Annotated in this window: 29 protein-coding genes and 1 pseudogene; 19 read left to right on the top strand and 11 right to left on the bottom strand. The window is 44.2% G+C overall.

Going from position 1 to position 40,800, the window contains the following annotated elements:
- Positions 1 to 670: 670 nt before the first annotated feature.
- On the bottom strand, positions 671 to 3,559 hold the full coding sequence (locus tag V7L01_RS30695) for an NHLP bacteriocin export ABC transporter permease/ATPase subunit (RefSeq protein ID WP_335041655.1): 2,889 nt from the start codon (positions 3,557 to 3,559) through the stop codon (positions 671 to 673).
- A gap of 331 nt (positions 3,560 to 3,890) precedes the next feature.
- Between V7L01_RS30695 and V7L01_RS30690 the strand changes: the two genes are divergently transcribed.
- A complete protein-coding gene (locus V7L01_RS30690; protein WP_335041653.1) occupies positions 3,891 to 4,085 on the top strand; it encodes a hypothetical protein in 195 nt (64 codons plus the stop codon).
- Positions 4,086 to 4,400: 315 nt separating this feature from the next.
- On the opposite strand, the gene V7L01_RS30685 is transcribed toward V7L01_RS30690, so the two are convergent.
- The 3 genes from V7L01_RS30685 to aroA all read right to left on the bottom strand — a co-directional run bounded on the left by V7L01_RS30685 (position 4,401) and on the right by aroA (position 9,847).
- A complete protein-coding gene (locus tag V7L01_RS30685) occupies positions 4,401 to 6,632 on the bottom strand; it encodes an NHLP family bacteriocin export ABC transporter peptidase/permease/ATPase subunit (RefSeq protein ID WP_335041651.1) in 2,232 nt (743 codons plus the stop codon).
- Between the two features lie 229 nt (positions 6,633 to 6,861).
- The gene (locus tag V7L01_RS30680) at positions 6,862 to 8,301 is read right to left on the bottom strand and encodes an NHLP bacteriocin system secretion protein (protein WP_335041649.1); all 1,440 of its coding nucleotides are present in this window, start codon (positions 8,299 to 8,301) and stop codon (positions 6,862 to 6,864) included.
- 265 nt (positions 8,302 to 8,566) lie between these two features.
- Positions 8,567 to 9,847 (bottom strand): 3-phosphoshikimate 1-carboxyvinyltransferase, encoded by a 1,281-nt coding sequence (aroA, locus tag V7L01_RS30675; protein ID WP_335041647.1) that lies wholly within the window; start codon positions 9,845 to 9,847, stop codon positions 8,567 to 8,569.
- Positions 9,848 to 10,354: 507 nt separating this feature from the next.
- Between aroA and V7L01_RS30670 the strand changes: the two genes are divergently transcribed.
- From V7L01_RS30670 to V7L01_RS30645, 6 genes and pseudogenes are all read left to right on the top strand, one after another.
- Positions 10,355 to 11,071 carry a DUF928 domain-containing protein gene (locus V7L01_RS30670; RefSeq protein ID WP_335041645.1) on the top strand — a complete coding sequence of 239 codons (717 nt, stop codon included), beginning with the start codon at positions 10,355 to 10,357 and terminating at the stop codon, positions 11,069 to 11,071.
- Positions 11,068 to 12,021 (top strand): annotated as a pseudogene (locus V7L01_RS30665) (adenylate/guanylate cyclase domain-containing protein); the annotation flags it as partial. The gene V7L01_RS30670 and the pseudogene V7L01_RS30665, both read left to right, overlap by 4 nt.
- 286 nt (positions 12,022 to 12,307) lie before the next feature.
- Positions 12,308 to 12,613, top strand: a complete 306-nt coding sequence (locus tag V7L01_RS30660) for a hypothetical protein (RefSeq protein WP_094330946.1) — start codon at positions 12,308 to 12,310, stop codon at positions 12,611 to 12,613.
- 671 nt (positions 12,614 to 13,284) lie between these two features.
- Entirely contained in the window at positions 13,285 to 13,869 is a 585-nt protein-coding gene (locus tag V7L01_RS30655; protein WP_335041642.1) for a tetratricopeptide repeat protein, read from the top strand.
- Between the two features lie 128 nt (positions 13,870 to 13,997).
- A complete protein-coding gene (locus V7L01_RS30650; RefSeq protein WP_335041640.1) occupies positions 13,998 to 16,391 on the top strand; it encodes an EAL domain-containing protein in 2,394 nt (797 codons plus the stop codon).
- A gap of 279 nt (positions 16,392 to 16,670) precedes the next feature.
- Positions 16,671 to 18,902 carry an FdhF/YdeP family oxidoreductase gene (locus V7L01_RS30645; RefSeq protein WP_335041638.1) on the top strand — a complete coding sequence of 744 codons (2,232 nt, stop codon included), beginning with the start codon at positions 16,671 to 16,673 and terminating at the stop codon, positions 18,900 to 18,902.
- 243 nt (positions 18,903 to 19,145) lie between these two features.
- On the opposite strand, the gene V7L01_RS30640 is transcribed toward V7L01_RS30645, so the two are convergent.
- Positions 19,146 to 19,595, bottom strand: a complete 450-nt coding sequence (locus tag V7L01_RS30640) for an orange carotenoid protein N-terminal domain-containing protein (protein WP_335041635.1) — start codon at positions 19,593 to 19,595, stop codon at positions 19,146 to 19,148.
- A 302-nt stretch (positions 19,596 to 19,897) separates the two neighbouring features.
- Here V7L01_RS30640 and V7L01_RS30635 point away from each other — a divergent pair, with 302 nt between their 5' ends.
- Positions 19,898 to 20,608, top strand: coding sequence for a Uma2 family endonuclease (locus tag V7L01_RS30635; protein WP_335041632.1), 711 nt, complete (start codon positions 19,898 to 19,900; stop codon positions 20,606 to 20,608).
- Between the two features lie 36 nt (positions 20,609 to 20,644).
- Here V7L01_RS30635 and V7L01_RS30630 read toward each other — a convergent pair whose 3' ends face one another.
- Positions 20,645 to 21,826 (bottom strand): serine hydrolase domain-containing protein, encoded by a 1,182-nt coding sequence (locus V7L01_RS30630; protein WP_335041630.1) that lies wholly within the window; start codon positions 21,824 to 21,826, stop codon positions 20,645 to 20,647.
- Positions 21,827 to 21,969: 143 nt separating this feature from the next.
- Between V7L01_RS30630 and fdhD the strand changes: the two genes are divergently transcribed.
- The 5 genes from fdhD (at position 21,970) to V7L01_RS30605 (ending at position 28,507) form a co-directional block, all read left to right on the top strand.
- The gene (fdhD, locus tag V7L01_RS30625; RefSeq protein WP_335041627.1) at positions 21,970 to 22,812 is read left to right on the top strand and encodes a formate dehydrogenase accessory sulfurtransferase FdhD; all 843 of its coding nucleotides are present in this window, start codon (positions 21,970 to 21,972) and stop codon (positions 22,810 to 22,812) included.
- Between the two features lie 217 nt (positions 22,813 to 23,029).
- Positions 23,030 to 26,482 (top strand): two-partner secretion domain-containing protein, encoded by a 3,453-nt coding sequence (locus V7L01_RS30620; protein WP_335041624.1) that lies wholly within the window; start codon positions 23,030 to 23,032, stop codon positions 26,480 to 26,482.
- 119 nt (positions 26,483 to 26,601) lie between these two features.
- The gene (locus V7L01_RS30615) at positions 26,602 to 27,225 is read left to right on the top strand and encodes a TenA family protein (RefSeq protein WP_335041622.1); all 624 of its coding nucleotides are present in this window, start codon (positions 26,602 to 26,604) and stop codon (positions 27,223 to 27,225) included.
- A 194-nt stretch (positions 27,226 to 27,419) separates the two neighbouring features.
- A complete protein-coding gene (locus V7L01_RS30610) occupies positions 27,420 to 27,908 on the top strand; it encodes a hypothetical protein (RefSeq protein WP_335041619.1) in 489 nt (162 codons plus the stop codon).
- Positions 27,909 to 27,997: 89 nt separating this feature from the next.
- On the top strand, positions 27,998 to 28,507 hold the full coding sequence (locus V7L01_RS30605; RefSeq protein WP_335041616.1) for a HEAT repeat domain-containing protein: 510 nt from the start codon (positions 27,998 to 28,000) through the stop codon (positions 28,505 to 28,507).
- A gap of 120 nt (positions 28,508 to 28,627) precedes the next feature.
- On the opposite strand, the gene V7L01_RS30600 is transcribed toward V7L01_RS30605, so the two are convergent.
- From V7L01_RS30600 to V7L01_RS30585, 4 genes are all read right to left on the bottom strand, one after another.
- A complete protein-coding gene (locus V7L01_RS30600; RefSeq protein ID WP_335041613.1) occupies positions 28,628 to 29,254 on the bottom strand; it encodes a CDP-alcohol phosphatidyltransferase family protein in 627 nt (208 codons plus the stop codon).
- A gap of 36 nt (positions 29,255 to 29,290) precedes the next feature.
- A complete protein-coding gene (locus V7L01_RS30595) occupies positions 29,291 to 30,157 on the bottom strand; it encodes an MBL fold metallo-hydrolase (protein ID WP_335041657.1) in 867 nt (288 codons plus the stop codon).
- Positions 30,158 to 30,411: 254 nt separating this feature from the next.
- Positions 30,412 to 31,221 (bottom strand): SDR family NAD(P)-dependent oxidoreductase, encoded by an 810-nt coding sequence (locus V7L01_RS30590; RefSeq protein WP_335041611.1) that lies wholly within the window; start codon positions 31,219 to 31,221, stop codon positions 30,412 to 30,414.
- A gap of 230 nt (positions 31,222 to 31,451) precedes the next feature.
- The gene (locus tag V7L01_RS30585; RefSeq protein ID WP_335041609.1) at positions 31,452 to 33,107 is read right to left on the bottom strand and encodes a B12-binding domain-containing radical SAM protein; all 1,656 of its coding nucleotides are present in this window, start codon (positions 33,105 to 33,107) and stop codon (positions 31,452 to 31,454) included.
- 325 nt (positions 33,108 to 33,432) lie between these two features.
- Here V7L01_RS30585 and V7L01_RS30580 point away from each other — a divergent pair, with 325 nt between their 5' ends.
- From V7L01_RS30580 to V7L01_RS30555, 6 genes are all read left to right on the top strand, one after another.
- Positions 33,433 to 35,052 (top strand): cyclic peptide export ABC transporter, encoded by a 1,620-nt coding sequence (locus V7L01_RS30580; RefSeq protein WP_335041607.1) that lies wholly within the window; start codon positions 33,433 to 33,435, stop codon positions 35,050 to 35,052.
- A 1,203-nt stretch (positions 35,053 to 36,255) separates the two neighbouring features.
- The gene (locus V7L01_RS30575) at positions 36,256 to 36,888 is read left to right on the top strand and encodes an MOSC domain-containing protein (RefSeq protein ID WP_335041604.1); all 633 of its coding nucleotides are present in this window, start codon (positions 36,256 to 36,258) and stop codon (positions 36,886 to 36,888) included.
- A 63-nt stretch (positions 36,889 to 36,951) separates the two neighbouring features.
- A complete protein-coding gene (locus V7L01_RS30570; RefSeq protein ID WP_335041601.1) occupies positions 36,952 to 37,443 on the top strand; it encodes a cupin domain-containing protein in 492 nt (163 codons plus the stop codon).
- Positions 37,440 to 37,796, top strand: a complete 357-nt coding sequence (locus tag V7L01_RS30565) for a hypothetical protein (protein WP_335041598.1) — start codon at positions 37,440 to 37,442, stop codon at positions 37,794 to 37,796. Before V7L01_RS30570 ends, V7L01_RS30565 begins: the two co-directional genes overlap by 4 nt.
- A 62-nt stretch (positions 37,797 to 37,858) precedes the next feature.
- Entirely contained in the window at positions 37,859 to 38,608 is a 750-nt protein-coding gene (locus V7L01_RS30560; protein WP_335041595.1) for a glucose 1-dehydrogenase, read from the top strand.
- Positions 38,609 to 38,770: 162 nt separating this feature from the next.
- The gene (locus tag V7L01_RS30555; protein ID WP_335041593.1) at positions 38,771 to 39,250 is read left to right on the top strand and encodes a nuclear transport factor 2 family protein; all 480 of its coding nucleotides are present in this window, start codon (positions 38,771 to 38,773) and stop codon (positions 39,248 to 39,250) included.
- Between the two features lie 237 nt (positions 39,251 to 39,487).
- On the opposite strand, the gene gntT is transcribed toward V7L01_RS30555, so the two are convergent.
- On the bottom strand, positions 39,488 to 40,800 hold a 1,313-nt coding region (gene gntT / locus V7L01_RS30550), incomplete at its 5' end, for a guanitoxin biosynthesis MATE family efflux transporter GntT (RefSeq protein WP_335041591.1).

Raw genomic sequence — 40,800 nt, 5'->3', positions numbered from 1 at the left:
AATAACAAATGAGTACTCCGAAATAACAAATGAGTACTCCGAAATAACAAATGAGTACTCCGAAATAACAAATGAGTACTCCGAAATAACAAATGCGTAGGCATACTTGTGTGTACACCTTAGACAAGCAGGGGGGTAAGAATAATAGAGTCCAAATAAATTGGATAATTTATTTTTTGGAGTTCTTTAAAGCCTGACTTTTCACGATATCTGGAAAACCTCTCTCCTAAAAGGCTACCGTGTACACACAAGTCGAATTACCCCCCTCAATCCCCCCTTGGAAAGGGGGGAAGCCGAAAATCTAGTTCCCTCCCCTTTACAAGGGGAGGGTTAGGGAGGGGTAAAACTTACGCTTAAACCCAGATGATTAAACTGTTTCAGACTTATGTGTACACCGTAGCCTAAAAGGAGAGAGACTTTGAATTTTCCCCCTTCCCGCATTGGGAAAGGGGTTATACCATTTCACGAAATACCTGATACAAATAGATTGATCTCTAATTCTTTCCCCCTGCCCCCTGCTCCCTGCACCCCTGCTGCTTCTTCTTCTCTTTGCGTCCTTCTCTACGAGACGCTGCGCGTTGGCGGAAGCCTCTCGCAGAGAAGGCGGTTCGTTAAAAAATTGACTTTGACAAACGGTTTTAGCCTTTAGCCTTAACTGAACCGTGTTGCCTTAAAGCTCCCCTTCTAACTGCTGGGCTACCAGTTTAGCAAATAACCCTGCTTGAGCAATCAATTCCGAAAAATTACCTACCTGCACGACATGACCACCGTCGATAACATAGATGCGATCGGCATTACGAATGGTGCTGAGGCGATGGGCAATCACCACTCTGGTAGCATTTAACTTAGCTAAACTTTCAGTCACAATTGCCTGGGTGCGGTTATCTAGGGCACTGGTAGCCTCATCCATCAAGATAATTTTGGGCTTGGAAACAAGCGATCGCGCAATCAATAATCTTTGCCGTTGTCCACCTGAAAGATTACTACCACCCTCGGCGACGATCGTATGCATCCCCATTGGCATTTGCTTGATATCATCAGCAAAGCCTGCCATTTGTGCGGCTGACCAAGCTTCTTCTAGCGAAACCAAAGCCCCGGCGGTGATATTATCAAAAATTGATGCTGTACCGATTTTCCCATTTTGCAGTACCACTCCTAACTGTCTTCGCACAGCTTGGAGTTCCATCTCTGCTAAGTCTTTGCCATCATAATAGATGCTCCCTGTCAATGGAGTTTCAAATCCCAATAACAACCGCAATATCGTTGATTTTCCACTTCCAGAAGACCCAACGATCGCGACAAATTCCCCTGGTTCGGCATGGAGGCTGACATCATTGAGGATTAAGCTGCCATTCTCAGAGTAGCGAAAACTGACACGATTTAGGGCAATGCGACCGCTTAATTGACCGGGGTTAACTTTGGTTGAGTCATATTCAGGCTGCGATCGCCAAATCGGTTTTGCTCGTTCCCATATTGGTACAATACCCCAAATCTCCGATAGAGTATTGCTTAGGTCAATTACTCCTTTGATAAAAATCGCCAAAGCATAGTTAAAAGCAACAAATGTACCCAGTGTTAGACGTGTCTGCATGAACAGCATGGCAAACCCAAACAGCAGTATAGAACTCACCAAAGGGAGTGCTTCGTTAAATATAGAAATACCATCTTTAATCTCTTGCCAACTCGCCTTCAGTCGGATCTGCTGGCTGTATTTTTTCGCCCAAGCTGCAAATGCGCGTTCTTCTGCCATTGTCACTCGCAGCTTGGCAACACCGTTGATTAGTTGGACGGTGAGTCCCTGAATTGTGCCATTGAGTTCTTGCTCTTTTTTCGATTTCTTCACCAAGAGGAAACTCGCAATAGTCGTAACCACAGCGGCAAATATTGCTAAACCCACGCCCACAAGCGCTAGTTGCCAACTGTAAATAAACATCAGCACCAAGTTGAATAAGGCAAAAATTCCACTCAACAAAGTCCGTTGGGTAGCACCACTGAGTTTTTGATGAATTTCCCTCACCGCCATAACGCGGTTGACTAAATCTCCAGAAGTATACTGACGAAAAAAGCTAGGACTTAATCTGAGTAACCTATCCCAAATGGCTGGCTGCAATATGCTATCAGTGGCGCTTTCGACTCGTAGAGTAATAATGCTTTGGGCAATTTGAAAAGCTAACTGCCCAAAGGCGACTGCAAACATGACCAATCCGATCTGCCACAGCAAAGCGCGATCGCTATCGGGAATGGCATGATTGATTAAAATTGCTGTTGCTTGTGGTGCAACCATTCCCAATATTGTGCCCAGTAACCCTACCACTAAAATACTGGCGATGTCTTTTTCATAACCCTTGACCCCAAACCGCAGTAGGTCGATAGCGTTGAGCGCAATTTGAGGTAACGGTCGATACAGAACGTAGGCTAATGGTGACAGTGTTTTTGCTATTGATTCATTTACAGGTGTCCGAGTCCGCGCTACGGGGTCAAAGATCGTATAATCCCGATTATCTGTAGGTAACAACGCCACTGGGCGTTCCAACTGGGTATAAGCTAACATCGCCCCTTGGTCTTGATGCCACCAGCCATCTGCTAAAGTGATACGCCGAATCCGAATTTGTGATGCTTGTGCGATCGCCCCTACAGGGTCTTTAATAGAATTCAAATCCTCTGCTGGTGGACGAATCTCTATTCCCAGCGATCGCCCAACTGCACCAAATGCTACCAATAAGGGCGGCGCTTCCTGAGAAAAAACCGCCTCCTGCTGTGGCTGCAATACTGTTGCTAAATCAGAAAGTGCCCCCTCTATTACTTGCTGATTAAATTGTTCGCGTTCCTGAAATCGCCGAAATTCTGCTTCTGTTTCTTTATTTGCCAACAAACTAAAGTAGTGAAAGAAATAAGTATGCAAACTGGCTAAACCTAACAGGAGTTCCTCGGAATTTTCTAAATCTGCCGTTGGTAACATCTGCCCGATAACCGCATCTTCTGCCTCCAGCCACATATCACTCGTGAGTGGAAATGCTGGTGAGGCAGAATTCAACCTTAATTCCTCAACTCCCATCCAGTGAGTATTACCTTGCTGCAACTTCACCCATAGAAGTGTTGGTTGGCTCCACTGTAGCGTTTCACCAGGGGATAATGAAAAATCCCGCCCTAATGTCTGCACAAGGTTTAATGGCGTTGTCAAAACTGTTTGCTGGGCACTAAGAGATTGTCCTAAATGATTTACCCAACCTTCTAAAAATTCTATGGCTTGAGAGTCAGCCGCCGCGATTTCCCTAACCAAATCAACCATTGACATCTGACATAATTGGGTGGGTTCAATTGCGATCGCTACAAAACTCCATTGGCTTTGTGCTATTACTTCCGGTAAAAATGCTGCACTAAACAATGCTTCACCAGTGTTGACATGAAACAGATAGCGGCGATGCTTTTTTGGTAAACTGTTTTCAATAGTCGCAAACACTGCCAATGTTCCAGACTGCACTATCCAGAATGTTTCTGGGTTATTCAACAGTAATGGTTCGTTTGCCTGAGAGAAGTATGGTTTGGAAAGAGGATTCACTTAAGGTAAATCGATGTGAGTTCGACGATTGGAAAAAGATATAAGAAAAACTATTGTATCCCGGCTGAATGTAACACAGATTTTTTGTGATGATATAGCAGTCCTAAATTATTTGTAAAAATAAATTAACCGCAGAGGCGCAGAGAACGCAGAGCAAGAAAAATCTGATAATCAATCGTCTTGGATGGAAAAATTGAGTAATTTAACGTGCGCCTCCGTTGGAGACTCACGTAAATTTAGAATTGCTGAAGAAGATTTGCCTTTCATGTCGCTTGAATAAGGAAAATGATAGAGTTAAAGGCGATCGCATAGCGAAAAATGTAAATAAGATATGGCTGACCAAAAAGATAAAGCTCAAGAAAAAAACCGCCTTGAACAGCTTCAAGAAGAACAAGGCAACACTGATCCTAAGCATTCAGGCGGTGCTGGCGCTTCTGGTGGCAACTCGGGTGCAGGTAAATCTGGCACATCAAAAATTTCTGCCACTGGTACACCTGATGATATCGAAAAAATCGATCCAGAGTAAAGCTGATTTTGACGCTGAGTCAAGGTTTAACTGCCTCGGCAATCATTAGCAACTCAACAATGGTGGATTGAATACCTGATTATTCAGTTCACCATAGCGATCGCAACGCTAAACTTTTAACTTTACCCAATCTCATCCTGACTCGAATGGCACGCTTGAAAAGCTCTAAGCTATGCAGATCGGGTTCAGTTAAAGACTTATAATTAAGACTGATATCAAGTTCGGATAATTACTTATTATTCAAAACTCTCCACGTAAGAGCGTCCCCGCATCAGGCTCAATCATCTCATTATTCAGCAACGCCACTCTATATTATTACGCCTCTGCCGCGTGAAGTAAGCGAACATAAGTTCCGCCTTGCTGCCATAATTCTTCATGAGTGCCACGCTGCACGATTTTACCTTGCTCTAGCACAATAATTTCATCACAATCGCGGATTGTGCTGAGGCGGTGGGCTACAACAATACAGGAACAACCACGCTGTTGCAAGTTACGGTTAATAATCAACTCCGTTTCTGCATCTAGGGCGCTGGTTGCTTCATCCAGTACTAAGACTGTGGGATTTCTCACCAAAGCGCGGGCAATTTCTAAACGCTGGCGTTGTCCACCACTAATATTCATACCGCCTTCAATTAACTCAAAGTCATATTTCCCAGGCATAGATGCGATCGCATCATGAATCGCTGCATCTTGGCAAGCCTGCACCAAATCAGCTTCTGGTACAGTTGAATCCCAAAGAGTGATGTTTTCTCGCACAGTCCCGGCAAATAAAAAGATATCCTGTTCAACCATTGCCAACCAGTTAGCCAGAACAGAACGCTTAATTTGCGATCGCTCTACACCATCAAAGCAGATTTCGCCTTCCCACGGTTGATAAAGCCCGCAAATTAATTTAGCAACTGTGGATTTACCAGAACCACTCCCCCCCACAAGCGCTATCCTTTGCCCTGGCTTGACAGTCAAACTCAAATTCTCAATCAAGGGAGGTTCTACACGACTGTACCCAAATGTAATATTCCGTAATTCAACGTGACCCTGTAATTGCCACATTGGGCATTGGGTATGGGAAAGACTTGTAATAACTTCCCCTCTGCTCCTCTGCTCCTCTGCTCCCTTGCCTCCCTCCACTTCCAAATCAACGGGGTTTTGCAATACATCATCAAGGCGATTTAAATCAGCTTCTAAATCTTGAAGTGTACTGCCGAAGTTAACGAGGCTATTAACCGGCTCTAAAAAGCTCAGTGTTAAACTTTGGTAGGCAACCAGCATTCCAATACTGAGATTGCCCTTCATTACCTGTAAACCACCAACTAGCAGAATAGAAGCTGTGGTTAGGGCTGTCAAAATTGTCGGTAATGTGGTGAGAATTTGAGTTTGTAAGCCTAATTGTTGTTGGGCGTTCAAGGCTTTAGCGTAATAACCCGCAAACCGAGCAAATAAATCTGACTCCAGCCCCGAAGCTTTGATGGTTTCTATGGTTTGGATGCCGCTAATCGTTACTCCACCCACCTTGCCATATTCCTGAGCTAGGCGCATATTTGCATCTACACGAGTTTGCGATAAAAATAAGAGGGCGAGAATGTTGATTAAAGCAAAACCGACTGCGATCGCACTCAGCAATTGGTCATACTGAATCATAATCAACAGGTAAAATATCATCATCACCGCGTCAATTACTGTAGTTGCCAAAGACCCTGAAAGTACTTCTGCCACCCGATCATTCAGTTGCACCCGGCTACTGATTTCCCCAGCAAAGCGTTGATCGTAAAACCCAATGGGCAATCGCAGAATATGCCAGAGGAACTGTCCTGATGTGCTGACTGATAACTTAACCATCAATCGCCGCAGGTAGGTAAGCCGCAGTCTGGCAAGGAATGCCCGTAATAAAGTAGTTAACAGCATTCCTAACAACAAAGGTCGTAACCAATCTTGCCGATCTTGGATTAAAATCTCATCGATAAAAACCTGAGAAAAGGCTGGTACAGCTAACCGAGGCAGTGTTAGCAATAACCCAGCTAGCAAGCAAAATAAAATAGTAACTCGTGAGTTTTGTAAGCGGCTAGTTAAGGCTGAGACAATGTGATTTTTTTTGCCTCCCTTTTGAAAGTCCGCTCCTGGTTCCATTGTCAGCACAACACCCGTGTATGCGCGATCGAACTCTTCCCAACTTACTGTTCTGCGACCATTGGCAGGATCGTTGAGGTAGACGCGTTTTTTGCTATATCCTTCTACTACGAGAAAATGGTTAAAATTCCAAAAGGCAATGTAGGGAAGGCGGGTAGCTGTCACCTTTTCCAGAGACAGTTTTAAACCTTTAGCATTGAGTCCATAGTTTTTGGCAGCTTTGAGGATATTAAAAGCTTTACTCCCATCCCGCGAGACACCGCATTCTTCACGCAGTTTAGCCAGTGGCACAATCCGACCGTAATAGCTCAGAATTATTCCCAAAGCAGCCGCGCCACATTCGACCGCTTCCATTTGCAAAAGTGTAGAAGTGCGGACACGATTTGGTTTAAATTTTGGAATTGGGGATTGGGCATGGGGCATTGGTATTAGAAGTTGAAAGTTGAGCTTCTGAGGATGAACGTTGAGCTTTTGAGGGTGAACCTTCAAGTTTTAACCCCAATACCCAAATTAACGCGATGTGCAACTTATTCTTAGAACCCCGCTTCCATTCCTCTCCCCCACAGGGAGAGAGGCTTTGATTCTTGCTCCCCAACGCTAGTAGGGAAGGGGTTGGGAGTTAGGTCTGAGAGAAAGTTGCACACGGCGTAAATTAATAAATTCCTGTCCAAGAGCGCAGCATAGGAATAATATAAGAAATCGGTGCTTTTTCTCCAACTTTCACTTGAACAGAGGTAGTTGTCCCAGAAGATATTTTTAAGGCTGGGCCATCAGAGGATGACCATTTGTAGCCACTGACTGATGTAGGGTTTTCTTGGAGTTGGACAAAAGCTTGCACCTTGCCTTCACCTTTACCTGCAAGACTAGCGGCAATTTCTTTGTTACCAACGATCGCTGTAATATCTTGTGTAGTGACAGGAAATGAAGAAATATCTGCAACGGTTCCGACAATGCCACCTTCGCGCTCGCGTTTAGCAAAGCTGGGAGTCACTTGTACAGCCATCCCAGGCTTGATTTGCTTACCATCTTTATTAGCAAAGTAAACAAGACTCATAAGTTTTGAATTTGGCTGTTCAGCTTCAATTGAACCCAAGCGACTACCCGGATTCATCATTTGTCCAGGAACAGCACTCAGTTCGAGAATGTGACCATTATATTTGCTAATAATTCTACTTTCTTGAGATAGTTGGAGTTCTAATTGGGCAATTCGCCGCTTTACTTCCCGAATTTGATTTGTTTTGTCAATTGATTGCTTTAAATCTTGTTCGCGTAATTTAGTATTTTGAGTATTAATATCTTTAATTTTGGTTTTAATTTCGTCAATTCTATTAAGATTTTCCAGATATTCTCGTTGCGTAGTGGTTTCTTGGATTTCGAGATCCTTGAGTTGCACGTCAATATCTGATAGTTCGCTTTGAGTATTAAAATATTCTTGTTCGGCTTGCACCAGCATATCTTGGCTGATGACATGCTGCTCAAAAAGGTGACGACGGTTATCAACCCGTCCTTTGAGAGTTTTGAGTAAGTAATTAATTTGTTGTTTGCGGGAATTAATGCTTTGACGTTTTTGTGCGATCGCTCTCAATGTTTGATCGCGTAGTTTCGGCGCACTTTGCTCTCGGCGCAGATTACTTTCCAAATCGAGTTTTTGCTGCCCAAGCGTCATGATTTGTTGGTCAATCAGCAGCTTTTGTAACCTGTCAGTTTCTTGATTCTGGGTTTGCAGTTGTTGCAACTTTATCTGCTCTTGCTGCAACTGCTGCTTTAACGCTGATTGGTCGATAATACCTAGAACATCACCTTGTTTAATAATATCCCCTGGCTTGACCTTGAGAGTTAGTAATGGGCCAGAACTAGGTGCTTGAAATTCCACAACATGATGCGGTTTAATCAAGATACCTTGGCCTGTGACTGTGAGCGGAATTCTACCAAACACACTCCAAACCCCAGCCACAGCAACCACAAAACTCATCGCAGATAAAGTCAACCAAGCTTGAGGCTTGACCACATTTATTGCTCGATCGAGTTGTTCTGGCGAAGATAAGCGCTCTAGGGCTTCTTGGCGGAAGATGTGGCTGTGTTTTAGTTGCATAGTTCTCCTTGTTGCTGAAAGCACCTAGAGCTTCAAGACTTATAGACTTTTAAGATTAAAGTGCGATCGGGGAGAACTAGGGGAGAAATAAGGAAAGCGATCGCTTTTACTGCCTCACTTAGGGAGTATCCTTCTTCCTTTGCGACGGACACTTTCCTCAAGTCGGGAAACCCGCCCACGGAAGTGTCCTACTCTTTGCGTCCTTTGCGTGCTTTGCGGTTCGTTCTCTTATCCCTGAAATTTAATGAGACAGCCCACTACTCTCTTATTGCTCTAACATTTGGAAGAATCGGGTAAAGTAATCTGGAAAGGTTTTCGCTGTACAGCCAGGATCTTTAATTACAATCCCTGGAACCTTCAAGCCAGTGACAGCAAAAGCCATCGCCATTCGATGATCGTGATAGGTTTCAATGGCAGCTGGGGTAATGGGGCCAGGCTCAATTTTCAGTCTATCTGGAAATTCTTCAACCTGGACTCCTAGCCGACGCAACTCTGTTACCACAGCTTTAATCCGATCGGTTTCCTTATATCGAATATGTTCCACGTTCCGAATGGTAATCGGTGAACTGGCAAAGGGCGCGATCGCTCCTAATGTTTGCACCAAATCCGATATATCATTCATATCAATGTCGATGCCTTGCAATTGCTTCGGCCCCGTCACTTCCGTGTAATCATCCGAAGCCTTAATTTCGCAACCCATCTGTTCTAAAACATCTAGCCACAGAATATCACCCTGACAGGATTGTTTGGTCAAATGTTTGACGCGTACCCGTCCACCTGTGACGGCGGCGGCGGCAAAAAAGTAAGAGGCATTTGACGCATCAGGTTCTACTGTGTAATGTCGAGCTTGGTAACGTTGACCCGCTTTAATCTGAAATTGATTATCGCCGATTTGAATCACCTCAACGCCAAAATCTGCCATCAGACGACAGGTCATTTTGATGTAAGACAGAGAAACCAGTGTACCCTCAACCTCAAAAATCGTATCCTGTTGAGCATAAGGCGCAATCATCAGCAATGCCGAAAGTTGCTGACTTGTTTGGTTGGCTTTCAAGCGAAAATTTCCGCCAGCGAATTGCCGACTATAAAGGGTGTAGGGCATAAACCCGGAGTTTCCCTCAAAGCTAACGGTTGCTCCACCCGTTTCCAGCACCGCCAGCATGTCACCCATCGGTCGTTCTCGCATCCGAGGAACGCCATCTAGGCGATATTCACCATTACCCAGTGCCACCAGCGCCGAGATAAACCGTGCTGTAGTACCTGATAAACCCACAAATAAATCTGCCTGTTTAGCTGGAATGTCACCTCCTCTTCCCGCTAGTTGGATCTGTGCTAGATCGGGATTCAGTGTAATGGGAATGCCTAATTGCTCTAAACATTTAGCAAAATACTCGCTATCTTCACTAAATAAGGCATTTTCTAAAATGGAGTCACCTTGCGCTAAAGCTGCGACAAGCAACGCCCGATTAGTAAGACTTTTAGAGCCGGGAATTTCTACCGTGGCATCCACTGGCCGATTTAGAGCAGGAATTTCAATGGTATCCACGTTAAACCTCTACGTAGGCGGTTAGCTACAACTTTATATATTGCCATATTGTGGCCAAAAAAGGGGCAGGGGAGCAGGGGAGCAGGGGAGCAGGGGAGCAGGGGAGCAGGGGAGGCAAGGGGAGCAGGGGAGCAGGGGAGCAGGGGAAGAAGACCCATGCGCCAATCTGACTCTTCAAAGCTCACGAAAACCTAAGCCTTTTCTCAACGGTCTAAGGGGGAAAATTCAAAGTCTCTCTCCTTTCAGGAGAGAGACTTTCGGCGTTGCATATTTGCGGGATGATTTTGCTAGTTTTGTGGGATGGGCATCTTGCCCGTCCCTTGTATTTCAGGGCGCTCGTGTCGCCCACCCTACAAGAATCATCCCTTGATTCAGCAACGCCAGATTTTCCAGATACCGTGAAAAGTTAAATGACCAATGGCTCGTAGTTGAGTGGAAAATCTGACTCTGCTTTTGGGAATACTTGATTTATTCACCTGACTAATCTAGAATCCAGGCATTATCAATATGAAATGGATCGTACCATCTCTATATGTAGCCTTTTCTTTACCTTTGTATTTACTTTCTGCTTTAACAGCACAGGTACAGGCTCAGTCATACCATCGCAACAAAACTTGGCAGATTAGTCAGGCATTTAAGCCACCACAGCGGGGGAAACCTCCTGCAAGTGCTGGTGGTTCTACTCGTGGTAGCTCTTGCCTAACAGGGAAAAAACTAATAATTCCCCTAATCCCTCCAGATAAGTTAGGGCTGACATTTGCTCAACATCCAACATTTTTCTGGTATGCACCTCCATCTCAAGTCAAAACAGCCAAGTTTCTGCTTTTAGCTGAAGACCAGAACGTATTTTATGAAACATCTTTTACACTTCCAAATAAACCAGGAATTTTTAGCTTCAAACTTCCTGACAGTGCCCCTGGACTTACTATAGGTAAAACTTATCATTGGTATCTAACAATTGTTTGTGATGCTGAAGACTCCAGCGAAAATCCCACTGTAGATGGTTGGGTGGAACGCACTCAACCAGGATCGCGCTTGTCTGAGGCGTTAACCAAGGCAAATTTATATAAGTTGCCCACCATCTATGCAGAAGCTGGGATTTGGCATGAAGCACTGACTAGTTTGGTGCAGCTACGCCGGACTCAGCCGAATAATTTCAAAGCGAGGCTGGATTGGAGACAATTTTTCAAGTCAGTAGGTTTGAGTGCGATCGCTTCAGTTTAAAGCTGGGAGGAGAACGCCGAAAAGTTACGGTTCTTGTGTCTGATTTAAGAGGATTCTCAGCTTTTTCGGAACAATTGCCACCTGAAGAAGTAGTAAAGATTTTGAATCTTTATTTGGGAACAATGACAGAGGTAATCAATCAATATAAAGGCACAATTAATGAGTTTATGGGTGATGGGATTTTTGTGATATTTGGTGCGCCAATTAGTCGCAAAGATGATTCTCAACGAGCGAGCGCTTGTGCTATTGCCATGCAATTAGCAATGCAGCAAGTGAACAAACAAAATCAGCAAATGAATTTCCCAATCCTTGAAATGGGAATTGGTATTAATACAGGCGAGGTTGTGGCGGGAAATGTTGGTTCTCAAAAACGCGCTCAATATACAGTTATTGGCAGTCATCTTAATTTGGCTGCCCGAATTGAGTCTTATACCGTAGGAGGACAAATTTTAATTTCTGAAAATACTTGTAAGGATGCCAATATTGACCTCCAAATTGCTGGACAACTACAAATAGAACCGAAGGGAATAAAACACCCTGTGACAATTTGTGAAATTCGTGGCATTGGCGGTAAATATAATTTATTCTTGCCTAAATATGATGAAGAAATGATCGTTCTCACTCAAAAAGTGCCTGTAGAATACTCCATTTTGCAGGGGAAACATACAGTAGGAACAGTATTTATGGGGGAATTGATTAGCCTCTCAGAAAAAGGAGCGCAGCTGCAATCGCCACATTCTTTAGAACTCTTGAGTAATCTCAAACTCAAGTTATTGATTGAAGCAGCAATGGCTACAGAAGAAGATATCTATGCCAAGGCGATCGAACAGTCTAATGTTGACGAGCATCTTTTTCTGCTTCGGTTTACAGCTGTTCCCCCAAAAGCGATGTCTGGCGACAAGCCGCTAGGCGTCTACGCAATTCTCAATGCACTGCGTCAGCTAGGGTGAGATTAAGGCATCAATCTTGAAATGGTAACAAATGGAGGTGTATGTAAATAGGGTAAACCGAAAAAGTAGATAGTTTAGCTTTTTCTAAAACAGTAACAATTGTTGCTGATACAACCAGGCGATCGCGGTAAGATTTTGGACTTAAGCCCGATCCAACTCCAATAACTCATAATTTTCAACGAATAATTAATAATTCGTAATTTCTGCTATGAAGCAACTCACTTGAGTTCTGGAGTTAAAAATATGATTTCTTCTAAAACTGAGATTCAATTACATCCAAGAACAAATGACAAACGGAAACAAATTTCAAAGGTTAGTAGAACTTGCAAATGATTATGGAATTATTTGCGAACCAACACCAGAAGAATGTTTGATTGCAACCTTGCCTGGAGACGATGATTTCTTATTAGCTTTTACTTGGTCTGGTACTGTTGAGGGAGAGCCACCAGAGCATGAGTTAATCGCAATTAGTGTACAAGATATAGTCAAAGAAGTTACCGTTGCAGCTTGGCAAATTCCTTTTTATTTATTCGGAAACGTTTTAAGGCAAGCTCAGATGCTTGTCGCTGCTCATAAAGATTTTGTTAGCTAGTAGACAAGCCTTAGCTAAAAGGATGTTTGAGAAGTATCAAATATTTCTTGATTCCCCCTAACCCCCCTTAAAAAAGGTGGGAATAAGAGTCTTAAAGTCCCCCTTTTTAAGGGGAGCCAGTGCGGTCTTCTCCCAAGGGGAGACGCCAAGGGCGATAGCGCAGCGTTAGCGAGCCTGCGAGCGTCTGGGGGTTTCCCCCATGAGCAACTGGCGTGGATTTAGGGGGATCTCCAAGGGTTAGATGTATACAAAAAAACTTTTCAGACATCCTCTAAAAACTACTATCCCTGTCCACTGTGGCAGGGATTTTTATTTAGACTTTGAAAAGTATACAGGATTTTATTGGCTCAGTTTTTTGCTATCCGGCAAAAACAAGCTTGTCTTATCTAGGTTTTCTCTATGTAAATACTCGTAAACAAACTTAAGGTATTATAAAATTTGTAAATATTTGTAACTAACTCAAACTTTATATCCTTATATTATACATCTCAATCCTTGATTAAGACTTCAGAGCAAGCAGATACCTGTATAGTATGTCAATTGAGTGCTGATTGCAGCACTTTGGGATAAGCAAGATTTATCAACACTGCAAACCCTTTCAGAGAACAACATCTCTCTCTTGCCACCAGCCTGAAAAAGCTAGCAGTCTACTTACTATTATCAAGGAAGCTATGACTATGACCAAGCCTAACCGAGGAGTGCTTTTTCTGCAAGCTTTAGGACAGAGAAAACGGCTTCTGGAAGTAAAACATCCTTTTCTCACGACCAGCTTAAAGGAGCTAGCAAGACTCTACTATTATCAAGGACGCCATGACCAAGCCGAAGAATTGTTAGTGGAAGCTTTAGAACAGAAAAAACCGCTGTTGAGAAAAAAACATCCTTTTGTCGCCACCAGCCTGAAAAAGCTAGCAGTCTACTATTCTCAAGGACGCTATGACCAGGAGGAAGAGTTGTTAGTGGAAGCTTTAGGAGAGAAAAAACGGCTGCTGGGAGAAGAACATCTTTCTATCGTCGCTAGCCTGAACAACCTAGCAGTCTACTATTCTCAAGGATACGACCAGGAGGAAGAGTTGTTAGTGGAAGCTTTAGGAGAGAAAAAACGGCTGCTGGGAGAAGAACATCCTTCTATGGTCGCCAGCCTGAACAACCTAGCGTCACTTTATGATTTTCAAAGACGCTACGACGAAGCCGAGGGGCTATATCTGCAAGCTTTAGCAGTGTTTAAACACCTGCTGGAGACTTATCCAGAATGTTAATTTAGTCTGAAGTTCCCGAAATGGAAAGATAGAGAAAACTTCAATCCATGCAGGGGACTGGTCAAGCGGTATAGTCAGGTTCAGCCCCAATACTTCTCGGTTAAGCATTTTTAATTTGGAATCGGGTTTTGGGAAAAGGTTACTGGGTTTGGGGTAAAGGTTTTTTCTTGCCTTTTTCCCCTTCACCTTTTCCCCTTAACCGAGCAGTTTTGGGTTCAGCCTTCTCTCTTCATACTTTTATTTTGGCAAAGGTATTGGCTTATAAATATTGGCTAAGTAGTTGGCTCAAATCCATCACGGCTTTAAGAACACTGTACACAGATATTGCGTTGAGAGAGTTGATACTAAAGGCACTTACTCTCCCCAGTTCTGGACAACTGGCGGCAGCCAAGCAAGAACTGGAGCGGGAAATCAGCGATGTCTATGACGAGCAACTCTTGGAGACGCCACGCGATCGCTTACTCAAGCAGGCAGAAATTGCGATCCAACAAAGCGAGATTCGCTACCGTGCGATTGTAGAAGATCAGACTGAAATGATTGCCCGATATTTACCAGACGGCAGACTCACGTTTTTCAACAAAGCTTTTGCGCTTTATTTTGGGCGATCGCCAGATGAACTGCTCGGCAGCCACGATCAACCGATTATCTTGGAGGCAGATCGGGAGCGAGTTGCTGAATTTGTAGCTTTAATTAGTGCTGATAATCCCGTTGTGATTATTGAAAAGCGCGTGGTTGTGGCAGGTGAGGTGCGTTGGACTAAGTGGCATAACCGAATGATATTTGACGAGCAAGGATGCTTTCTGGAATTTCAATCGGTGGGATACGATATCACAGAATTCAAGCAAATTGAAGAAACACTTTTTCAAGAAAAAGAATTAGCCGAGGTGACGTTGCAATCGATCGGAGATGCAGTTCTTACCACAGATGCGTTTGGCAGGATTAAATACCTCAATCCGATTGCAAAATTTCTGCTTGGATGTAGTCAAATATCCGCAGAAGGGTTGCTGTTAGAAGAAGTCTTTGGAATTGTGCATGAAGCGACACGGGAGACAGTTCAGAACCCAATTCAGCAAGCGTTAAAGGAAAATCAAACTGTGAGTTTAGCAAACCATACCGTCTTAATTAATCGGAATAATCAAGAAATTGCGATTCAAGATTCAGCCGCGCCCATTCGCAATCGTGAGGGACAAGTGATTGGCGCGGTTATGGTGTTTCGTGACGTGACTCAGAACCGCTTGCTTGCGCGTCAGCTATCCTGGCAGGCAAGTCATGATGCCTTAACCGGATTGGTGAATCGCCACGAGTTTGAGCAGCAGATTGAACAAGCATTGCATCTTGCCAAATTAGACTACCAGATTCATGCGTTGTGCTATTTGGATCTCGATCACTTCAAAATTGTAAATGATACCTGTGGTCATCTGGCTGGAGACGAATTACTGCGTCAAATTACTATCCTATTGCAGGAAAAGATTCGGAAAACTGACACCCTGGCACGGTTAGGGGGCGATGAATTTGGCGTATTGCTCAGTCAGTGTCTGCCGGCGCAAGCTTTACGAGTTGCCAATGAGCTGCTTGAATGTGTTCAAGAGTTCCGGTTTGTTTGGCAAGAGCAGGCATTCTCAATTGGAGTAAGTATCGGCTTGGTGGGTATTGACGCGAATAGCCAGAGCCTTGCAGAGATTATCAGAACGGCTGATGCAGCTTGCTATACCGCGAAGAACTGGGGGCGCAATCGCGTGTACTTTGCTCAGACTGACGACCGGGAGCGACTGCAACAGCGCGGGGAGATGCAGTGGGCCAGCCGCATTTCTCATGCTTTGGAAAGCGATTGGTTTTGTCTCTATGTTCAACCCATTGCCTCTATCACTCCGGTGGCTCAAAACGGCGACTATTATGAAGTGCTACTGCGGCTCCAGGATGAGCAGGGAAATTTAGTGCTGCCGATGGCGTTTATTCCAGCAGCAGAACGCTACGACTTGATGCACCTGATCGATCGATGGGTAATTCGGACTCTATTCAGTAATTGGATAAGGTTTGTTGGCGATAAACAAAGCGTCTATGCAATTAACCTCTCTGGCTCTAGCATCAACGACGATCAGTTTATTAACTTTCTGTATGAGCAGTTTACCCTACACTCCATCTCACCCCAGTCCATTTGCTTTGAAATTACCGAGACTGTGGCGATCGCCAACTTGAGCAAAGCCAGAAAGTTCATTCAGTCACTTCAACAGATAGGCTGTCGCTTTGCGTTAGACGATTTTGGCGTGGGGATGTCGTCGTTTGCTTATCTCAAGTCTCTGCCTGTAAATTACCTCAAAATTGACGGGAGCTTTATTCGTAACATTATCGAGAATCCTGTAGATGATGCGATCGTGACAGCAATCACATACATTAGCAATGTGATGGGTATTAAGACCATTGCTGAGTTTGTAGAGAATGACGCAATTTTAGAGCGAATTACGGCACTAGGAATTGATTACGCACAGGGATATGGCATTGCAATGCCTCGCCCATTGGGATAAATCAGGATGTTGGGTTACGCAAAGCCCATTGGTGTCAACTTAAGCCTTGGCGAATGGAATTCGCAGCTACACAGGCAAAGTCCGCCTGCGCGGACTAAGATCAAATCAAAGTTTTGAAACCCACGGAGGTGGGTTTTGTTTGTGTAGACGCGGTTTCTAACCGCCCATTTCGCGTTAAGTTGACTTTTCATTTCTTCTATCTGGATTTTTAACCGCCTGCTACTCAATTGCTACTCAAAACGGTAGCCTAATAGAATCCAGCAACTCACACATTGCATCATGTTACCTAAACCCAAAAAGCACTGGACACCTTCAAATTGGGCAAGTTGGAAACCTTTTGGCATTGGCGAACAGTATCCCAACAATTTTTGGGAGGTATTTCGGGCAATCTGGCTATCTCGTGACAAACTACCTTATGCGTGGAATATTCTTGATAAAGGTGTCTGCGATGGTTGCGCTCTCGGAACAACCGGGATGAAAGATTGGACTTTAGATGGCATCCATCTCTGCAATGTCCGGTTGCGGTTGTTGCGGATGAATACTATGCCAGCTTTTGACCCTGTGCTATTGACGGATGTTTCGCAGTTACAAAAGCAAAAAAGTGCCCAATTACGCGACTTGGGACGACTTCCTTACCCGATGATTCGTCAACGTGGGGAAAAAGGCTTTCGTCGTGTGAGTTGGGATGAAGCTTTAGGCGTAATTAGCGATCGCATCCGCTCCACTACACCAGACCGTCTCAGTTTTTATGTTACCAGTCGCGGTACTGTCAACGAAACTTATTATGCTACCCAAAAAGCTGTGCGGGCAATGGGAAGCAATAATATTGATAACGCTGCCCGTATTTGCCATTCTCCCAGTACGGCGGGATTAAAAGCTGCTTTGGGTGCTGGGGCTACCACTTGTTCTTATAAAGACTGGATTGGTACTGATTTATTAGTCTTCATTGGCTCTAATGTTGCTAACAATCAGCCTGTTACCGTCAAATATCTCCATTACGCTAAAAAAGCTGGCACAAAAATTGTAGTTATTAATACTTACCGCGAACCAGGAATGGAGCGCTACTGGGTTCCCTCAATTGTGGAAAGCGCCGTTTTCGGTACAAAGTTTGCCGAAGACTTCTTCTTAATCAACATGGGCGGGGATATAGCATTTTTAAATGGCACTATTAAACATATAATTGCTAACAACTGGGTAGACCAGTCATTTATAGATTTATACACAGATGGCTTTGCTGAACTCAAAGCATCGTTAGAAAATCAATCTTGGGAAGAATTAGAGCGGCTTTCTGGAACATCCCGCGAGTCAATGCACGCTTTTGCCAAAATGGTCAAAGAAGCTAATAAAGCCGTATTTGTTTGGAGTATGGGCATTACTCAGCATGAATGCGGTGAAGATAACGTGCGAAGTATCATTAATCTAGCTCTTACCAAAGGTTTTGTCGGTCGGGAAGGCTGCGGTTTAATGCCAATTCGCGGCCACTCTGGAGTGCAGGGTGGTGCAGAGATGGGATGTTACGCCACAGTTTTTCCTGGTGGTAAACCTATCACCCCAGAAAATGCTGCCCAATTGAGTCAGCATTGGGGCTTTGATGTGCCAGCAAGTAAAGGTTTAATTGCTCCAGAAATGATTAATGCCGCACATCAGGGGGAAATAGAAGTGTTGGTTTCTGTGGGTGGAAATTTTTTAGAAGTGCTACCAGAACCAGATTATGTGGAAGCGGCACTGAAGAAAATACCGTTGCGGGTACATATAGATATTGTTCTCTCCAGCCAAATGTTGGTAGAACCTGCTGATACTGTGGTGCTGTTACCTGCGACGACTCGCTACGAAATACCAGGAGGAGTTACAGAAACGAACACCGAACGCCGGGTAATTTTCAATCCAGAAATTCCGGGGCCGCGCATTGGAGAAGCGCGTCCAGAGTGGGAAGTGTTTTTAGAATTGGCAAGGCGGGTAAAACCAGATTTGGCTGATAAGCTGGCTTTTGCTGACACAGCTGCTATCCGCCAAGAAATTGCTCAAGTCGTCCCCCAATATGCAGGTATTCAACACTTACAGCAAGCTGGCGATCAGTTTCAATATGGTGGTTCACATTTGTGCTTTGGTTGGAACTTCCCCACAGCAGATGGTAAAGCACATTTTGGCGTATTATTGCCACGCCAAAGAGAATTACCAGAGGGTTATTTTTTATTAGCAACCCGCCGAGGCAAACAATTTAATAGTATGGTGCAGGAACGCAAGGATGCAATTACTGGGGCGGTGCGAGAGGCGGTGCTAATGAATGCTGCTGATGCAACAAAGTTGGGTTTAAAAGATCGCGATCGCGTCATTCTTAAGAATGATTTAGGCGAGTTGTTGTGTCAAGTCTATATTGCGCCAATTCAGTCAGGAAACTTGCAAGTACATTGGCCAGAAGGGAATGTGCTACTAGATAAAAGTAAGCGATCGCTCGAAGGTGTCCCTGATTATAATGCGATCGTGCGGTTGGAAAAAGAATGCGACAAATAAGACCACTTGTAGAGACGCGATTCATCGCGTCTTTACCCAACGATGTGTTGCAATCATTAATTGAATTCGTATAATCAAGCGGACTTGATATAACTTGCATCAAGACTACCGCAAAGACGAGCATCTCTGCGGTAGTTCTAAGTTAACAACTATTCAAGTAGAATAAAAAAGCCTAGTCTAGCTTAATTTGCTACTTTCAGTTATCTCCAATTCTAGAAAGCTATTGAAAGTTCTTGGACTTACCTAACCGAACGTTTCCACGACACTCAGCATGAAATTAATCCGTTGCTCAAAGTCTAGATTTTTGACCAATGCGACAAATTCATCAGTTTCACCAGGAAGTTGATAGTCCGAGGGCACTTGAATGATGGTTCCATCCTCCATTCCTTGTGCCAGCAGAAACCAAACGTCTAATTTGGCATTAGGACTTAAACTATTATAGGTTTGGCTGATATCGTTAGCTGCACCATTAACAATGTCGCGTTGTGCTTGTAGTTGCTCTTCTTTAGACAAGTCCAGGAATTTGTCAAACACTGCTCTGGCAGGAGTTTCAACGCTTAGAGGAGGTGCTGGTTGTAGCTGCTCTTTAAGATCGATATAACCGAACCAGAGTAGGGCTAGCTGAGTATCTACATCAAAGCGTTGAAAAGTTTCTAAAGCTGGTCTTGTTGCTTCATCAATTGTATAAGTCATAAAAAAGTCCAACTAAGTTAAAGGTATTCTGCTTTCAGTACTTCACATAACTTAACGAACAAATACAGATAGATAACCCTACTTAGGGTAGGTATAGGACTTATTACATAAGACAGATAGAGATAACTGAAATTGCTAGTTACAAAAATGCCTGCTTCGATGTATATGAAAGCTAAGTAACGACTGTGACTCTAAGCGATCGCTGGAAGGGGTTTCTGATTATAATGCGATCGCACCTCTGGAAAAACAAACCTAGATTACGGTAAGTTTAAATCACCCATCTCACCCCAAAACTTGCAGCCATGTCCGCCGCCAAAGATTTTGAATTCCCAAATGATGTAATATTTCCTCTAGGGGATTTATATAGTGACGAACCACCTTTGGAAAGCGAATTACATCTACGCCAAATAATTCTGCTGTTGCAATCTTTGGAATTGTGGTGGCGAAACCGCAATGACTTTTACGCTGCGGGTAATCTAACAATTTACTATAGCCAACGGCAGAAGAGATCGGAAGAATTTCGGGGGCCAGATTTTTTTGTAGTGCTGGGATGTGAACGCAAAGTCCGTAAAAGTTGGGTTGTTTGGGAAGAAGACGGGAAATATCCCAACATAATTGTAGAGCTTCTCTCGAATTCTACAGCCTCAACTGACAAGGGTTTGAAAAAACAAATTTTTCAAGATATCTTTCGCACACCAGAATATTTTTGGTTCGATCCCAATAATTTAGAATTTGCTGGCTTTATCTTGATTGGCGGTACTTATGAACCGATAGAACCTAATCCTCAAGGATGGCTGTGGAGTCAGCAGTTAAATTTGTACTTGGGTGTTTATGAAGATAAATTGCGCTATTTCACTGCGGAAGGAAATCTAATCCCCACACCTGAAGAAGTCGCTGAACAAGAACGAGAACGCGCTGAACAAGAACGACAACGTGCTGAACAAGAAAAGCAACGCGCTGAACGCCTAGCAGCCAAATTGCGAGAACTGAACATTGACCCAGAAAATTTATAATGCCAGTAGGGTGAAAATTATAATTACAAATTACTATCATTTATTCTCGACAATATCTAAACCTGTCCTACCTACTGATTTAAGATCAACATTCTGATTGTTTAGCAGCACTACTATAGTGGTATTTTGATTGGGTAAATATGCAAGCAATGTTGCGAAGCCATAAGCTATACCACTATGCCCAATTGCTTTTGCTAAAGGAGATGAAAATCGTTCTACACCCAAGCCATAGCTATAGCCTGCGCCATTATCTTTAAATTTCAGCATTTCTTTCATCATCTTCGGCGAGAGTAAAGTTTTTTTGACAAATAACGCTTTGGCGAACTTGGCTAAATCCTCTGCTGTTGAAACCAATCCCCCATCTCCCAAACCATTGCCATCATTGACTTCGGCGTAGCTATCTAGCTTACCATCCTTATTGCGATCGCTATAACCTGTAGCTACTTCGCCAATTGTCGGTTCGCGCAATTCCGTGAAGGTATGTTTTAATCCCAATGGTTTTAAAATCTGACTGCGGATTGCTTGGGCGAGAGTTCCCCTAGTGATATTTTCAACAATCAGTTCCAAAAGAATGTAGTTGCAATCAGTATAAATAAATTTTTCTCCGGGATTTGCCTTCGGTTCTTCTTGATACATATACTGAATAGCTTCTCTGGCTGTCCAAGGCTGCGAACGACTTCTTTTGGCAGTAGCTTGAAGAAATGCTTTTGTATCTAGATATTCAGCAACACCACTGGTATGGTTGAGTAGTTGACGAACTGTAATTTTGTCGCTGTTGACAATATGAGGACTGATATCTCTTGGTAAGTAGGTTGCGATCGCCCGATCTAATTCTATCTTCCTTTGCTCCACTAATTTCAGCACAACCACCGCCATAAAAGTTTTACTCATACTGGCAATAGAAAAGCCATCTGTGGGTTTCATCCGGGTTTTAGTTGACAAATTATTGACACCAGATGCTCCCAGCCAAGAACCTTTAGGTGTAGTAATATACATTACTGCACCAGGGATTTGCTGTTCTACAATTATCTCATTTAAAAGTGTCTGTAGTTGAGAACTTTTTCCTACCGTGGAGGTAGACATGACTTGTTTCGCAAGAGATTTTTCAATTACTCTCTGACTAATGTCATTAGCCACTAAGTATCCTGCAAAACCAAGGGAAATCACAAAGACTATTGCAAATAAAATTTTTCTGAAAGCCAAAAATCTTAGGTTCATTTTACTTCCTAAACAGAAACATAGCCGATCTAGCTCAACAGCGTAAAGTAGTTGGCGAGCATCAACCTGACATCTGACATACAAATAGCATTACTCTGTTTCCAGATTAGTATCAAAATTTAAATTCACCAAATCTCACAAATATGAAAATGCCAACTAAAAGCAAAACCAAAGCCACTGTTTGGGTAGTGGAAAAAGGTCAAGTACGGCCTCGTTTAGACCAACTCACCACCGAAGAACCTTTAGAAATTCGCCTTACCCCTTTCCAGAAGACAGTAGCTGTAACCATGCGGACACCAGGGGCAGATTTTGAACTAGCTGCTGGCTTCCTCTACAGTGAAGGAGTGATTAGCCGCAGGGAAGATATCCGACGTATCAGTTACTGCGTGGATGAATTGGTGGATGGCGAACAGCGTCATAACATTGTAAATGTAGAATTGCGGGATGGCTTGATTCCAGACTTACAGCCTTTGGAACGTCATTTTTACACTAGTAGCGCCTGTGGGGTGTGTGGTAAAGCTAGCCTTGAGGCTTTGCGGCTGCGGGGATGTCCAGTGATTCCTTCTGGCCCAACGGTAACACCTGAGATTGTATACAGCCTACCAGACAAGCTCCGGGCTGCTCAAGGTATCTTCACTGCTACAGGAGGCTTGCACGCAGCGGCTATCTTCAATATTCAAGGACAACTGTTAAACCTGCGGGAGGATGTTGGGCGACACAATGCTTTGGATAAATTGATTGGTACAGCTTTGCTCAGTGACGAGTTGCCTTTAAATAATTGTATTGTCCTGGTCAGCGGACGCTCTAGTTTTGAGATTTTGCAAAAATCTACAGCTGCTGGAGTTCCGATTGTCTGTTCTGTTTCCGCCCCCAGCAGTTTGGCGGTGTCTGTCGCCCAGGAATTCGGGATTACTTTAATTGGATTCCTGCGCGGAGAACGGTTCAATATTTACAGTGGTTTACAAAGAATAAACGCCGGCACTTAAACAAATTTGTTTAAGTTGCTCTTGAGTCGGACTTGTAAAAACGAATATTGCACACATGAGGAAAGTAGCGTATGCAGTTTTCTGCAAAATAGCACGCACTATCATGCGATCGCACCAGACAAAATTATGCAACTATATTTGCATGAAAGGTGAATGCATTACCCAGCCGTTTACCCGATTGTAGATTTTATTTTAATTTCTTCAAAGTAAATTATTTATGAATCAATTACATCATCTGGGAAAAGGCAGTATTAAAAATATTGTTTATTTATGCCTAATATCGACTGCATTAAGCCAAGCTTCACCAGTGCAGGCACAAATCACACCCGATAACACTCTCTTGTCAGAAACTTCACAACTCAATCAAAATCAGATAATTAATGGCGCACTTGGCGACAAAATTAATGGTGGTGCAACACGCGGCAGCAATCTTTTTCATAGTTTCAGCGAGTTTAATATTCAAGACGGGCAACGTGTGTACTTTGCCAACCCCATTAGTATAGAAAATATATTGACGCGGGTAACAGGTGGGAATGCGTCAAATATTTTCGGGACATTGGGAGTTGATGGTACAGCAAATTTGTTTTTGATTAATCCTTCGGGGATTTTATTTGGGCAGAATGCACAGTTAGATGTGCAGGGGAGTTTTGTCGGGACAACAGCCAATGGAGTGCAATTTGGGAATCAGGGGATTTTCAATGCCACAAACCCGAAAGCACCAGCATTGTTGACAATTCAACCTTCGGCGTTGTGGTTTAATCAGCTGATTCAAAATGCAGGGATTCAAAATAACTCAATTGCACCAGCAGGAATAGATTCATCTGGGGTTAGTCGGTTTGGCTTACGAGTAGGAGATGGTAAAAGTTTGCTGCTAGTGGGCGGTAATGTCAGCATGGATGGTGGAAAATTGAATGCTCTTGGTGGGAGAGTGGAGTTAGGAGGGTTAGCAGAACCTGGAAATATTAATCTTGTTTTCAATAGTGATAATCTCAGCTTGAAATTTCCTGTTAATGTGACTCGTGCTTCTGTATCGCTTACTAATCAAGCAGGTGCGTTTGTGACTGGCGCTGGTGGCGGTGATATTGCTATCAATGCCCAAAATATAGAAATATTAGGCGGAAGTGTTCTTTCTGGTGGTATTGGAGTGGGTTTGGGGACAGCTGAGACTGTTGCAGGGGATATTACCGTAAATGCTGCCAGAGAAATCAAAGTTGTTGGTTCTGATAGCGGGATTGGCAATTTAGTGCGTTTGGGAGCAAAAGGTAAAGGAGGCAACATAACCATCGATTCTGGTTCTTTCTCTCTAAGTGATGGCGCTGGACTTGCTGCCTCAACTTCAGGAGTGGGGAATGCGGGGAATGTGACAGTGAGTGCAAAAAATGCTGTTTCTCTTGCAAATAATGTTGGCATCCTCAGCACAGTGGAAGCCGGAGGTGAAGGTAAGGGTGGTAATATCGAAATCAATGCTGCAACCCTCTCACTCACTGATGGTGCTCAACTCAATACTAGTACTCGTGGAGCATCTGATACTCAACCAGCAGGAACAGGGGATGCAGGCAATGTCAATGTGAAAGTGACAGGTGCTGTTGATATTGCTGGTCAGACAAACGATGTTAGAAGTGGGATTAGCAGCTTTGTGTCCATAGGAGCAGTTGGCAATGGGGGTAACATTACCATTGATTCTGGTTCATTCTCGTTACGCGATCGCGCTGTACTTTCTGCCTCAACTTCTGGGCAGGGAAATGCGGGGAATGTGACTGTGAGTGCAAGAAATGCTGTTTCCCTTGCAGATGCTGCTGGCATCTTCAGCGGGGTGGGAGCCGGAGGTGTCGGTAAGGGTGGCAATATCGACATCAATGCTGCAAACCTTTCACTCATTGATGGCGCATTCCTTTTTGCCTCAAATTCTGGGCAGGGAAATGCAGGCAATGTCAATATTAAGGTAACAGGTGTTGTTGATATTGCTGGGCAGAAAAACGGTCTTCAAAGTGGGATTTTCAGCTCTGTGGACACAGGAGGAGTTGGCAATGCGGGTAACATTACCATCAAATCTGGTGATTTCTCATTACGCGATCGCGCTCAACTTTCTGCCTCAACTTCAGGAGTGGGGAATGCGGGGAATGTGACAGTGAATGTAAAAAATGCTGTTTCCCTTGCAGATAATGCTTACATTCTCAGCACAGTGGATGCCGGAGGTGTGGGTAACGGTGGCAATATTGACATCAATACTGCAACCCTGTCACTCAATGATGGTGCTCAATTAGCAACCATTACTCGTGAACCATCTAATTCCGAACCAGCAGGAAGAGGGAATGCAGGCAATGTCAATATTAACGTAACAGGTGCTGTTGATATTGTTGGAGAGAAAAGGGGTATTGAAAGTGGGATTCGCAGCGATGTGGGTGTAGGAACAGTTGGCAATGGGGGTAACATTACCATCGATTCTGGTGATTTCTCATTACGCGATCGCGCTCAACTTTCTGCCTCAACTTCAGGATTTGGGAATGCTGGGAATGTGACAGTAAGGGCAAGAAATGCTGTTTCTCTTGCAGATAATGCTTACATCCTCAGCACCGTGGAAGCCGGAGGTGTGGGTAAGGGTGGCAATATTGACATCAATGCTACAACCCTGTCACTCACTAATGGTGCTCAATTAGGAAACATTACTAGTGCTGCATCTTATACCCAAGCAGCAGGAAGAGGGGATGCAGGCAATGTCAATGTGAAAGTAACAGGTGCTGTTGATATTGCTGGTCAGAAAAACGGTTTTGCCAGTGGCATTTTCAGCAATGTGGGCACAGGAACAGTTGGTAATGGGGGTAACATTACCATTGATTCTGGTAATTTCTCATTACGCGATCGCGCTCAACTTGTTGCTTCGATTTCTGGACAGGGGAATGCGGGGAATGTGACAGTGAGTGCCAAAAATGCTGTTACTCTTGCAGATAATGCTTACATCCTCAGCACTGTGGAAGCCGGAGGTGTCGGTAAGGGTGGCGATATCCACATCTACTCACCTAAAATTAGGTTAGACAACCAAAGCCAACTCAATGCCGAATCTGCATCCGGTAATGGTGGTAATATCAACCTCAATAGCGACTTATTCTTACTTCGTTATGGTGCTCAAATTTCCACCAGCGCAGGTACAGCGCAATCAGGTGGCGATGGCGGTAACATCAATATTAACTCAAGATTTATCATTGCATTTCCCAACGAAAACAGCGATATCAGCGCTAACGCCTTCAGTGGAACTGGTGGAAACATCCAAATCAACTCGCAAGGCATCTTCGGTATCGAGTCGCAGACAAAGCCAACCCCAAAAAGCGATATTATTGCAAGTTCGGAATTAGGCGTTTCCGGTGTAATTAGCAGTATTTTTGAAAAAAGCTTTACTGAATCCTCACCAAACGTCATCGATACCAATGCACTCATTGCCAATACCTGCATTTCACGCGGCACAAAGCGACAAGAAAACTCTTTTACCATCACAGGTTCCGGTGCGTTACGCTATAGTCCCGGAAATGGATTCGTTTCTTCACCCTATACAACTGGTGATGTGCGTAGTGTTGAACCAACATCGCGCCCCTGGAAAAAAGGCGATCCAATTATTGAACCACAGGGAGTATATCGATTACCCAATGGGCAATTAATCTTGAGTCGAAGTTGTTAAACAGAAATATTGCACACATGGGAAAAATCATATAATTAAGCTATGCGTTTCAATCCTCGCCCTCACTGGGAGGGCGTTGGCGAGCATCCCAACTTTTCAAAAATTCTGACTTTTAACAAATGACTTTATCTAACGAATTATGGGCAGCAAATCAAGACTTAGCCCAAGCTTGCCTAGAGCATCCTTTCGTTCAAGGCATTGGCGATGGTATTCTTGAGCAGGTGAAATTTGCTTACTACGTGGGGCAAGATGTTTTTTTCTTAGAAGCTTTCGCCCGTGCATACAGTATCGCCGCAGCTAAAGCACCAGACTGGTTAGGTTTTACCACATTTCATAACTTAGCTAGTGGAGTTTTAGAAGAACTGCGGCTGCATAGTGGCTATGCCAAACAGTGGGGAGTCAATTTGCATTCTGTGGAACCTGGCTATGCCACCCGCCGCTATACTGATTTTTTGTTAGCAACTGCTTGGGCTGGAGATGTGGGTTTAACTGCTACGGCGATGTCTCCTTGTATGCGTTTGTATGGCTTTTTGGGAGAACAGTTGGCTCTTCATGGTATTCCTAATCATCAATATGCAGACTGGATTCGTACTTACAGCAGCGCAGACTTTCAATCACTAACAAAACAATTAGAAACTTTAGTTGAGAATTATGCCACTACCAATGCTGTTGTGAATTCAACCTACCGTTATGCTATGTTTTGTGAGCGCGAATTTTTTCAGGCTGCGTGGATTTTGGAGTAGTCTGCCTATTTAAGTCAGCGAAATTGATAGGTTAGTTGCTCTCTAATCCTGGTTCGCTGATAACAAAGATTAACAGGTTTTAGCGATCGCGCGATCGCCCCACGGGTTTTCTAGGTTATGCTGACTCCATACCCCAGTTTGGGATGCTTGATGGTAAATTTTGATTAGATGCTCAACATAGTTAGGGGTATACTATGTGGTTTTGGGAAAAAGAATCGGTTGAGTATGAGGTGTTCAAGAAATACGAACCAGCGCTGGTAACTATCGGTGTTAATTTTGCAGATGCCGAAGTCCAAGATGCACTTGAAGGTTGTTCGTATGATTTAGAAGATGCCTTGCGAAGTTCAATTGAATATGCTCTGTGGTTGAGCGAACACGAGAAAGAGATTTTCCCCAATGCCTTATTGATTCGTGCTCTACAGGATAATTGGAAGCCTAAAGCATGGCATGATGAATATTTAGAATTGCCTATGTTTGAATCGCCTGGGCAGAGGTGGTGGAATGCCGCAGAAAAAATGTGGGGACGCGATGTGCGGAATCAATTGGTTGTTGATGTATTTTCTGACGAAGGTACAGAATTTATCAAATTCAGTAACGGTAAAGAGATTTTAGTAAAAACTGCATGGGTTTGGGGATGGGAACGATTGCTTGAATATGCCAGCCCAACATCTGTTTATCAATAATGGCTTTTTTAGCGTTGCAGAATAGAAATATGAATTAGTGCGTAGGCGTAGCCAGTCGTAGACATCGCAAAATATTAATAGGCTATAAAATGATAAGTAACACGATTGAAAAATATCTGAAATTATTCAAGGATTCTCCAAGACCCACTGAATCATCAAGACTTTTAGAGGAGATGAACAAGGAATTTGAGGCATCACCTCCTTCAGTTAGCGAAGTGATTCAGGAGTTGGAAAAATATGCTTCAAATCCAGAAGATTATCCTGGGGCTTGGTTTGTGATGATGGCAGCATGGAGTAACCTATCAAAGGATTACATACCTATACTTTGTCACATCCTCAATGATGAGAGCAATAATGGTCTTCATGAATCAGTTATTGAACTTTTGGATGTATTGCGCGATGAAAGAGCAATTCCTGCATTATCCAAGGCATTGACATACCAATGGTCTTATGATACATGGCTCAATGTGCCAAGAAAGTCTCTCCTAGCATTAGCAGAAATCGGAACTCCTGAAGCGAAGATGATTATAGAGTCGGCAGCTCAATCCCCTGAAGAGCTAATTAGCGAAGATGCAAATATGATATTAGACAATTGGTAAATTGATTAATCCATCAAGCATAAAATGCAAACAATACCTCCATACAAACAGCCATGAAAAAAAATAACTATTACGCTGTATTCATTTTTAATTTTTAATTTTTAATTCCGCCTCGCGGTACTAGTTTGATTCAGGCTGCGGGAGTGTCCAAAATTGCCAAATTACCCATGCAGCAAAGGTTGGTGCCCCAATTGTAGCTGCTATTAGTAACGGCTCTAGTCCATCCAGCAAGGTAACTATAGGAAACAAATACAGCACATCTTCAATGTCAAACCCGGCGAAATTTGGTTGACGGCTGGCGTCTTTACCTAAACGCTGTTCCATTTGGTTTCGCAAATGAAAGATGCAAGCAACAGACACGCCAGATACTATCCCCATAAGCAACGCCCACCAACCAAATTTTCCCTCCCTAAGACCATATCCAATACACACAAACAAAAGAATGTGGATGATGGCATCACTCACGAGGTCATACTGATGTCCCCATTTACTGCTTTTCCCACTCAAACGAGCTAATTCACCATCTGTGTGATCGAGAAAGTTGGATAAAGCAAATAGTCCTGCCCCAATGTTAACCCAAATGGCATCGCCAACTGCGTAGGCGTTGCCCGTCGTAGACATCGCAACGGTAGATGCCAGCCCAGTTACAAGTCGTACTGTAGTGAGATGATTGGGGTTTACCCAACTGTCTTTTAGAGGTCGAACTAGCCAGTAAGCAAGTTGAGCATCCCAAGGCTTTGCGATCATAGATGAACTTGAATTTGATGTGGTCTTTGAATATCCCTAACACTGCAAATTACCACATCCGTCTAAAGTTACAAATTTTTCTTGATGAACTTTCTCGTTTTGAGGGCTAGATTGGTCAGCGAACGCTTTGAACTCGACAGCATCGTGACTACAGAAGAGGCGCACGCCCTTATTGCGATCGCAGGGTAATGCGCGTAACCGATCTTGATTGAGCAACCGAGCCTTGCGATCCACCTCCATCATCCATTGGTAAGCACGCAAACCTGGCGTACAGCGTCTTTTGGATGAATCCATCTCGTGCCGATAAAAGTAGGCGTCACCTGCGTGCAGGAGCCAACCCTGTGGTGTATCGATCGCGATACCAGCATGACCCCGCGTGTGTCCAACAAGCGGGATGAAGAGAATCTCTGGCGGTAGTCCGTCGAGGTTACGTACTGCTTCAAAACCGAACCAAGGTTCGCCTCCCGCCGAATAGTACTTCCAGTGCTTAACCTCGTCCCACTGTTCTGGACGATAGCGCCGTTTGCCAATGAAGCCGTGCCGATCCTGGGCAGTCTCAATCTCAGTCTGCATTACGTGCACAGTTGCTTCCGGGAAATCCTCCAGACCACCGGCATGATCGAAATCGAGGTGAGTAAGCACAATATGACGCACATCTCGTGCGGAAAATCCCAGGCGCTCAACTTGCTCGATCGCCGTGTATTTTTTATCAAACTGGATGCCATTGAAATGAATGAAAAACGGGCTGAGGCGGGAGTAAGGGGATTTGATATCGCGCAGTCCGAAGCCAGTATCAATCAGAACAAGTCCCTGTTCTGTCTCAACGAGGAGACAGTGGCAGACGAGTTGAGCCGTCGGGCCGCGACTGAAGCCATCGAAGAGGGCCCCGCCAATCGGGCACATGCAGCCGCAATTGAGATGATGAATTTTCATAAATCCTCCGTTACGACTCTGACTTTAAATGTGTGAGATTGCCGACTGCGCGATTAGGCTCGCTGGTGCCGTTAGCCCAAGCGATCGCACCCCGCTTGAAAAAGAGGCAGGGGAGCAGGGAGCAGGGGGAAAAGGGGAAAATCCCCCTTCCTCAATTCCTTTTTTCCTCTGCCTCTTCATTGAAAAGAGTGCCGACTGAGTATATTCGCTTGATTAGGTGCAAATTACTTGTTGGCTGACCCCGGCTCACTGAGTTTGCGGTGCAGTTCAGCATTGACGGTATCAGGTAAGACCTGGCTTGCAGTGCCCTGAAGCTTGGTTTTGAGCGAACCAGCGATGATGGCATCCTTACCTGCCATCAAAGCCTCGAAACCCTGCTTGGCAACCTCAGCCGGATCGTCTTTTTGATCCGCGCCAACTTTTGTGTCGTCCATACCCGCACGGTGGAAGAAGTTGGTATCGGTCGGCCCGGGCATGAGGGCGGTGACGGTAACGCCCGTGTCCTTCAACTCGTTGCGTAGCCCCTCTGAAAAAGAATGCACAAACGCCTTGGAGGCGGCGTAAACTGTCTCGAACGGGCCGGGCATCAGGGCGGCAATCGAAGATGTGAAAAGGATTCGACCTTCGCCACGCTCAACCATATCCTTCACCACCCGTTTAGCGAGATGTACAGAGGACACAACGTTCAGATCGATCAGATTCAGTTCGTCCTTCAGGTCGGTTTCACGGGCGAACTCACCACCGACACCAACCCCCGCGTTGATGGCGATCGCATCTACTGGTCGCCCAGTCGCCTTAATCTGGTTGTACAGTGTCTCAACACCCTCATAGCTTGCCAGATCGGCCTGCACTGTCTCAACCTTTGCACCCAGCCCCTCAAAGGCTTGAGCAGCTTCGTTAATGCTCGATCCGGTGGCTGTAACTAGGAGATCGAAGCCGTTTTGGGCAAACTGTTTTGCAAGTTCGTAACCGATGCCGTTAGAGGCACCTGTCACGACAGCCAGGGGTCGGGCCAACGAACTGTTCGTAACCATTTAAAACTCCTATGTAACTGCTCCACACTCGCTTGCAATAGCTTGGTTTTCTCGCTACCAAAAATTGCGTAGACTGTGGGCTTTCAACCCTTACAATGTTAGGCAGTTAGCAGTGCGATCGCGTCTTTCCAAAGAAGGATCGCGAGTGTGTCTTTCAGGTTACTTTTCTAGAGTTCTGTATTTACTTTTAACAGACTTTCAGCCTCTCAAAACTTATTTTACTTGTGACGCTAGCTACGAACTTTCGTAACAATTTTCTGGGAATAAAATGAAGCCGATTCTTCGTTTTTGGAGCAATCTTGGGCAAACTTAATCAAATGGTGTCCGACAAGTCCAACGTGAACCAAGTTTTCAATATTACCTGCTTTCAATGCTGGCTTGGCCATTTTCCAAAAAGTTTGACGATAGTTACTAAATATGCCTATCCGCACCAAAATATTAGTTAAATAAGTTAAACCTTTGCGAATATTAGCCGCAGAAGTCCGAGAGGGGCTGTTAGGAACTTCGATGCGGTTTGGATAGGTGTGTTCCATGTTGTAAGCAAAGCGCTGATATAAAAATTCTGGCTCATAAGCAGTTGTGATGCAGCGCCGCCACATCTCAATAACTTGCTCGTAGGGCATCAAAAACTCAACATTTGATTCGCGACTTTCATCAAAGATAAGTCGTCCTTCTGCTTCTAACCTCCGCCATAAAGGAGTTCTCGGTAATGCATGGAGCAAGTTAATTGTCAACATCGGAATTTGCGATGCCCGGATAAATTCGATAATTCGGTCTGCTGTTTCTGGTGTATCTGTATCTAACCCGATGATGATTCCTGATACTACTTCCATGCCATAGCTATTTAAAACCTGAATCGCTTTTAAGATTGGCATACTCAGATTTTGGTCTTTGGAAATCGCATGGAGAGCATTTGGTTCTGGTGTTTCGATACCACAAAAAATTGTGCAGAAATAAGCTTCGCGCATCATTTCCAGCAGCTTTGGACTTTGAGCTAGGTTGAGCGTTGCTTCACAGGCAAACTGGATGGGGTAGCCATTGCGTTTTTGCCAGTCAATCAGATGAGGAAGTAACTTCATAGCGGCGCGGCGATCGCCAACAAAGTTATCATCGACAAAATACACTGCCCCCAAATTACCAGATTGTCGCATTGCGTCTAACTCCGCGACTACTTGCTCTGGTGTTTTCATCCGGGGGCTGTTGCCATAGAGTTCGGGAATATCACAAAACTCGCAGTGATAAGGGCAACCACTAGAAAACTGCACATTTGCCAGGAAATAATCATTGATATTCAGCAAATGATAAGCTGGGGTGGGAAACTCTGTTAAGGGTAAACGTTCCTTGGTTTCAAAGCGAATTTGCGTTTGGGGACGTTGAGAGTTTTGGTCTAGATATTCGATCATGCGATCGCTTGCATCTCCCAACTCACCCAAATGTAAAATGTCAAACTCAGGATAATATTCTGGACACCCAGATACCGAGGGGCCACCCACAACTGTAATTTTACCCGCTCGATGGGCAAGTTCATTAATTTGATTAATCTGTGGTTTCTGGATATGCATTCCACTCACAATCACCACATCAGCCCATTGATAATCAGCCCTAGTTGCTGATTTAACATTCTCATCAATAAACCGGACTTCCCATTCTTTAGGTAAGTAGGCAGCCACAATTAAAATACCTTGGGGTGGCATAAAAGCCCGCACACTTCCCATAAGTGGGTAGGCGTGATGAAAAGTCCCAAAAGAGCGGCTGTACTTGGGAAAGATACACAGAATGCGTCGATGCTGCGAAGGAACGTAGCGGGTTCCTTGAGCAGTTGGAGCGGTTTGAGAATCGCCCGCTACATGAATTTGTTTATCCAAAGACTTTAGATTCACTGTCATCGCAAATTTCACCCCAGAAAACTGAGCAGCTAACTTGACAATCTACTGGCAGAATCAGCCGTAATTCCAATTAGCTTACCGCGATCTTTCAGAAGTTTTTAACTGTAAAATATAAAATCTACCCTAAAAGCACAAACTTAATTGGTTTGCAAGCCACTGTGATGGAAATCGGGCATTGGGGAGCCAGTACTGAACGCGAGTGCGTCTCCCTTTGGAGAAGACGGTTTTGCGTCGCAGGTGACTGGCATCCGGGTAATGTCCAACTTGTACTCCATTGGAGAATCCGTAGGATAGCAATTGGCGTCATGGGGTATGAGCGTTTGTTATGAATTTGATTTACTTTCTTTTGCGTTCTTCTTGGGGGATGGTAGCGGTAGCGATCGCTACCGGATTTTTGAGTGGTGGTAGTAGTGCTGGGTTGATTGCCTTAATTAGCCATGCTGCAAGTAGCGGTAGTGCTTCCCGCCTCACCTCGATAATTTGGGGTTTTGCGGGGCTGGCGATAGTTGCATTAATTACCAGTATTCTTTCTCAAGTGATGCTGATTCGCCTTTCTCAGAATGCAGTCTTGCAATTACGAATGCGTTTGAGCCGTCAGATTCTCGCTTCCGAGTTGAGCCATCTGGAACGCTTAGGGAATTCTCGATTATTGGCAACTCTAACAGAAGATATTCAGGCGGTTGCTAATGCTGTTTATCAGATGCCTTTCATTTTTATTAATTTAGCGATCGTCCTGGGTTGTATAACATATATAACCTGGCTTTCTTGGTTAGTATTGTTGATGGTTTGTGGTATTTCAGTAGTAGCGATCGCTAGTTGTCAGTGGCTACTCAACAGAGGCGGGAAATTGCTGGCTCTAGCTCGTGAAGATGAAGACCATCTATTTAAACATTTTCGCACCATTACCGAAGGAGTCAAGGAACTCAAGCTTAACTACAGGCGGCGTCAAGACTTTTTAGAAGAAAAGCTGCAATCAACTGCTAACGAGTTCCGCCATCACAACGTTAACGGTCTAACCCTTTTTGCCATAACTTCAAGCTGGGGTCAACTCATATTCTTTTTTGCCCTCGGTTTTGTACTGTTCGCGCTGCCTAATCTGCTTACCATCAACCGCGAAACTCTCTCTGGCTACATTTTGACTTTCACTTACTTGGTGTTGCCAATGGATAACATCATCAGCAAACTTCCTCTATTAAGCAAAGCCAGCATTGCCTTCCAAAAAATCGAGTCGCTGGGTTTATCTCTAGCTAGTCGAACCGAAATATCGACTGTTCCACCTGCCCTTAAATCTGACTGGCACAGCTTGAAATTTAAAAGTGTTACCCACACTTACTACACAGAGCAAGAAGACAATAGTTTTATCTTTGGCCCCATCGACCTGACACTGTACCCTCAAGAATTAGTCTTCATTGTCGGCGGGAATGGTAGCGGAAAATCTACCCTAGCGAAACTAATTACCGGACTTTACATCCCTGAAAACGGCGAAATTTTGTTTGATGAAGAGTTAATTAACGAACAGAACCGAGAATGGTATCGCCAGCATTTTTCCGTAGTATTTTCTGATTTTTATTTATTTGAAGAACTTTTAGGATTAAAAAATTCTAACTTGGATGCTCAAGCCACAAAATATTTAAAACAACTACAACTAGACCATAAGGTGAAAGTTGAAAATGGACAACTTTCTACCACTGCTCTTTCTCAAGGACAACGGAAACGCCTAGCTTTACTCACAGCGTATTTGGAAGATCGACCAATTTATCTATTTGATGAGTGGGCAGCCGATCAAGATCCAGTATTCAAAGAAGTATTCTACACTCAACTTTTACCAGAACTGCGATCGCGGGGCAAAACAGTGCTGGTGATTAGCCATGACGATCGCTATTTTCATTTAGCAGACCGAATTATCAAACTTGACTATGGACAAATAGAGTACGACAAAACTTAAGCCCGACTTTATCCAAGGAGACAGATAGCGCAGCATAAAGCCTTCTCTACGAGACGCTGCGCTATCTGCATAGCAACTCTTAGAGAGGCTGCGCCAACGCTTAGAGCGAGTACGCGAACCATTGCGAGTTTGCGGTTTAAGACCCCCACCAAATTTTTAAGGATGATGAACTTTTGTCGTTGGATTGTGCAGGTGTACGACCGGAACAATCCTTGGGCTTTGTCTTGCTCAAAAAACGCCTTCGTGGTAGAGCGCACTTTTGATTGGGTGATGGGGTGTCGGCAGTTGGTCAATACTTCTCGGATAAGGGTTGAGTCGTCCTAAATTCAGATCCCCCCGCCTACGGCGACCCACTTAAAAAGGGGGTAAAAGAGGGTTATAAGCCCCCCTTTAAAAAGGGGGTTGGGGGGATCTGCAACGACTAATTGCGCTAACCGAGAAGTATTGGGTGGTTGGTCACCAGACGTTGAGTTATTGCCCGAAACATCAAAGACGTTTATTTACCTTGCCACGATCCGGATGGTGGTGAGGCGATTAGCATAAAATTTGACCCCTCAAAACTTTTCAAACACCCTCTAAGGTTTGAATTTAGTTTCCAACTTTGGTTAGAGCCAACCTTCCTCTTTTATATGGACTGATTCATCAATCATTCTATTGTGCAAAAGTTCCAACTCTGAGTGGACGACAAGTTAGAGTCAATTCTATATATTGAATTCATGCAAACACAGATAGCAATTTAGCTGCAAGATTTAAATTGGCTTTGCTCGGCTAATCGCAGCAGTTGGGACACTGGATGAGAAAGAAACACCGGATATGGAGCTAGCTGAACGCATTTTTGCTGAGATAGGCGACGAAATTCTAGGGCCGCCCGGAACCTTACTCTCGGTATGATGCTATGAGGACATAGCAATTTTCTTATACCAATTCTTTCTGAAGCTGCATAGAATTCGATCCCCCCTAGCCCACGCCAGTCGCTCCACTTGGGGAGACCCCAAGACCGCGCTGGCTCCCCTTAAAAAGGGGGGAATTCAAAGTCCCCCGATAAATTGGGGGATTTAGGGGGATCAAGATATGTGCAACTTCACATTAAATTGGTATTAGGACGATGAACAAAACCAGTGCAGAAATCAGGTATAAAAATAGGGCGATCGCTAGAAAGTTTCACACAGCATATTACAGTTAAATAATAAAAAAAATTGACTAATGAAACTCATCTCTCTCAACGTCGGACTTCCGCGTGAAGTGACCTGGAAAGGTAAAACAGTTAGCACCGGAATTTTCAAAGAGCCAGTAAGCGATCGCCTCATGGTGCGATCGCTTAATTTAGACGGCGATCGACAAGCCGATCTAACCGTTCATGGAGGACTAGACAAAGCGGTTTATGTATACCCCTTCGAGCATTACGATTACTGGCGAGGTGAATTGCCTGACACAGAGTTGCCGCTAGGCATCTTTGGTGAAAATTTCACAACCACTGGGCTGAGAGAAGACGAGGTGAATATTGGCGATCGCTTTCGTATCGGCACTGTAACGTTAATGGTCACACAACCTCGCCTACCCTGCTACAAACTTGGGATTCGGTTTGGAAAACCTGATATAGTTAAACGATTTCTCGCAAGTCGTCGAACCGGATTTTACTTCCGTGTTTTGCAAGAAGGCGAAGTCGGAGTCGGAGACACTCTAGAGTTGGTGAGCCGGGATGATAACAACATCACGGTTGCTGATATTATTCAACTTTATGTGCGCGAGCAGGGCAATCCAGAGTTACTTCACCGTGCCGCTCAACTTGAAGCCTTACCCGAAAGTTGGCGCGACTATTTCCAGCGAATGGAATGAAATATAGGGCTTGTGTAGATTGGTTGAGGCACAAAACCCAACTAAAAAAGGAGAGTAATTACAATGACAATTCATCAAAACGGACTTTTTGTTGAACCGGATCGAGGTCGTTCTTACTACTTGGGTCAAGACCTCTATACTTTCAAAGCAATTGGTGAAGAGACAGGGGAAGCCTATGCGCTTTGTGAGATAATCGTTGCACCTGGTGGCGGTACGCCTCCCCATCGGCACACCAGAGAAAATGAATCATTCTATGTTCAAGACGGAGAGATTGAATTCCAGCTAGACGATCGCACCCTTGTTGCAACGACTGGAACTTTCCTCTATTCGCCCAAAGGTCAGCTTCATCGATTTACCAATACCAGCTCTGTATCTGCCAAACTGTTGGTTTGGGTGACACCTGCTGGATTTGAGAAATTTATTGCCGAAATTGGAAAGGCGGTAAATGGTCAAATTACATCTTCCCCACCATTGACTTCTGAAGATTTAGATAAAATCCTCGCCACTTCACCCAAGTATGGCATCGAGATTATTCCTCCGCCTCCTGAGCTATGACAACACCAGGACTTATACCATTTCTTTGTGAGGCTGCGCCAAACCCTTTTAACTTCTTTCTTTGTGTCCTACCCTTCGGGAAGCCACTTCGTGTCTATGCGTCCTTTGCGGTAGCCTGCGGCAAGCCGCTGACGCTCCTTCTCTGCGAGACGCTACGCGAACGTCGCTACCGCTTCGCTAATGCGTCTACGTTTTTCTTCCTTGTACTTAAATATGGTTTAGCGCATCTTCATACAGAATTGGTATTACGCAAAGCAACAAGTTTTAATTATGGGCTGGAAGAAGAAGGAGATGCGATCGCAAATCACATCACGCAATTTCTCACGCCACGGCTGCAACCCATCTCTGTCTAATGGGTGCAACATATCCGTCGCTTTATAAAAACTCAAGTTGGACAACCACAGGATTCATCATCATGAAAAAACTAGAAGGAAAAGTCGCTCTTGTCACCGGCGGCACTAGCGGCATCGGTCTTGCCACAGCCAAGCGTTTCGTTGCCGAAGGAGCCTATGTCTTCATTACAGGTCGTCGCCAAACTGAACTAGATGCTGCTGTGAAGGCGATCGGTGAAAACGTCACGGGTGTTCAGAGCGATGCCTCCAACCTGGCAGACCTCGATCGCCTATTCGCCACAATCAAACAAGAGCAAGGACACCTCGATGCGATCTTCGCCAATGCTGGCGGTGGAGAACTCGCCCCACTCGGCGAAATCACCGAAGAACACTTTGACAAAATATTCAACACTAACGTCAAAGGTGTGCTGTTCACCGTGCAGAAGGCACTGCCTCTGTTGCCAGAGGGCGCTTCCATCATTTTGAACGCCTCGATTACTTCTATAAAAGGCACCCCAGCCTTCAGCGTTTACAGCGCGACTAAAGCTGCCGTGCGATCGTTTGCCCGTAATTGGATACTCGACCTCAAAGAGCGCAAAATCCGGGTAAACGCCATTAGTCCTGGCGTGGTTCCGACTCCTGGTTACAATCTTTTGGGACTGAATGATGAGCAGGTGCAGGCATTCGTGGACAGCCAAGCCAGCACCATCCCTCTGGGAAGGGTTGGCACGCCCGATGAAATTGCCAAAGCCGTTGTCTTTCTTGCTTCAGACGACAGCAGCTTTGTGAACGGCATCGAGCTGTTTGTCGATGGCGGTATGGCACAGATTTGAAGCGCCCTAAAAGCGATCGCTAATGTTTCAAGCGGGTTGTGTATTGTTAACTTTTCGCTCAACTCAAGCACTAAAGGAGGGAGGAATAGATCGGGTAATTCTCCCTTTAAGCTTGAATTAGCTCATAGAAAAGCTTAAAATGGCATTCTACACCACCACGCTATGAATAACCCCGAAAATCCTCGACTACCCCTGCCGCCTTTTGATAATGAATCCGCCATCCAAAAAGTCCGAATCGCAGAGGATGCTTGGAATACACATAACCCAGAACTAGTATCACTGGCTTACACATCGGATAGCGTTTGGCGCAATCGCTCAGAATTTCTATCTGGTCGTGAGGCGATCGTCCAGTTCTTGACACGTAAGTGGCTTAAAGAATTGGACTACCGTTTGATCAAAGAGCTTTGGGCTTTTCAGGACAACCGAATTGCTGTCCGGTTTGCTTACGAATGGCATGATGACTCCGGCAACTGGTTCCGTTCCTACGGCAATGAAAATTGGGAGTTCGACGAACACGGTTTCATGCGATGGCGGATTGCTAGCATCAACGACCTGCCAATTCAGGAGAGCGATCGCAAATACCACTGGATACTGGGTCGTCGTCCCGACGGTCATCCCGGATTGTCCGACCTCAATCTTTGAAAATTAGATTGTGCTTGCGTCTAGACATTAATAAAACTCTTTAATTTCAATCTTCATCTTCATATTATTTAGAGTTATCATCGTAATTTTCTAAGTGACACTCCACCATAAGTTTTCGTTAAGTACAGGACTTACGCACAGTCTACGAATTCTCGGCGCTCTTCTCTAACGAGACGCTACGCGATGGCGGTTCGATAAATTAAGCTTTTTAGCAATTTTTGCGTAAGTCCTGAAGTACTATCTTTTACTTAATGTTTTTGGTATGTACAATGCCAAAGTTATTGTTCTTGCTGCCATAAATAAAGACATTGATAGCCATAGTAAATGACTATTATGGAAATACATTGCTGTAATTGCTGATGGAATAAAACCGATTATAGTGGCTATAAGCATAGCTTGACGAAGTGTATGACCTTGAGTCAATCCTAGAAAATAGCCGTCTAGCGCATAAGCGACTGAGCCAAAACCTAAAACTGGTAACAACCACGGAATATAAGAGCGTAAATTATTGATAATTTCAGTATGATTGGTCAGTAATCTTAACAGTGATTCCGGAGCAAAAATAAATGCAGTAGCAAACATTAATCCGATAACTAAGCTACTCACTACAGAAGTTTGCAAGAGTTGTTTTAAAGAAGTAATATTTCCACTACCTTGAAAAATTCCAGCCAAGCTCTCAGTAGCGAATGCCAAGCCATCAATGAAATATGCTGCCAAGCTCACTACTTGCATCAAGAGGGTATTTGCCGCCAGAATTTCAGTTCCTAACATGGAACTGAGGTTACTAAACATCGCCATTGTCGAAATTAAAGCGAAAGTCCGAATAATAATTTCTCCATTCAGCATTAAAGCTGATTTTAAAGCAGACGGGTCAAATAGTTCCCCAATTAAAGCTTGTATTTGCTTAAATGAAATTGTTTGACAATATAGCAAAATCCCTACCATTAGCATGAGATACTGACTAATGGCTGTCGCTAACCCAGCTCCTCTACTTGACCATCCCCACTGAACAATAAATAGATAATCTAGTAGTACATTTGCACAATTGCTAATAGCTGAAAGCAACAACACTTTACTACTTTGTGCTTGTCCAAGAAACCAACCAATCAAGACAAAGTTAATCAAGGTTGCTGGGGCACCCCATACTAAAGCATTATAGAAATCAACTCCAGAACTTTTAACTTCTGGTGTCGCACTTAGAATCGCAAACCCTAATATTTGTAAAGGTTGTTGAAATATCAGGATGGCTAGTCCTAATATCAGTGCTAAAATTCCATGCTGTAAACCAATCAGTACTGCCGATTGCTTATCTTGACGCCCGATTGCCTGTGCAACCATTCCAGTTGTACCCATGCGTAAGAAACCGAATGTCCAATAAATATAATTGAATAAAATTGTTGCTAGTGCCACACCTGCTAAATGACGAATTTCCGTTAAATGCCCTAAAAACATTACATCTATAGGAATCATATTTGATTTCTGAAAAAAACTAAGAGATAATACTGAGGCATATATATGTCTAAGAACGAACAATGATAAACCAGCATCTA

This window comes from Nostoc sp., from assembly GCF_036917095.1.
In the GTDB taxonomy this organism is placed as follows: Bacteria; Cyanobacteriota; Cyanobacteriia; order Cyanobacteriales; family Nostocaceae; genus Nostoc.
The sequence above is the reverse complement of the archived record's forward strand: the minus strand, read 5'-3'. Positions and strand labels throughout refer to the sequence as shown.

Coding starts and splice junctions, on each gene's coding strand:
- V7L01_RS30690 (WP_335041653.1), top strand. CDS start 3,891: ATGGCTGACCAAAAAGATAAAGCTCAAGAAAAAAACCGCCTTGAACAG.
- V7L01_RS30685 (WP_335041651.1), bottom strand. CDS start 6,632: ATGCCCCATGCCCAATCCCCAATTCCAAAATTTAAACCAAATCGTGTC.
- V7L01_RS30680 (WP_335041649.1), bottom strand. CDS start 8,301: ATGCAACTAAAACACAGCCACATCTTCCGCCAAGAAGCCCTAGAGCGC.
- V7L01_RS30670 (WP_335041645.1), top strand. CDS start 10,355: ATGAAATGGATCGTACCATCTCTATATGTAGCCTTTTCTTTACCTTTG.
- V7L01_RS30660 (WP_094330946.1), top strand. CDS start 12,308: ATGACAAACGGAAACAAATTTCAAAGGTTAGTAGAACTTGCAAATGAT.
- V7L01_RS30655 (WP_335041642.1), top strand. CDS start 13,285: ATGACTATGACCAAGCCTAACCGAGGAGTGCTTTTTCTGCAAGCTTTA.
- V7L01_RS30645 (WP_335041638.1), top strand. CDS start 16,671: ATGTTACCTAAACCCAAAAAGCACTGGACACCTTCAAATTGGGCAAGT.
- V7L01_RS30640 (WP_335041635.1), bottom strand. CDS start 19,595: ATGACTTATACAATTGATGAAGCAACAAGACCAGCTTTAGAAACTTTT.
- V7L01_RS30635 (WP_335041632.1), top strand. CDS start 19,898: ATGTCCGCCGCCAAAGATTTTGAATTCCCAAATGATGTAATATTTCCT.
- V7L01_RS30630 (WP_335041630.1), bottom strand. CDS start 21,826: ATGAACCTAAGATTTTTGGCTTTCAGAAAAATTTTATTTGCAATAGTC.
- fdhD (WP_335041627.1), top strand. CDS start 21,970: ATGAAAATGCCAACTAAAAGCAAAACCAAAGCCACTGTTTGGGTAGTG.
- V7L01_RS30620 (WP_335041624.1), top strand. CDS start 23,030: ATGAATCAATTACATCATCTGGGAAAAGGCAGTATTAAAAATATTGTT.
- V7L01_RS30615 (WP_335041622.1), top strand. CDS start 26,602: ATGACTTTATCTAACGAATTATGGGCAGCAAATCAAGACTTAGCCCAA.
- V7L01_RS30610 (WP_335041619.1), top strand. CDS start 27,420: ATGTGGTTTTGGGAAAAAGAATCGGTTGAGTATGAGGTGTTCAAGAAA.
- V7L01_RS30605 (WP_335041616.1), top strand. CDS start 27,998: ATGATAAGTAACACGATTGAAAAATATCTGAAATTATTCAAGGATTCT.
- V7L01_RS30600 (WP_335041613.1), bottom strand. CDS start 29,254: ATGATCGCAAAGCCTTGGGATGCTCAACTTGCTTACTGGCTAGTTCGA.
- V7L01_RS30595 (WP_335041657.1), bottom strand. CDS start 30,157: ATGTGCCCGATTGGCGGGGCCCTCTTCGATGGCTTCAGTCGCGGCCCG.
- V7L01_RS30590 (WP_335041611.1), bottom strand. CDS start 31,221: ATGGTTACGAACAGTTCGTTGGCCCGACCCCTGGCTGTCGTGACAGGT.
- V7L01_RS30585 (WP_335041609.1), bottom strand. CDS start 33,107: ATGACAGTGAATCTAAAGTCTTTGGATAAACAAATTCATGTAGCGGGC.
- V7L01_RS30580 (WP_335041607.1), top strand. CDS start 33,433: ATGAATTTGATTTACTTTCTTTTGCGTTCTTCTTGGGGGATGGTAGCG.
- V7L01_RS30575 (WP_335041604.1), top strand. CDS start 36,256: ATGAAACTCATCTCTCTCAACGTCGGACTTCCGCGTGAAGTGACCTGG.
- V7L01_RS30570 (WP_335041601.1), top strand. CDS start 36,952: ATGACAATTCATCAAAACGGACTTTTTGTTGAACCGGATCGAGGTCGT.
- V7L01_RS30565 (WP_335041598.1), top strand. CDS start 37,440: ATGACAACACCAGGACTTATACCATTTCTTTGTGAGGCTGCGCCAAAC.
- V7L01_RS30560 (WP_335041595.1), top strand. CDS start 37,859: ATGAAAAAACTAGAAGGAAAAGTCGCTCTTGTCACCGGCGGCACTAGC.
- V7L01_RS30555 (WP_335041593.1), top strand. CDS start 38,771: ATGAATAACCCCGAAAATCCTCGACTACCCCTGCCGCCTTTTGATAAT.